Here is a 57671-nt window from a genome sequence, read left to right on the forward strand (position 1 = left end):
ACAGACTTCATGCCCTCCCAAGTAATGGGAGCGATGACCTGCTCTTGAAATTGTTGCAATATCGTACTCTGTACATGTTCAAAACATGTGACGATACGTTCTATGTACAGGTTAGAGACATCCATATCTTCTAACTCTTTGTAGTATTTAGCACCATGAAAGTCATTTGCATCCATGAACTGTAAATTTAACACCGTTCTACTCACCAATCCAGATACAGTCGAATTTAAACAAGCAGACGGGATTAAAAAGTCTTGACGAGTTCCATAGATGGTAGCACAATGCCCAGGATCAGCCAATACAGCTAAATTGGCATTTAATTGTCCGGGCTGTTGCGCATTAAATTTTTGACAGGAATGGATTAATTCATTGGTAATTGCCCCTTTTCCTGTCCAGCCATCAATAAATTGAAGATTTCCTAGGGGATGCTCTGTCAAAATGTAACGGATCGCTACCTCATCAAACCCTCGACCACGTAGTATAGAAATAGAGTAATGTGGAATATTCACCCTATATCGCATGGCTATATACCGTTTGATTAAAATGCCAATGGGTGTACCTGCCCTTGCTAAACTAACAAGCACTAAGTTTTCTAGCCCTCTATTTTCAATGATTTGCTCTGCCACCACTCCAACAGCGATGGCTACTCTCTCTACATGCGCATCTAACGTTTTATAAAAAAGATTCATATAGGTGTTAGATGGTTGCCTTTCCATTGGTAGCATTTCAGAATAATGTGTGCCTGATTGAATAAGCTGTTCACGTTTTTCATTATCCAGTTCAAGATAAACTTGCCCAATATCACGCAATAAAAATAGAACATCCTCTGGTGCATAGCTCCCCATTTTGTCTGGCTGCAAAGTTGAAATCATTGTTCTACCTCCCATTCATGCATACAAATCACGTAGACCTTGGCGTTACTTAATATTTGTAACTCATTTACCACACGAGCAACAACCTCTTTACTTGCTATACGTTCCACCATAAAGAAAAGTTCCGTGTAGGACTGGCTTTGTATATTATATAAATAATTATCAACGCCATTATTCTCTGGACTTTCAAAGGCTATTTTTTCAGTAATCGTGTATCCTAAATCATCCGTACAATAGATTGGACTACGAGTAGTTGATTGAAAATAAACGTCGTTTCCTAAATAAGAGGCAATTTGCATAGGGACATACATAAACTCACCTGTTCCAATAACTAATGCCGGACCATGTGTACGAAGCTTTTGTAATTGCTTGGCGATGGTCTGTAACATTTTCTTTTGTTGAAAATGCTGTTTTGACGTGAGCATAAATCTCCCTGTTGCTACTAGATAGGGTTGACTATTTACGAATTTATTCTCAGCAATAGATCGATAAAACTTACGATCAATAGATTCTTGAATTGGCCATAGTGTTAGATTATTTGTAGGTTGTGTTAGTATATTAGGCTGTGTGCTCGTTAAGCTTGGTATACCCGAACAGTTAAAGTGTCCACACATGATTGAGATGAACACAATGGAAATACCCCATTGCTCTTCTAATTGCTGAAAAATCTTTTGTTGCTGTTCAGAACGCCAATCTAAAATAGAGAGCACAGCATACTGCTTAACTAACGGAAATTTCCGTCTCAATGTTTGAATGATATTAATAACCGTATTACCAGTAGTAATCTCATCATCAATTAACACAATGCGTTTAGCTTGTAGTAACACTTCTGGCTCCTCAGTATAAATTCTATGGCTTGTCGCATGGGAGTGTTCTTCCTCAAATGTAACAAATGGTTCAAAATCGGGAAGCACTTCACGTGTTGTGTGAATATACATTGCATTCGAATCGTATGCGTTAAATACCGCATGTCCTAGTGCAGTAGCTGTCTCGGCAAATCCAACGAACAATGTTTCTTGTGCTAACTCGAGGCTACCCTCTGTAGAATTTTGTACTTCTGACAAACCCGCACCCTCTTTTAAAGCTTTAACGACTGCTGATGAAGCTGCTACTTTTTGTCCAGTAAGATGCTTATGATACATCATGGCTAGCAGAGTCCCTGTCAGTAAGGGCACTTGCGGGCGCACAGCTAAATGTTTACCAAGTACGGTGCTTACAAACAAAAATTGCCTTTTCTTATTAATACGAGCTGCCATTTTAAACAAGTCGGTTAGCGCAAAATTATGCGGATTGTGGGTAATTTCAATATCGATTGAATAATCCGGTAAAATGCTTAATTTACTCATTTGTTGTTGCATAAACACTACCACCTATTTCTGAATTTAATAAGAGTGAGGCAAAATCGACAGATTCATGATAGACACCATAGACTTGTGCCTGTTTTAATATTCGCTGTGCCCATCTCATATGTGGTTTGATTTCATTCATCTTGTTCGCATAGTGACTTTTCATCACACCTTTGTGACCATCATTATTCTCTACAATACTTAGCGCATCTAAATATTCTTCATAGGAAATGGCATAGAGGGCATGAACAACACGGATATGACTAGGATGAATAATTGTTTTTCCCACAATACCATTTTGTTTATCCATTAACACTTCTTTCATTAATCCATCTAAACAATCGTCTAATAATGCTTTCCTCGTATCAAGAGCTCCCTTTTCACTAAATGGTGTTTCTCTTAATGCAGGCTTTAATACACGCTGATTACTAAAATACTCCCACACAGGCCCGGAGATAACAAACCCGTCTTCCTCACGACCAAGGACGTTGACAATATCTGCAATACAATCACGGATTACACTGATATCATAAATGGTCGAGTCCATACGACGACGAATTCCATAAATGCCACAGAAATCAGTGGCACCAATACGTACATTTAATACACGAGCTCTGTATTGATGTAGCACTGCCTTAATGTCTAATAATGCTTCCATGCGAGATTCCTTATATAGCACCTCACGGCTCTCTAAAATCGGCATACCATATAGAATTAAGTCATTTTCTAAAATTGTTTGTTCAAGAAGCTCAAAATAACGGGCGCCCTGTGCTGCTGTAAACTTTGGAAATACATAGCCCGTTAGTATTTCTTGCTTTTTCCCTAAAATAGTTGTTAACCTTTGAAATTGCTCAACATGACGTACACGAATAAAAAGTAATGGTAGATCCTGAAGTAATAATTTTTTTTGTTGATAGAGTGCATATAGCTCACTAATATCCTCCATCAACTTCGCTTCACAATCTCGTAATTCTATATCGCCTACTGCATCCTCCAGATCAATGACGAGTGATGTGAGTTCTTGATATTTTTGTGATTGAATCAAACTCACAATCGCAGGCATAGAAGCTGGCATATACAGAGTCGCACCTAGAGCATATGATAAAATATCTGGCGTTTCCCACTTAGTAAAAGGCTGTGGCTTCTTAAAAAAAATCGTCTCTGCTTCTGTTGCAAAGTGTTGCATCTAATCCTCTCCCCGATAACTATGCCTTTTGTGAAAAAAGCACTGTATCAGCCTGTTCTATACAGACCAATACAGTGCCTTGTTTACACTGCTGTTTTCTTATTCATCTTGTGAACAATAAACGTCAATAAGAATGCAGCAATTAAAATAATAAAGAATACTTCATGTGAAAGATGGAATCCAAAAATACTAGCAAACATTTTCAATGCAATAATGGCAATTAAAATATAGGCAGTCGTTTCAAGTTCTGGTACACGTTCAATCAATGAAAGAAATACACCAGCGATGGTACGCATCATAATAATGCCTAAAACTCCACCTAATAAAAGAACCCATACTTGATCGGATATGGCAAATGCCGCTAATATAGAGTCTACTGAAAAGGCGATATCCATTAATTCAACTGAAATAACAGTCGCCCAGAAAGTACCAAAGACTCGAACCATCCAACCTGTCTTCTTAAACTCGTGTGCGTCTCCTTCATCAGTGCTTTTATTTTTAAAATGTAATATGACTAACCACATTAAATAAGTTGCACCGATCACTTTAACAATAGAGAATTTTACGAGGTAAACGCCAATACCGATGAAGAGAAATCGGAAAAAATAAGCCCCAAACATCCCATACATTAGCGCTTTTTTCCGCTGATGCTGTGGAAGATGTTTAACAAGTACTGCTAAAACAAGCGCATTGTCTGCAGACAATAGCCCTTCCATAATAATTAATGAAAAAATAAGGCCCCATGATACTGGATCTGTTAAAACTTGTCCCCACATCTGCCAGTTAAAAAACTGTGCATATGTATTTAATATCTCGTTTATTACATCCACCGAAGATCCCCCGTCATGTACCTATACCCTACTCGTTACTGTAGGCCATATGCGTTGATTAATGCTGCTAGTCCACCCTGATAGCCTGAGCCTACTGCGGCAAATTTCCACTCGCCATTATGACGGTAAAGCTCACAAAATACAACGGCAGTTTCAATACTGAAATCTTCGCCTAAATCATAGCGTAATACCTCTGATCCCGAATCTTCATTTGTCAATCGCACATAAGCATTTAGTACTTGTCCGAAGTTTTGATGACGACCCTCAGCATCATAGATAGTAACCGTTACCACAATCTTTTCAATTTGAGGTGATACTTGCTTTAAGTTGACAAGAATCTTTTCATCATCCCCATCACCTTCACCCGTACGATTATCACCTGTATGAACAACAGATTGGTCTAGACTCGCTAAATTATTATAGAAGATAAAATCTTGTTCATTACGACATTTACCTGATGCATCTAGTAAAAATACAGATGCATCGAGGTCAAAGTCTTGCCCACCATCAAATTGCTTAACATCCCAGCCTAAGCCAATGCCAATGCTATTTAATCCTGGGTCTTGCTTGGTTAAATCAATACGTTGCCCTTTACTTAATTGAATAGCCATTCAAAATCTCCCTTTCTGTCCAAAGATGAAATTTTAGTTTACACTTAAGCCGTAATCATTACATAAAGCAGCTAAGCCACCTTGGTAGCCAGCACCAATTGCATTAAATTTCCATTCTCCATTATGGCGGTATAATTCCCCTACTACGATAGCTGTTTCAATACTGAAATCCTCGCCTAAATCATAACGGATAATTTCCTCGTTGGAAGCAGCATTAACAATACGAATATACGCATTAGACACCATTCCGAAATTTTGACTACGAGACTCTGCATCATGGATTGTTACAGTGAAGGCTAGTCGTTGAACATGAGCAGGCACTTGCGTTAATGCAACTTTTACCACTTCATCGTCACCTTCACCAACACCCGTTAAATTATCGCCCGAATGTTCAACTGAACCGTTGCCACCTGTTGTATTGTTGTAGAAAATAAAGTCATTTTGATCAGCTACTTTGCCTGTATCAGCCAGTAAAAATACAGAAGAATCTAAATCAAAATCATTACCACCGTCATATTTATTTGTATCCCAGCCTAAACCTACAACAACATTTGTTAATCCTGGATTTGTTTTTGTTAAATCTACCTTTTGACCTTTTTGTAGTGAAATTCCCATACTCTTTATTCCTCCTATATAGTCATTTATTTATTGATATCTTCGAACAACATCGCCAAGTTTTATATCATTCGTTCCCGTACCAACTGCAGCAAATTTCCAGTCACTATTATGACGGTAAATTTCTCCACAGACTAACGTCGTTAAATTCGAATAATTATCAGTTAAATTATAGCGAATTAGTTCGCTTCCTGTCCTGTCATCATACACACGAATATATGCATTTTGAATCATACCGAAATGTTGATTACGACCTGCTGCATCATAAATGTTTACAACAAACACAAGCTTGTTATATTGCGTTGGTACAGACGATAGCTCAATTGTAATTACTTCATCATCGCCATCGCCGTCTCCTGTTAAATTATCACCAGAATGTCGAACAGAGCCGCAATTACTTGTTAATTTTCCAAAGTAAACAACATCGTCTCCCGCTATCACCTTATCATCTTGCAGCATTAAGACTGAAGCATCACAGTCTATGCTTCTGCCACTGCCACTATTTCTACTAGAAAATAAACCACCTAAAAAGCCGCCACTTTTCTCTTGCGCTACAGGGTCCCACCCTAAACCTACTTTAATTTTATTTAAACCTGCGTTACCTTTTGTTAAATCAACTCGTTGCCCTTTTTGTAAATTAATCCCCAATTTTAACACCCTCCTCAAATATGTATTTCAACTGAAAGATTATATGGTAAGTAATAATCTACTAAAATAAAATTTTTCTACTTTTTAAGTCTAAAATAACGTGACAAAAAATTCAATTAATGGCTCCTAAAAGATATTTTCGCTTATTTTTAGAAAATTCCTCCTGTTACCTACTACTCTTTAAAACGACTTTGCTGTAAAAGAGTTCCTTTTATTCCCTTTCGTATAGATGGGCAAAATAGCTAAAAAAACCTTCTAACTAGTAGAAGGCTATAGTATTTAACTAACTTTTCATCTTTGGATCGAGTGCATCTCTTAGGCCATCTCCCATCAGGTTAAAGCCAAGAACCGTTAGCATAATTGCTAATCCTGGGAAAATCATAGTCCAAGGAGCATTTAATAAAAACTTTCGAGCATCTGCTAACATTTTTCCCCACTCAGGTGCTGGTGCTTGAGCGCCCAGTCCGAGGAAGCCTAATGCTGCTGCTTCGATGATGGCAGTCGCAATTGCAAGCGTTCCTTGTACAATAATAGGCGTCATAGAATTCGGCAAAATATGTGAAAATAAAATTCGTGAATCACGCATGCCGATTGCTTTTGCTGAGACAATATACTCTTCTTCTTTGACGCTCAACACTTTGGAACGAATTAAACGTCCAAAATTCGGTATGTTAATAATGGCAATGGCAATTAATGCATTTTGTAAGGATGGTCCTAGTACCGACACAACAGCAATCGCTAATAGCATACTAGGGAAAGCGAGCATAATATCAAAAATACGTGAAATAATTGTATCAATCCATTTACCATAATAACCGGCGATAATACCAAGCAAACTACCAACAATTACCGATAAAACAACTGAAAAAAAGCCTACCCATAGCGAAATTCGTGCACCATGAATGATTCTAGAAAAAATATCTCGCCCAAAATCATCTGTTCCAAACCAATGATCACCTGATGGTGCTAGTAAACGCTTCGATAAATCTTGTTCATTTATCCCTTGTGGTGCAACGAGCGGTCCTACTACAGCAAGTAATATAAAAAATATAACAATCCCTGCACCTATTAAAGAGATTTTGCTCTTTTTAAAGCTTCGCCAGCCCTCTAACCATGGACCGACCGCTCGTTCTTGAACTGGTGCTGCTTCTTTTTTTATGTCAATTGCTCCAGTCATCATTGCAGCTCCCTTCTATTTGTATTTAATACGTGGATCAATCACTGTATACAGTAAGTCCACGATTAAGTTAATCATGATGAAAATAAATGCAACGATTAGAATACCTGATTGAATGACAGGATAATCCCTGAAGCCAATCGCATCATAAATATAACGACCAATTCCTGGCCAACTAAAAATCGTCTCTGTTAGAATGGCTCCCCCTAGTAATAACCCCGTCTGTAACCCGATTACCGTTATTACAGGAATAATAGCGTTCTTTAAAGCATGCTTATACACAACAATAAACATTTTTTGGCCTTTTGCTCTTGCAGTACGTACATAATCTGAGCGCATAACTTCTAACATAGAAGATCTTGTGATTCTTGCAATAATAGCCATAGGAATGGTTGCCAGTGCAACTCCCGGTAATATTAACCTCTTTACAACTTCAATAAATTGATCGAAGCGCCCTTGAATGAGCGTATCCAATAAATAAAAATGGGTTATAGAGGTTATTGGATTTCGAACATCCTCTCGACCAGAAGTAGGTAACCAGCCAAGCTGACTACTAAATGTCCACTGTTCCATCAAGCCTAGCCAGAATACAGGTACAGATACACCAACTAATGCCACCACCATCGCTGTATAATCGAACCAAGAATTTTGGAACCATGCAGAAATAATACCCGCATTCACCCCAATAACAATAGCAATAATCATCGCGAAAAATGCAAGTTCAGCTGTTGCTGCTAAGTATGGAAAAATTTCTTCTGATACAGGTAATTTTGTACGTAAGGAAACACCTAAATCTCCCTGAAAAATGCCTGCTAAATAACTAAAATATTGTGTATACCAAGGCTTATCTAATCCTAAACTTGCGTTTAATGCCTCGACCGCCTCTTTTGTCGCCTGTTGTCCTAAAATAACTTGTGCTGGATTACCAGGTATTGCGCGTATCAACATAAAGACGATAAAAGTCATTCCAAGCAAAACTGGGATTAGCTGGAGTAAACGTCTCCCCATATAGTGAAGCATCTTCATCACCTCTCTATGATTTTCATAATCTACTTTGAAGTCTTTATATACTGTTGAAAGGTTGAACCTTCACCAAACGATTTTGAATGTTTAGATGAGTGATCTTTCACACAGGAGAAAATGATTGTCTATTACTAGAAAAGAATCTGCGAGATTTCCACGGCTTACCCGCAGAAAAGCAAGCAGATTCTTTTAAACTCCTCTATTCAATTAGAAAATGAAGTTTACTATTGAATATCTACTGCATCTAAACGGTCAGAACCTGTAGGATGCGCAATATAATTCGTCACTTTCGCATTAGCAGCTAAAATTGGAATAGAGTGAGCAAGTGGAACCCATGGAGCATCCTCAGAAATCATGACTTGAGCTTGCTTATAAAGTTCATTACGCTTGTCCTCATCAATTTCAGTTTGAGCAGCTGTCAATATTTTGTGTAATTCTGGATTGTCATAGAATGTATAGTTATTAGAACCGATATTATCGCCGTCTAATAACGTGTATAGGAAGTTATCCGCATCTCCATTATCACCTGTCCAGCCAAGTAAGAATGCATCCGCTTCACCATTTTGTGCTTTTTCTAAATAAGTAGCCCATTCAAATGATACAATTTTAGATTTAATGCCTACATCTTCTAAGTTCTTTTGAATCGCTTCTGCTACTTTTTGTCCGTCTGGCATGTATGGACGTGGTACTGGCATTGCCCATAGTTCAATTTCTTTACCATCATAGCCTGCTTCAGCAAGTAATGCCTTCGCCTTTTCAGGATCATACGTATAGCCTGTAACATCATCGTTATAACCTGAAATTACTGGTGGCATTGGGTTTTTCGCTGGCTCTGCTAGTCCTTCATAAAATGCATCCACCAATGCTTGCTTATCAATTGCATAGTTGACTGCTTGACGCACTTTGACATTATCGAATGGTGGTCGAGTCACTGTTAAACCTAGATAACCAACGTTCATAGATGGACGTTCGATTAATTGTAATTTAGCATCGCCTTCGATTGTTGCTTTATCAGATGGACTTAAACCATCAGCCACATCAATATTGCCTGCTAACAAATCATTTAAACGCGCAGAGTTATCTGGAATAGAACGATAAATAACTTTATCTAATTTTGGATAGCCATCAATATAGTAGTCTGGGTTTTTCTCGATCGTTACAGAATCATTACGTACCCAGCTAACAAATTTGAATGGGCCTGTTCCTACTGGATTTGCAGATAAGCCTTCTTCATCTGCCTCAAATGCTGTAGGCGAAGCAATCGCAAATGGGGACATGGCTAAATTCTTTAGGAATGGTGCTTGTGGTTGACTTAACTTAAATACAACCTTATAGTCACCTTCAGCAGTAACTGATTCGATTACTTGTTTGTCTCCAACGACAAATTGGGAGCTAAAATAAGGATATTTATCAGTACTTGACTTCCAACGTTCAATATTTTTCACAACTGCCTCGGCATTAAAATCTGTACCATCATGGAACTTCACACCTTCTTGTAGCTCAAAAGTATAAGTTAATCCATCTTCTGAAGCCTCCCATGATTTTGCTAACCCAGGTTGAATCGTTACATCTTGTTCGCCAAAGTTTACTAATGTTTCATAAATATTAGCTGTTACCGTAAAAGATTCACCATCTGTAACAACAGCAGGGTCTAGTGCTACTGAATCTCCACCACGACCATACACTAATATTTTTGGTTCACCACTGCCAGCTGTATCGCCACCAGTTGATGTATCTTTACTACCCGTATCCTTAGTATCTGAGCCGCCACAAGCTGCTAAGATTGTCGAGAGAATAAGGAGTAGCATTACACCTAAAGTCCAAAGCTTCTTTTTCTTCATTAAATTTCCCCCTATGAGTTTTTATATCATTGAATGTTGAAGTGCCTCATAAAGATGGCAAGCAACATAATGACCCGGTTTTACTTCTTGCATTTTAGGTACTACTTGTGAGCATTGCTCCTTTTTAAAAGGACATCTCGTATGGAAAGTACAACCGCTTGGCGGGTTTGATGCACTCGGAATATCTCCAGAAATAATGATCTGTTCCCGTTCAAACATCGGATCAGGAACAGGGACTGAAGATAAGAGTGCCTGTGTATATGGATGAAGCGGTTCAGCATATAAGTCCTCACTCGCTGTCAACTCTACTAATTTACCTAGGTACATTACGCCAACACGATTGCTGATGTGGCGCACTACCCCTAAATCATGGGAAATAAAAATATAAGTCAGCTTTAAATCCTTTTGCAGCTTTTGCAATAAATTTAATACTTGTGCCTGTATGGACACATCTAGCGCAGATACTGGCTCGTCCGCAATAATTAAGCGCGGGTTGGTCATCAAGGCTCTAGCAATTCCGATACGCTGCCTTTGCCCTCCGCTAAACTGGTGCGGATAACGCTTGATATGATATTCATTCAATCCAACAATCTCAAGTAGCTCCAACACCTTTTGTTTCCGCTCTTTGGCATTTCCTATGCCATGAACAATAAGGGGCTCCTCTAAAATTTTGCCGATGTTATGGCGCGGATTTAATGAGGCATAGGGATCCTGAAAAATCATTTGAATATCTCTACGTGCCTTCCTCATTTCATTATTGGATAATTCTGAAATTACTTTACCTGCGAATTCTATTTTACCTTCCGTTGGCTCCAATAAACGCATTAATAAGCGGCCTGTTGTGGATTTACCACAGCCTGACTCTCCTACAATGCCTAATGTTTCTCCCTCAAATACCTCAAATGAAACATCATCCACCGCCTTCACATCCCCAGCATGTGAATTCAGGACACCCTTTCGAATAGGAAAATATTTTTTTAAACCATCAACCTTTAATAACGCTTTCGACACGCTGTTCCACCCCCTGCTTCTCTAGTAAAAAACATCTCGATTTATGGTTCTCTGCTGCCTCAAATAAAGGTGGTGTTTCTTGTAAACAACGTTCCATCGCATGTTCACAGCGTGCCGCAAATCGACAGCCGACCTGGATGCTCCCAGGTTTTGGTACACTACCAGGAATAGAATATAGATTGTCTTTTTTATAACGCATATCAGGTACTGATTGAATAAGTCCTTGTGTATAAGGATGTTTCGGATTAGTAAAAACTTCTTGAATCGGTGCCTCTTCCACGATTTGTCCAGCATACATTACAATCACTCGCTCACAAGTCTCCGCTACAACGCCCAAATCATGTGTAATTAACAACACAGCTGTATTCAACCGTTTATTTAAGTCTTTCATGAGCTGTAATATTTGAGCCTGAATCGTCACATCTAATGCGGTTGTAGGCTCGTCTGCAATTAATACTTGAGGATCACAAACAAGTGCCATGGCAATCATAACCCTTTGACGCATTCCACCAGATAGCTGGTGGGGGTAATCCTTTAACAATTCCTCAGCCCGTGGTAAACCGACAAGTTTCATAATTTCAACCGCTCTTGCAAACGCTTCCTTTTTCGACCATTTAGGATTATGAATTTGAATCGCTTCTTTAAGCTGGTCACCAATCGTAAACAAGGGGTTGAGAGAAGTCATTGGTTCCTGGAATATCATCGCAATGTCTTTTCCACGAATTTTTTGCATTTGTTTATCCGTACATTTTGCGAGATTTTTGCCATCTAGCAAAATTTCGCCACCTGTTATTTTCCCTGGTGGTGATGGGATCAATCCCATGATGGACAACGACGTAACGCTTTTTCCGCTTCCCGATTCTCCTACAATTCCTAAAATTTCTCCTTCATGGACAGAAAAATCGATATCATCTACAGCAGGAATTTGTCCATTATCTGTGAAAAAGGTTGTTTTTAAACCTTTTATTTCTAGTAGCTTCTTCCTCATGCGCAACGTCCCACCCTACCTATATTTTACTTAGTTGTATAATGTTATTAATAGCATACTATAACTTTCGTTAAATTCCCTATTTTCAGATAATTCTACCTAAAAATCTTTGCTCTTTCAATCACTAATATTCTCCAAATTACATAGTATTTCTACATTAATCTCATTTCATAATAACTAAATCTTATAAAGAGATAGTTTTTTAGCCTTTATAACAAAAAAATAGCCTTCATTAAATGAAAGGCTATTTTGAAAAAATTCCATATATCATATAATTTTTAATCTAAATGCTGTACTTGGAATAAATTATAATACGTTCCTTGTCTGTCCATTAATTGTTCATGTGTACCATTTTCTATTAATTGCCCATGATCTATGACGAAAATCTTATCCGCATGGGTAATAGTAGACAGACGATGTGCGATGATAATGGTCGTCCGTTCATGAGCAAGTTTATCGAGTGATTCTTGAATCAATGCTTCACTTTCTAAATCTAACGCAGAAGTAGCTTCATCAAGGATTAAAATCGGTGGATTTTTTAAAAATACTCGCGCAATAGCAACCCGTTGTTTTTGCCCGCCAGATAGCTTTACGCCTCGTTCTCCAACCTTTGTATCATAGCCATTAGGCAAACCCATAATAAAGTCATGTGCATTTGCAGCTTTAGCTGCCTCAATGACTTGTTCATCTGTTGCACCTGGTCGTCCCATTAAAATATTTTCTTTAACAGAATCACTAAAAAGTATATTATCTTGCAGAACAATACCAATCTGTGAGCGTAACGAATGTATAGTGACATCTCGTACATCGTGTCCATCAATCGTCACCTTACCACTTGTTGTATCGTAAAAACGAGGAATCAAACTGATAATCGTGGATTTACCACCACCACTCATCCCAACAAATGCAACAGTTTCTCCAGGATTAATCGTAAAATCGATAGCATTTAAAATAGATGCGCCAACTTTTTCATATTGGAAGGACACGTTGTGAAAGCAAACTTCCCCATTTGCACGTAGTAGTTCACGAGCATTGTCCTTGTTTTTCACTTCATAAGGCTCATCTATTAATTCAAACATCCGATCCATTGAGGCGATCGACTGCGTCAAAGTAGTCGAGGCACTTACAAGGCGGCGAAGTGGACCATACAATCGTTCAATATAAGCAATAAAAGCAACCATTGTTCCAACTGAAAGTGATCCATTTATGACTTGGTAGCCCGCATAGGCTATGACCAACAATGGCGCTACATCCGTGATTGTATTAACTACTGCAAATGACTTAGCATTCCACTTTGTTTGGTCGAGTGCCTTTTCTAAAAATTCCCCATTTGCTGTATCAAATAATTTTTGTTCATGCTTTTCTAGTGTGAAACTCTTAATAATGCTCATACCAGCTACACGTTCATGTAAATAACTTTGTACACCCGCAAGTGCTTGAGAACGTTTACGTGTTAAAGCTCGCAGTTTGCCAAAAAAGTATTTCACACTTAATGCATAAAATGGGAAAGCGACTAATGCGACTAATGTCAGCTTTACATCCATTGTTAGCATAATGACAATCGCAATAATAATCGTCGCTAGGTCCAGCCAAACATTCATTAACCCCGTCATAACAAAGTTCTTCGTTTGCTCAACATCATTAATGACCCTTGATATAACATCTCCAGCACGTGTATTGGCATAATATTTTAAACTTAATCGCTGTAAATGTGCGTAGATTTCCTTACGAATATCAAACAACACCTTATTACTAACGTGTTGTGCAAAATATTGACGATAATACTCGATTGGTGGACGGATAATAAAGAACACAATAATGGTTCCGCCTAACCAATATAACAGCTCTTTTGTTTTATCTACATCTGTTAGGTCTTCTGCTGCAATAATATCATCTAACACAATTTTAATGAGTAGTGGAATAAACAGGGGAATAGCAAATTTCACTATACCAATGATAATCGTTAAAATAATTTCCCATGTATATGGTTTTACAAAGCGCATATACCGCTTTATGCTTCCCAACTTTTCATCACATCCTTACAAAAAGAAACAGACATTCGATTATGAATGCCCTACGTATTATAGCAATATTTTGATTAAAATACAGTTATATTGACTTTACAGCGAACTATTTTACTTCTCTCTTTACAGTTGGCTGTATCCAACAAAAAAACACCTATTAGGTAAACTAATAGGTGTCACTAACAATCATCTGACTGCATATCAAGCTGGAACTTGTAACGATTTGTCCAGACATCGATGAAGTCGGGTGCAAATGGTCCTCTTTTTTGTTGAATCCAGCTTATTAATTTATCGACATTGCGCTTTAAAATTTTATCAATGACTTCAGGATAAGACATTTCCTTACGATGAAGCTCATATTCATCCTCATCTAAGAGGGTATAAGACATGTCAGGATAAACTTTAATGTCTAAATCATAGTCGATATATTTAATGGCATTATTATCGAAAACAAATGGTGAGCTTAGATTACAATAATAATACACACCGTCTTCACGTAGCATACAGATGATGTTAAACCAGTGTTCCGCATGAAAGTAACAAATAGAAGGCTCTCTCGTTAGCCATGTCCGACCATCGGATTCTGTCACAAGGGTCCGTTCATTCGCACCGATAACGATATTCTTTGTTCCTTTTAAAACCATCGTTTCTTGCCAAACACGGTGGATACGGCCATTGTGCTTATAACTATGTATTTGTATCGTTTCTCCTTCTACCGGTAATGCCATTTTGAAGCCCACCTTTTCGTCTATGCTACCTAAATCTAGCAGTCTCTAGTATATTATAGCAATGTGTACGCGAAAGGTGTAGTTAGAAAACCACAAATTTCACTACGCCATTTTGAATTAGTATAAAATTTAGTCAATTAAAGCGATTTTTATAAGCTTGTCAGCCTCAGTGGGATTATTTAATTAATTGCAACGCTATACCACTTTTAGAGGATTTTCTTAGCAATTAGAAAGGGGCTGTCTTTTTCATCTTTTCGGATTTTAGACAGCCCCTTAGAGGTAAATGCAGTTATGCAGTTACAAAGTGTTACTCACCTAAATCTTGGTTAGTTTTAGAGAAACGGCCTGAAGCTGGAGCTTTCTTTTGCTCTGCTTTTGCATTTTGCTTTTGCACTTCATTTACGTCCGTTTCATAACCAAACTCTTCACTTTGACGTTGCATGTTTTTATTCGGTTGGAAATTTTGGTTGTTTTGTTTTTTCATCCTTCATTCACCTCCACGCTAGTTATTGTGTACTGAGGTGATGACTTTTATGCTCATGAATTGATTATTTTAAGATGGATTTAATTTCCTGCGATTTACTTTTTGACTTCTTCCCAAATTTTTAGCATCGGGACAGGCATCGGCAAACGTTCTATTTGCTCTCGGCTTAGCCAGTCGCCCTGCGCAAAAGACTCACATTTCATATAATAGCTATTTATATGCCAAGTTAAATGTGAAAAAACATGTTTAAATGTAAGCAACTCATGTTCGGCATGAACATTTACTGTAAATTCTTTTTTAAAGTTTTCTACTGTAGATTGGCTTGTGTCAATCATCGGAAATTGCCATAGATTAGCAAGTAGACCTTTCTCAGGACGCTGCTGCATTAAAAATCGTCCGTTTTCATCTTCACATACAAGGACATCATATGTAAGGTGCTTCATTTTTATTTTTTTTGATTTGACAGGTAATTTGTCTGGTTCCCCTTCATTAAACGCCGTACAATATTCTCGTACTGGGCATAATAAACATTTGGGCGAGGTAGGTGTACAAATAAGCGCGCCGAGTTCCATTAAACCTTGGTTAAAAGAGGAAGCATGCTCAGGATCAATGAGTTTCTCCACCGCTACTTCGAAAACTTTCTTCGTTTTTGGCATAGCGATGTCATCATGTATATCAAGTACCCTACTTAAAACTCGCATAACATTACCGTCTACTGCATGTTCAGGCTTGTTGTAGGCAATACTTAAAATAGCACCTGCAGTATAGGGACCAACACCTTTTAATTTTGATATTTCGTGGCGATTGTCTGGTACTACGCCTCCGTAATTTTCTAAAACCTCACGAGCACCTGCTTGTAAGTTGCGAGCTCGAGAATAATACCCAAGACCTTCCCAATGCTTCAGTAAGTATTCTTGTGGTGCTTCTGCGAGCAAATCTAATGTTGGAAAACTTTCCATAAAACGATTGTAATAAGGAATAACTGTGTCGACACGTGTCTGCTGTAGCATCACTTCTGATACCCAAATTTTATAAGGGTCAGTTGTATGTCTCCACGGTAAGTCGCGTTTCTCAGCGTTAAACCAGTCGACTAAAGATTGTCGAAATTCTGTTACATATGGGTAATTCACAGTGACCTCCGTTGTTTTTACGATTTAATTTATGATGAAAAGGGTATACAATTAAGAAAAGAACATTCGGGTTTAGTCGACAAAAATCGTCTCCTTTGCTTGAATGTCATAAAATTTAATAGATCTTTTATTATTATTGAAATAAAGATGTATGCACATTGTACTCGATTTTACCGCATACTAGGAGTGGATATTTTTGGATTCAGGTACACATTTCGTTATGGGTATTGCCCTTGGCGGTCTTGCATTAGCCGACCCTGTAGTAGCCAATCATTCAATGACTTTTACAGCAGTAATGGCAGGGACAATTATTGGCTCACAAGCTCCAGATGTCGACACTGTGTTAAAGCTACGTAATAACGCTATCTATATTCGACATCATCGAGGAATTACACATTCACTACCAGCTGTGGCTATTTGGCCTATTTTAATTACAGTTGTTTTATCGCTTATTTTGCAAGACGTAAATGTGTTTCATTTATGGCTTTGGACCTTTTTAGCTGTTGGCCTTCATGTCTTTGTTGATATTTTTAACGCCTATGGTACGCAAGCAATTCGGCCATTCTCTAAAAAATGGGTAGCATTAGGTGTCATCAATACATTCGATCCAATTATCTTTTCCTTACATTGCCTCGGTATAGTGTTATGGGCATTTGGCACAAATCCAGTTTGGACATTTAGTATCATGTATATCGTAATTGTGATTTATTATATTTTACGATTTGCTGTTCAAAGAGCTGTAAAAAAAGCTGTGCATCATACCATTCAGGACGAGGAATATGTTATTGTAGCACCTACAATGCGCTTCTTCCACTGGCGAATCGCAGCCAAGTCTAAGACTCATTATTATGTTGGGCGTGCTTATGGAAGGACTGTTAATATTTACGATAAATTCGAAATCAAGCCTTTACCTAAAACTCCAGTTATAGATGCGGCAATGAAAGATTCTAATCTAGCTGCATTTGTGTCCTTCTCTCCAATGTACAGATGGGAAATTTCAGAACTTGAAAATGGCTTAACAGAAGTAAGGTTAATCGATTTACGTTATCGTAGTGATAATCGCTATCCTTTCGTAGCTGTTGCACATTTAAACGATGATTATGAAATTGTTACGTCTTATACAGGGTGGATTTTTACAGAAGATAAACTACAGAAAAAGCTACAAATTGGCGCAAGTAATTAAGCAGTAAACCCTGACCAATAGTGGTCAGGGTTTTATTATTGTAACATATCATCACTGGCATCTAAGAAATGAGCATATTTCGGATTGCGTCCTGCAAAAACATGTAATTTATCACCATAGCTTGCAATTAATTGACGCACAAGATTTTCTGTGTACTCTGCCCCACGATAAGCATATCCTGCTTTCGCAGCTGTTGATTCAAAATCACTCCATAATAATTCCACCCAAACTCGTGCCCGTCCAACAGACATTTGTGGATTTTTTGCTAGTAACTCTGCTGTTAATTTTTCAAGTTTTTCTTCCATTTACTTACCCGCCTTTACAGGGGATAATATCGATACAGGTAATGCCTCTTGGTACTTGTCCCCGCCTAAACGATGTCCCCAAGCAAAGCGACCCTTTAAATAATCTACTTGGAAAAACTCATTATCTGAACCATCAATACGATACATTTCTCCAGGAACAATCGTATCCAGATCTACTAAATACGCTGCTGCCATTAAAGCTTTGCGCTCATAAACAGCAAACTCATTGAGAATTCCTAGCTGTTCTGCCTTTCGAGCTTTCTCTTTTAGAAAAGCAATTTCTTCTCGCAGTTCGTGCTCGGTCATCGCAGCATAATTTTTTTCGTTCATTCTTCATTCTCCTTCTCTTCTATAAAACGATCTATTATTTCTATAGGAAAACCCTTTTGATAGAGCGCCTGTTTAACTTTCATCTTTAGCTCATAACCAGTATACTTCGATACATACTTTTTCCAAACTTTTTCGCCTTGAGTATTTAATAACTGCTGCCAGTTATCATCATCCTGCACTATCTCAACTTGGCTAAGCACCTCTTCCACGATCGGAAATGCATAACCTTTTCTTAAAAGAAAGTCCTGGATCTTGGTCTTTATTTGTGTTGGCGTTTTCTTATTCTGTGAGCGAATAATTTTCTCCGCTAACTGCATTGCCAGTTTTAATTGTTCCTCAAAACTATATGTAGCAAGCACTTCATCCTGCAAATTTTTCTCAATGCCCTTTTTAATAAGATCTTGTCTAATGGCTCTCGGCCCTTTTTTCATCGTAGCCTTCTTGGTATCAAGCAATGCCTTTGAATAGTTTTCATCATTGATAAAGCCATAAGACTTTAACTTCTGAATTGCCTCCAATATTACGGCTTCTCCAAAATCTAATGCGAGCAGTTTTTTCTTCACCTCATGCTCGCTTCGCATTTGATAAGAAAGAAAGTTTAACCCCTTATTAAAGGCCTTACGTATTTCATCCTCATAGGCAATCTCTTGGATTTCAAATTCATCAAGCACCTTTCCCTTTGTTAAACCGAATTGAATAAGTATGGCTTCATCAACTGGAAAAGCATATTCCTCATTTATATAGATATTATATCGTTCAGGATTGTTTTTTTGACGTGCAATTTTCGTAATTATACGCATAGCAAACACCTCACTATTGCATATTATAGCATTTCTTTTTTAAGGGAGCAGTGATCTGACAAGAGGGTTTTGCTTTCATTCGTGAGTATTCCTCTTCCTTCCGCAAGTATTCCTCTTCACTCCGCGAGTATTTCTCTTCCCTCCGCGAGTATTCTTCTTCCCTCCGCGAGTATTCCTCTTCACTCCGCGAGTATTCCTCTTCATTTCTCTTCCCTCCGCGAGTATTTCTCTTCCCTCCGCGAGTATTTCTCTTCCCTCCGCGAGTATTTCTCTTCCTTCCGCAAGTATTCCTCTTCACTCCGCGAGTATTTCTCTTCCCTCCGCGAGTATTTCTCTTCCCTCCGCGAGTATTTCTCTTCCCTCCGCGAGTATTTCTCTTCCCTCCGCGAGTATTTCTCTTCCCTCCGCGAGTATTTCTCTTCCCTCCGCGAGTATTTACGCTTATTCTGGAATGCACTGAAGATGTTCGCTTTTGAGTTAAGTGTTAAACTTACTAGTAAGTGTTTTTATTCGATCAGAGAAGAGGTGCTTGTTATGAAAATCGTTATTGCAGGTGGCACTGGCTTTGTCGGGAGTGCACTCATAAAGCTATTACAGGATAATGGACATGATGTTTTTGTCTTAACACGTCATCACTCAAGACTAGAAAATGGTATTCACTATGTACAATGGCTACAGCAGCACGAGCAGCCTTTGCCTTTTTTAGAGGGTGCTGATGCCTTTGTTAATTTAGCAGGTGTTTCATTAAATGATGGGCGCTGGACGAAAAAACAGAAGAAGGCTATTTATTGGAGCCGAATGAATGCAACGCTTGAATTAGTGAAGATAATGGACTTGCTAACGTCAAAGCCTAAAGTTCTTATCAATGCTAGTGCCGTGGGGATTTATCCTACTTCTACAGAAGCTGTCTATCATGAGGATTTTATGGACTATGCCCATGATTTTTTGGGTACAACCGTCCATGATTGGGAACGACATGCGAAACGAGCAGAATCATTAGGGATTCGCGTGGCTTTTGCACGCTTTGGTGTCATCTTAGGCCGAAATAGCGGTGCACTACCACCTATGCTATTGCCCTATCAAATGTATATAGGTGGAACAATTGGTTCTGGTGAACAATGGCTCTCTTGGGTACATATTGATGATGTAGTACGCGCAATTTATTTCGCGATTATAAATGAAAATATTCGTGGTCCATTTAATGTAACAGCTCCAAATGCTATGCGAATGAAAGAGTTCGGACAAACAATCGCAGAAGTCATGGGCAGACGCCATTGGATGCCTGTCCCAAGTTTTGCGATGCGTTTAGCTCTTGGTGAACAAAGTTCGCTTGTTTTAGAAGGACAACATGTGCTGCCCACTGTTTTACAACAACATCATTTTACATTTAAATATCCTGTTTTAAAGCAAGCACTTGAAGATTTGCTAAAAGCTCAGAATTAGCAAAAATTAAGTTGGATAATTTTTTTATAAACTACGCATTCTAATGAAAAAGAAAGGATGCGTTTTTTATGTGGAAACAACATATTGTAGGTGCGGTAATTGCTACTTTTATTATTGCCGCAGGAATTAGTATTAATCCTTATTTCGCTGCTGGTTCTGATGAGCACCATTGGGGCTTTAAGCGTGCTAAAAATGGTGAGCAGGCGGAAGCAGGAGCGCAGCTTGATCAGCTACTTGACCAATATGGTGCGATTTACAAAGGAAAGCCAGATAAAAAAATTGCCTATTTAACATTTGATAATGGCTATGAAAACGGCTTTACTGAAAGTATTTTGGATACATTGAAAAAAGAAAATGTACCAGCAACTTTCTTTTTAACAGGGCATTATTTAGACAGTGCCAGCGATTTAGTGAAACGCATGGTGGAAGATGGTCATATTATTGGGAATCATTCATATGGTCATCCCAATATGGCGCGACTTTCTCCAGATGGAATGCGTGCGGAATGGCGGAAATTTGATGGGAAGTTACGTGAATTAACTGGAATCGATCGTACAACATATGCTCGGCCACCTGAAGGTTCTTTCAATGCAAAACTTTTAGAAGTCGGAAATGCTGAAGGTTATCGCCATATTTTCTGGTCTGTGGCTTTCAAGGATTGGATGAAGGATGAACGTCGTGGTGCGGATTATGCCTATAACGCACTTATGGAACAATTACATCCTGGTGCTGTTATTTTAATGCATACTGTAGCACAGGATAATGCCGAAGCTTTACCAATGTTTATTGCGGAAGCTAAAAAGCAGGGCTATACCTTCTTATCGCTTGACGATTTAGTATTGGAATATGAAGATTTTCCTGTCGCTTTGCAATCGCCTGCTCCTTCGTTATAATGGGGAGATGACATTATAGAGCAGGGACGTGGAATGTTTGACGCAGCAAACAACAATGACCGTGGGACAAAAATTCCCACTAACAATAAAAAGGCTTGGTATTAATGGTGAGGGTGTAGGGTTTTATAAACGTAATGTAGTTTTTGTAAAAGGAGCTATTCCCGGAGAAGAAATTACAGCTCAGGTGACAAAAACACAGCGTAATTTTGCTGAAGCAGAAGTTTTAGACATTCGTAAAGCTTCGAAGCATCGTCAGGAGGCACCTTGCCCAGTTTATAACGAATGTGGCGGCTGTCAGCTTCAACATATGACATATAATAAACAGCTAATTGAAAAGCGAGACATTGTCATTCAAGCATTAGAACGTTATGCCAAACCTTTAACTGAAACGATCGAAGTACGTAAAACACTTGGTATGGATAATCCTTGGCACTATCGTAATAAAAGCCAATTCCAAGTACGTAAAGAGGGTAAGCGTGTATACGCAGGTTTATTTGCTGAAGGAAGCAATAAGCTCTTGAATATTAATGATTGTCTCGTACAGCACCCAGTCACTTCTAAAATTACCGTAGCCACAAGAAAGATTTTGCAAAAACTAAATATCACTATATACGACGGTCGTACGCTAGATGGTTTAGTGCGTACGATTGTTGTACGTACAGGGATTCGTACTGGTGAGACACAAGTAGTTCTTGTCACAACACGAAAAGAAATCCCTCATTTAACTGAACTTATCACACGTATAAAAAAAATCGATCCGAGTATCGTATCGATAGCACAAAATATTAATCGTGAAAAAACATCATTAATATTTGGTGATGAAACCATTGTACTGGATGGCAAGGAAACGATTCATGAAGAGCTTGGTGAACTAGCCTTTGATTTATCAGCTCGTGCCTTTTTCCAGCTAAATCCAACGCAAACTGTTCATCTTTATGATGAAATAAAAAAGGCCGCTGCATTAACGGGGAAAGAAACAGTTGTTGACGCCTATTGCGGTGTTGGAACAATTGGACTATGGCTAGCAGATCAGGCGAAAGAAGTACGTGGGATGGATGTCATTCCAGAGAGCATTCAAGATGCGCGTAAAAATGCGCGCAACCATGGCTTCAAGCATACAAAATACGCAGTCGGCACAGCCGAAAGTGTCCTTGCCAAATGGCGCAAGGAAGGTTTTACTCCAGATGTCATTACAGTAGACCCACCACGAACTGGACTAGCACCAGAATTTATTCGAACAGTGCTTAAGCTAAAACCTAAGCGTTTTGTTTATACGTCCTGTAATCCATCCACTTTGGCGAAGGATTTACAACAATTATCAAAGCTTTATCATGTTGAGTATATCCAGCCTGTCGATATGTTCGCACAGACGGCACAGGTGGAATGCGTTTGTAGCATGGTTTTAAAACCTGAGTATCAGAAATAGTTTGGCGACTTTTTAGATGCAGTCTGTATATTACAGGCTGCATCTTTTTTCCTTGTTTTCCTTTTTATATGAATGAATAAATAAAAAACACATCAAAATTAATTGATGTGTGAGACTGTAATTACAGTCTGAAAGGACATCTCAAAATAAATTGAGATGTCCTTTTTATGTCATGCACAGCACAGGCTGCCTGGTGGGTGATGGACGGTCCAGAAAAGTCGATACCTTAACCAATACCCCAGGATTTAAAAGATTTTTAAATGTTAAACTTTTAGCTTTTATCAAAAGAACTTTGACACGTAAGTTTTGATCTTTCACCTTTAACCTTTAAGCTTTCATATCAGTTTAGTTGAAAGTTTCCTTTGAGTAAGACATGTTTTACGTTTTAACTCGCACACATGCCTTTAAGCGCGAGCGACTTTTCGTTTTCCGTTTTCGCTAGACCATGCCTATTTATTTCGTTAAGCTTCCACTTCAATAAATGTCGTAGCATTTGATTCCGATAGGACAGCATCAACCTCTGATTCAAATTCTTCAATACGAGTGCTCAATGACTCAATTTGTTTTTTGACATTTAAAGGATCAATGATTTCATACTCATTTCTCTTCATAAATGTTTCAGTATGTAATTTGACTTCATCTGGAGACTGTTTATCTTTATTACCTAATATGTTAATTAAATAGGTTTCCAGTTTTGCAGGTAATGCATCATTTTCTTTGGCAACGGTATTAATGGTTGAACGATATTGATGCTGCATGATTTCTAGCAAATTCTTTTCATATTGAATAGATTGTTTCCGTTCGATTGCCTCTGCTACAGTCATTTCTTCCTTACCAACTATCACCTTTGTGCTAGCGTTAGACTGTACAACTAGAGCTTTTATTTTATTTCGATAGCTAATCAAGCCTACCACCTTATCATAGGACGCTTGCATTTGCTTTTCATATTCTTGAATGTCTACACCATTCATTTTACGATTACTTTTTCGATTAGCTACTACTGCACTAACCTCATTCGTTGCTGTCTCAATTCGTAGGTTCAGCATCTTTAATTCTGTTAAGGCACGATGAATAGATAGTTTTTTCATTTCAGTCATGATAAAACCTCCTTCTTAAGCAAGTGTTCTTTCATTATAAAGAGAAAGATGTATAAAGTCCAAAATTACCCATTTTATTTTTTATTGCTTTCATAAGAACATGCCTGTATAATACATTTCTAGGTGCCAAACCTATGTAACTTGGACGGAACATCCTTGTTACGCAAAAAAACGCCATAACAGCACGGATTTGCTGGGCGTTTTTTGTTTTTGAGCGGGAGATGAGCCCCGCTCTTTTTATTTTGCCATTAATGTTTGTTTATGCTTTTGGCGTCCAAATACAAGTAGCACCATAGCAACAGCTAGCAACAACATTGCTACAAGTAAAAGGAAGCTATAATTTTTTACATATTCTATATAAACGCCACCTAAAAAAGGCCCTGTTAAACTACCAATACTTAAAGCAATTCCACAAAGTAAATTTCCTGTAGGCAGTAACTCCTTTGGTGTTAGATCAGCCATGTATGTAATCCCTAAAGAAAACATGGAGCCAACTAAAGTGCCTGTTAAGAAAAATGCTATAGCCACAGCTAATTGAGAGTGCTCTAAAAAGCTGGCGATTGCAAAAAGCATAGCGCCTCCAAACGAGCCTACCATCAAGATATTCCGTCTTCCTACTTTATCCCCTAATGCACCAAGTGGTACTTGTGTTAAAATCCCACCAAATGTAAAGACAGATAGAATAATAGGGATCATACCTACTTCGTAGCCTTTGCGTAAAGCATAAACTGGGAATAAAGCATTTAATGAAGACTCAAGGAATCCATAAACGAAAGGTCCTAAAAACGCCATCCATCCAAATAAAATAGCCATTTTGTAGCGTTGCCATCCTCTTGCATTTAAGTCGCCTGTTAGTCGCTCAGGTTTTTCATTTTGTAAGAAAAATACAAAAGACCATGCAAACAAGCACATGATGGATGATATGATAAACGGTAACGCTTCAGCAATCTCAATCAGCTTCACCATAAGTGGCCCTACGGCAAAGCCTATACTAAATGACAAGCCATAGATGGCCATTCCTTTTCCCAAACTTTTATGATCTGCTGTGCTTGTAATCCATGTTTGGGTCGCATAATGCAAGGCATGGTCCCCTACTCCAATGAGCAAACGAAGGACAAACCAGAAGGTCACACTTTTCCAGAAGGGAAATGCTAGCAAAGATGCAAAAACAAGTGCTCCTCCAACTAAAATAATTGGTTTGTAGCCCCATTTTCGTAAAGGCTGCTCGATAAATGGTGAGATTAATAGTGTTCCTATGTATAAGCCTGTTGCATTCAAGCCATTCAACGCCGAGGATACGCCATCCCGTTCAAATATGATCGAAATAAGCGGTAACAGCATCCCTTGTGAAAAGCCTGATATGGATACAATTAATACTAAAATGGTAAATCGTTTTTTGCTGTAATCTGAGAAGTATGTCATCTTTTCCTCCAATATCGTCATTCTTCCAAAGAACAGCATATCAAAAAGCCTTAGCGCTCACCACATGTGATTTTACGCTAAGGCCTAACTAATCCTTATATTCATTTAATTGTATAAACACGAAATTCGGCTTTTGATTATTACCGGATACTTGTTTAAACTCCCTCCTTTTCGAGTTAGCTTTGCAATGATACTTTTTCCAATCAGCTCCTTTACTTTATCTTAAAACAACTTTAACATACAACCTCAATATTGTAAATATTCTGCCTATTGATTTTTAAAATTAATCTCTTAGTCCTAGGTGTTTACCTAAACATTGAAATTTAAGCCCAAATCAGCTACCATAAAAGGGATGAAATGAGGTGTACGAATGTCAAAGCCAATCACTGATAAAAAACAGCAAGTAACCTACTTAAAAGAGCGTCTTGAAATTTTTTTAGAAGTATTAGATGCCCTTGATCCCGAAACTGCTGAATTAGAGGATATCGATCGCTTAATTCAAATGATGGATGATTTAGAAGATAAAATGGAGCAGTTTAATGCTCGTGAACAATAATGAGTCAAAAACAAGCGAGCACATTATGCGCTCGCTTGTTTTTTTAGTGGCAGTCCCAATTATAAAGTACCTTGCTAAAATCTTTATTGTTTAGCTCTTCTGCTGTAATGAAGAAGTTGCCGACACCACAATCGCCCCAAAGGATATCATCACCTACACTATCAATCTGTAATAACATGATTGTAGAGTCCGTATAATCACCGTATGCTCGTGGATCTTCCTGTGTAAAGTACGGATACCCACCTATTTTATGTCCATCACCAGTCAAAGCATCATAGAAAGCATCTTCTAATGTATCATCATCCTCTATTGATGTTAAGATACTGGCGTACATGTCATTACTTCTAAAATCATCAATGGACAATGGTTCAAAGCCTGCTTGAAAGGATAGTGCCATTTCACGCTCTACAGGAAAATACATCTCCTCATCCACTAATTTGACAAATGAAAAATCTTGAACGAGCTTTGTTTCATCATGCACGATCGATTCATGGAAGATAACACGAAATCCTTCTTGATTTTGTCCATTATCAAAATCCATTCCTAACACATCGTCATAACCATCAATATAAAACTGTAATATTCCCTCTTCTGGAAAATTCGCTAGATGCTTTGGTACTTCTGTAAAATTAATTTGAGCTAATAGCTTCAAAGGTTGTCCATTGTTATTTGTTGGATATTCCATCGACAGTGGAAAATAGGGATCCCCTGCAAACTTACTTTGAAATAAAGATGTTTTGCTTACCTTCGTATCAACCAATACAACAGGCTTCATCGTTTCTTCTATTAATGGTCTATATTTTTCAAATTCTTCCGGTAATTCAAGTAAAGTTTTAGCAGCCATTCAAATTCCTCCTAAATGTGGATTCACTTCTATTTTAGAACAAATGTTCTATTAAATCAACCCCTTCTCAAAATACTATGAAAACAAGCTTTAATTTAGGGCTCTCAGATAAGGACTCTTTTTTTCATTAGTTGAAAAGAGTATAATGTAACGTGGAAATAATCAATTTTTCTATGGGGGGCAATACCAATGAATCTACAAACTTTGGAGAAAAGTCTTTATGATTTAATTACTGAAACATCTACGAATTTACCTAAGGATGTACGTCGTGCTATTAAAAAAGCAAAAGAAGCTGAGAATGCTGGTACACGTGCTGCAATGAGTTTAGACACAATTGCAAATAATATTATTATGGCAGAAGATAATGTGTCACCAATTTGTCAGGATACAGGGCTACCAACTTTCAAAATTTATACACCTGTTGGTGTAAACCAATTAGAAATTAAAGCTGCAATCAAAAAAGCAATCAATGATACAACAGCAGATGCTAAATTACGTCCAAACGCGGTAGATTCTTTAACTGGTGCAAACAGTGGGAATAACCTTGGTGATGGTTTACCAGTTATGAAATTCGAACAATGGGAAAAAGATTACATTACAATTAAATTAATTCTAAAAGGTGGCGGCTGTGAAAATAAAAACATTCAGTACAGCTTACCATGCGAATTAGAAGGTCTTGGTCGTGCAGGTCGTGACTTAGACGGTATTCGTAAATGTATTTTACACTCTGTCTACCAAGCACAAGGTCAGGGCTGTTCAGCTGGTTTCATCGGTGTAGGCATTGGTGGAGATCGTTCTTCTGGCTACGATTTAGCAAAAGAACAATTATTCCGCCATGTTGAAGATACAAACCCAAATTCAGATCTTGCAAAATTAGAAGAGTATGTTGTCAAAACAGCTAATACATTTGGTATTGGTACAATGGGCTTCGGTGGTGAAGCAACATTACTAGGCTGTAAAATTGGAGTGATGCACCGTATCCCTGCTTCCTTCTATGTATCTGTAGCTTATAACTGCTGGGCTTACCGTCGTATGGCTGTGGACATCGATCCACAAACAGGTGAAATTATGAATTGGCACTACCAAGAAGGTGAAAAAATCACGTTCAAAGAAGATGAAGTAGCTGCTACAACAGAAGATACAACTACAAATCTAGTAGAGCTTACTGCACCAATTACGGAAGAACAAATTCGCTCACTAAAAGTGGGAGATGTCGTTTCTATTACTGGTCGTATGTATACTGGCCGTGACGCTATCCACCACCATTTAATGAGCCACGATGCACCAGTGGACTTAAATGGACAAGTTATTTATCACTGCGGACCTGTAATGGCAAAAGATGAGGAAGGCCACTGGACAGTAAAAGCAGCTGGACCAACTACTTCTATTCGTGAGGAGCCTTACCAAGGTGATATTATGAAAAAATTCGGTATCCGTGCTGTGATTGGTAAAGGTGGAATGGGACCAAAAACATTAAAAGCTCTAAATGAACATGGTGGCGTTTACTTAAATGCAATCGGTGGAGCAGCCCAATACTATGCAGACTGCATTAAAGGTGTTGACGGCGTTGATTTAATGGAATTTGGTATTCCAGAAGCTATGTGGCACTTAAATGTAGAAAACTTTACAGCAGTTGTAACAATGGACTCACATGGTAACTCTCTACATGCAGATGTCGATAAATCATCATTAGATAAACTTGCTTTGCATGCAGAAAGAGTTTTCTAATTAAATAAACGGTAGTAGTCATCCATTTGATTGCACCATTTTGTAAGGCACAGAATATTCCTAGTGAATAGACTGTGCTTTTTTTATTTAAAATCCCCTATCATCATCACCCTATGGTCAAAGTAAATATCCTTCAAACTTCCTACTTTATTTTTATAAATTCCTTTGTTATAATAATTCTAAATAAAAGAGATGGTAATTGAAATCCATTTTCAATTAAAAACTTTAGTAAATATTAATTTATAAAGGTTTTGATATTGATTTTCATTATCAGGAGGGATATAGATGGAATACTCTAATCGAGAAAATATAAATTTAATTGAGAAAACAAAAGAACATGCTGAATTGATCGCTGCATTGATGGCGGGCATTTTCATCTTACTTGCATGGCGTTTAGATACGAGCGGACAAACAACTGCTTCAGTTCTACTATATTTAATTGCATTTTTTGTAGGTGGATTCGCAAAAGCAAAAGAGGGCATTGAAGAAACGATTGAAGATCGAAAATTAAATGTAGAGCTATTGATGGTATTAGCCGCCATTGGTTCTGCAGCAATCGGCTATTGGACAGAGGGAGCTATTCTTATTTTCATTTTCGCAGTAAGTGGTGCACTTGAAACATATGCAATGAATAAAAGTCATCGTGAAATATCAGCACTTATGAATTTACAGCCAGAAGAAGCTTGGTTAGTGCGTGGCGGATTTGAACCTATGAAAGTGTCTGTGTCCACGTTAAATATCGGCGATCATTTATTAATTAAACCAGGTGAACGCATTCCAGCAGATGGTATTATTTTCAAAGGACAGTCTTCTATTGATGAATCGGCTATTAGTGGCGAGCCGCTGCCTGTCTCAAAAATCGAAGGTGACGAAGTATTTGCAGGCACAGTAAATTTAAATGGTGCTATTACAATGGAAATGACCAAAGCAAATTCAGAAACACTTTTCCAAAAAATTATACAACTTGTCCAAAGTGCGCAAAGTGAAAAATCTCCCTCACAACAATTCATCGAAAAATTTGAGGGGTCTTATGTAAAATTTGTGTTATTAGGTGTTGCCTTAATGATGTTCCTTCCCCACTTTTTACTCGGCTGGGATTGGACAACGACATTTTATCGAGCAATGGTGTTATTGGTGGTTGCATCCCCTTGTGCACTCGTAGCATCAATTATGCCTGCAACACTAGCAGCCATCTCAAATGGTGCAAAAAATGGTGTGCTTTTTAAAGGCGGCTTACATTTAGAGCATCTCAGTGTTTTACGTGCTTTAGCTGTCGATAAAACAGGTACTTTAACACAGGGTAAACCAGTTGTTACAGATTTTATTGTCCGAGAAGGCGTAGATCGTAATCTAGCTTTAGCAAAGCTTGCAGGGATTGAATCGCAATCCAATCACCCACTAGCTCAAGCCATTACCACATACGCTAAAGCAGAAGGAATTAACACATTACCACAGGCAACAATCGAGGATATTCCTGGTTGGGGTATAAAAGGGACGATCCACAATGAGGAGTATCAAGTAGGGAAACCTGAGTTTGTTGGTACTCAGCTTGCCAATGACTTTGCAAATAGTGCAGCTACAAAACTTGCCGCAGAAGGGAAAACAGTTATTTTTATTCGGGATCAGCATGGTATTGTTGCCTTAACAGCTCTAAAAGATACTGTACGCAGCGAAGCTAAAAAGGCTGTAGCTCTATTAAAAGATCTCGGTATTCAAGTAGTAATGCTCACAGGTGACAATGAAAAAACAGCCAAAGTCATTGCAAAGGAAGCTGGCGTTACCGAATATGTAGCAGAATGTCTACCTGAAACAAAAGTTACTGAAATGAAACGCCTACTTACACAACATCAATTTGTTGGAATGGTCGGCGACGGTATTAACGATGCCCCTGCATTAGCTACGGCAACTACTGGCATTGCGATGGGTGAAGGAACAGACGTTGCATTAGAAACAGCGGATGTTGTGTTAATGAAAAATGATTTATCCAAAATTGCTTATGCTGTGCGCCTATCTCGTAAAATGCAGCGTATTGTAAAACAAAATATCTTCTTCTCTATCGGTGTTATTGTTTTATTAATCGCCTCTAACTTTTTACAAGTAGTCGACCTACCTTTAGGTGTAATCGGACATGAAGGTAGTACAATTCTAGTTATTTTAAACGGTTTACGCATGCTCAATAAAAATATCTAATGACAAAGCCTCGCCTTTCTCATAAAGAAAAGCGAGGCTCATTTTGTTTTATTGTTATTTCCTTACTCATGAAGTTCTTTTTGTAGTGCCCTTTTTTGCATGGTAGCATTTAATACCCCACCAAAGATGATAATAATCCCCGTAAAGTATAACCAGAGCATTAAAATAATGACACCACCGATACTACCATATGTAGCAGAATAATTTGCAAAATTATTAATATAGAAAGAGAAACCATATGTGACTGCTAACCAGGCAAGTGTCGCAAACATCGCCCCTGGCCATACACCCATTATTTTTAAACGCGGGCTTGTATTTGGAACGACCCAGTAGATTCCCATTAAAACGATAAAAATAAGTAAAGGTGGTATTGACCATCTTAATTTGTGCCAAATAGATTCAAATTGCTCCTCAATTCCAACGATTGAAAATAGGAAATGCCCTATTTGCTGACCAAAAACTGGTAGTAAGAGAGCGACAGCCATCACAATTACAAGAGCGATTGTAAAAACCAGTGACAACCCTCTATCCAATATGCCAGCTCTCCCCTCTGTATCATAGGCTTTATTTAAAGCTCGAATAAGCGCATTAATACCTTTCGATGCAGACCAAATTGTACCGAGAACCCCGATGGACAATAAACTACTATTTCGATTTGTCAAAATCTCATTCAGCGTATTTTCAATCAGCTTATACACTTCATCTGGTAAGATATTCACTAAAAATGAATAGACCTGTGTCGTTTCTAAATTTAGATACGGTAATAGCGTCACTAAGAAAATAAGTAAGGGGAAGAACGATAGTAAAAAGAAATAAGCCAATTGTGCAGCAAGCGCAGATATTTCAACTCGCTTTAGCCGACTTATTAAATCTTGAACAAAGCCTTTGGATGTCATCACGTCAATCGATTCCTCCTCAGGAGAGACAAACGACTTTACGAACCCAAAAGCATTTTGCATTGTTGCTTTTTTTCCTTCCATATAATTCCTCCTAAAGCTTCCTTTACTCTTTTTCAGGTAAAGTAAAGGCTGATTTCGTGTCCTCAATCATCCCTTGTATTGTGGAAGGTAATTCTTTAAATTCATCAACCTTCTCAGCAATCGTGTTAACATTATCAGACACGCTTTCACAAAGCACTTTTGCTGCCAGCACTTTTTCCTCCACTAGCACCTGTAGTTCTTCACGATTTGATGCATAATATGTGATGGCTTCCTTCATTTTTTTAGTTGTAGCAATTGTTGTTTCACGCGTTGTACGATCGAGCATACTTAATGCAGCACCAACTGCTGCTCCTGCTACGATTGAAGCTAATAATTTACTCTGGCCCATATTTATAACCCCCTGCTTGTGTATTTGCATATTCCCTATTATTTCATAAATAAACAGCTTCCTGCACTTATTCTACCCAATAACAGTCTATTTTTAAAGCAATGCTCAAATACGGAGTTGACATTTTTTTTATTCAATGAAATGATATGTGCGAGGATTATGAAAGGTAGGGTAAAAAATGGATTTATCAGTTCCGTCTAAGGAAAACGTAGTGTATATGGTGGATCAAATGAAGGACAAGCTACGCATGGTGAATGTTGATGCAATGAAATCAGAACATTTCGATGAAGCTAATTATGAAGATTTAGTGTATTTATATGAGATGGTGATGAAAAGAGAAACATTTAGCCCAAGTGAAATGCAAGCGATTGTTGCTGAATTGGGGTCTTTACGTAAGTAAAGTAAATAAAAGCTATTAGCATATGACGATTGGTCAGCCGCTAATAGCTTTTTATTATTGTGTATTTTTTGCTTCTGAACCATCTTCGGTAACCAATGGCTGAATAAGCACTTCTACACGTCGGTTTTGTGCACGACCTTCTGCTGTATCGTTTGGAGCAATCGCTCGGTTTTCACCATAGCCTTTCGCACTAAAGTTCTCAGACTTTAATTGTGAATTACTATCTAATAATACCATGTAAAAATTAGACGCACGCATTAATGATAACTCCAAGTTTGATGAGAAGTTAGGGCCAGCTGGCACATTATCTGTATGACCTGTAATAACAATATTACGAGGTGGATTAGACACTAATACATCCGCAAGCTCTTTTGCAATTGGAATATATTCTGGTTTAATCGTTGCTTTACCAGGATCAAATAAAATACTATCACGGATAGTTACAAGCAATCCCTCATCTGTCATTTCAGTTGCAAATTGACCTTCCATCTCATTAACTGCAATAAAGTTGTCCACACTATCTTTAATAGCTGCTAGCTCTTGTTGATCCTTTAAATAGGCCGAATTTTGCTGTGGCGTTTGGTCGCTATCTGCATTCGGGCTTGGTACTGGTGCAGGCTGCTCTAGAAAGCTTGTTCCCCCGTCAAATACTTGACTAAATACCGCCGACATTCTCTCTAACTTTTCTTGATCAACTGAACTTGAGGCAAATAAAATAATAAACACAGCTAAGAGCAAAGTTAAAATATCTGCGTATGGAACTAACCAAGATTCATCAATATGTTCATCATGCTTTTTTTTCTTAGCTTTCTTTGCCAAGGCCACCCGCCCCGCTTTCACCAGAAATTTGACGACGTTCTTCCATCGTTAAGTATGATGATAGTTTCTGTTCAATTACACGTGGAGCCTCCCCTTCTAATACTGAAAGGATACCCTCAATCATCATTCTCTTTTGTTTTACTTCTAAAGCAGACTTACGCTTTAACTTGTTCGCAAATGGGTGCCATAAAACATAACCTGTAAAGATACCGAGTAATGTAGCCATGAAAGCAGCCGAAATAGCATGTCCAAGCTTTTCGATATCGTTCATATCAGCCAATGCGGCGATTAACCCTACTACTGCACCAAGAACCCCTAAAGTTGGTGCATATGTACCTGCTTGCGTAAAAATAGCAGACCCACTAGCATGACGCTCTTCCATTGCTTCCACTTCTTCCGTTAGTACATCACGGATGTAGTCAGCATTTTGACCATCAATTGCTAATGTAAGACCATTTTTTAAAAATGGATCTTCAATTTCAGAAGCCTTGCTTTCAAGTGCTAATAGTCCTTCACGACGAGCTAAGTCAGCCCATTGTGAAAACATTTTAATAATTTCTATATCATTCGCTAATTTCGTTTCTTTAAAAAGAATTTTAAATAGCTTCGGTACGCGCTTTAACTCTTGCATTGGAAAGGCAATTGTTACTGCTGAAATAGTACCAAAAATGATAATTAGAATGGCTGCAGGGTTATAAAATGCACTTAAGCTTACACCCTTCATCACCATCCCCGTTAATAGTGCTACTAAGGCAAGTATTAACCCTATAATCGACGATTTATCCATCCTAGAACCTCCAAATCTACTATTACTGTTATTTTCGTCTGTTTTTCCATATTTTAAATATATATATTCCTAGTATAAATGTATTTCACTTATTTTTCGATGTAATTAATGCTTTTTATTCACATTTCGACCATTTTTGATTATATTGAATTAAGAATATTACACTAAACTGTCTTATATCGAAAGGGGATATGAATTTGTTATTATCATTTAACACAAAATTACTAAAATATGCCGAATTAGCTGTGAAAGTAGGAGTAAATATCCAAAAAGGTCAGTATCTTTATATAAGCTGTTCGACTGATAACCTAAAATTGGCGCAAATAATTACCAAAATAGCTTATAAAAATGGTGCAAAACAGGTATTTGTCGATTTATCGGATGACGAGCTTGTACGTGCTCGTTATGAGGGAGCACCAAAAGACTCATTTGATTTCTTCCCGCCATGGAAAGTGCAAGAGCGTGAATGGTTGGTTGAACACGGAGCCGCTTTCTTAAGCATTAGCTCACAAAATCCAGATTTACTAAAAGGTATAGAGCGTGACAGAATCATGGCCTTCCAAAAAGCATCTGGTAAAGCATTAGCAAACTATTATCAATCGCTACAGTCTGATAAATTTAGTTGGTCAGTTATCGCTGCTCCATCTAAAGCCTGGGCAGCAAAAGTATTCCCTCACTTACAAGAGGAACAACAAATGGATGCATTATGGGGAGCCATCTTTGCAGCGACACGTATTGACGTTGAACATTCTATAGAAGCTTGGCATGCTCACGATCAGGAATTACATAGCAAAGCTGATTATTTAAATGGGAAGCAATATAAGTCGCTCCACTATACTGCTCCAGGCACTGACCTAACTATTGAGTTACCTACACATCATGTGTGGACAGGTGGCAGTAGTATTAATACACAGGGCCAAGCATTTATGGCCAATATGCCTACAGAAGAAATTTTTACAGCCCCTTTAAAAACAGGTGTTAATGGGTATGTTTCCAGTACTAAGCCATTAAGCTACGGAGGCAATATTATCGATCATTTCACTTTAACATTTAAGGATGGTCGTATCATTGACGTGAAGGCAGAGCAAGGACAAGAAATTTTAGCTTCCCTTATTGAAACAGATGAGGGTGCTCATTATCTTGGTGAAATAGCATTAGTTCCACATCAATCACCTATTTCACAATCTAATTTATTATTTTACAATACATTATTCGATGAAAATGCCTCGAATCATTTAGCCATTGGCAGTGCCTACGCATTTTGCATTGAGGGTGGTAAAGAAATGACTTCTGAGGAATTAAGTGCACATGGTCTTAACCAAAGCTTGACACATGTAGACTTTATGATTGGATCGGATAAGATGAATATAGATGGAATTACTCATGATGATCAAATAGACCCAATATTCCGCGATGGAAATTGGGCAATCTAAATAATCCATTCCTACTAATAGTATTCTAGGCTAAGTATGTTAAGGTTGTCATAAATTATCCTTAGATTTTCCTAGTAACCTATTGTATAATTGTTTTAGGGAAGTTTAGTAGATCATTTAAGTAGAGAGGAGCTCTAATAATGTTCATTACAACTGTTCTTGGCTTTTCAGCAGTTTTATTAATTTCAACGGGATTCTTCATCCACTACCTACAAGTTGGTTTAGATAGCAAGTCTTCAGTAACTGTAGATCCAAAGCCAAACGAAGAATATTAATGTATAAAAAAACAGCTACTGCAATGGTAGCTGTTTTTTTATCACTTACAAGTTATTTTCATCTATTAAAGCGTAGGAAACTGCTTCTTTATTGTAAAAATCATCTGAAAAAAGTCTTTATTGTTTGCATATTGAACGTTTTGCTCTAAAATATTTTTTGTAAGGAAGGGAGCAATATTCATGACAATGTTACAAGATATTTTAGAGTTTAATAAAGAGTTTGTACAAGAAAAGAAATATGAACCATTCATCACTACAAAATATCCTGATAAACGTATTGTTGTTTTATCTTGTATGGATACTCGTCTTGTAGAGCTTTTACCAAAAGCTATGAATTTGCGGAATGGCGATGTAAAAATAGTGAAAAGTGCTGGCGCATTAGTGAGCCATCCTTTCGGTGCAGTTATGCGTAGTTTATTAGTGGCTGTCTATGGCCTACAAGCTGATGAAGTGTATGTCGTTGGACATTATGACTGCGGAATGAGTGCAGTTGACCCTGATGCTATGCTTAGTGAAATGGTGACAAGGGGTATTGATCCAGAAACAATCAAAATGTTGGAATATTCTGGTTTTGATTTAAAAGAATTTTTACGTGGTTTCGGTGACGTAGCAACAAGTGTTAAGAAAAGTGTCGATACGATTCGTAATCACCCATTAATGGTGAAAGACGTTCCTGTTCATGGTTTAATCATTGATCCGAATACAGGTCATCTTGATTTAATTGAAGACGGTAGCAAATAATAGCTAATAAAAAACAAGTGCCCATCTCTCGTGAAGGATAGGCACTTGTTTTTCTATTCATCCTCTAAACGCGCATACATATAGTGATCTACCCATCGGCCATTAATATACAGTAGCCTCCTTAGCAGACCCTCTTGTTGAAATCCAGCCTTCTCTAATACGCGCATAGAGGGGTTATTTTGTGTAGAGACATATGCCTCTACACGGTGTAAACCAATTTGATCGAATGCGAATCTCACCACCATATTTACAGCCTCTGTGACGATTCCCTTGCCTACATAGATTTCATCCATCGCATAGCCAACAAATGCACTTGAGTACGGTAAGCGTTTTACAGCATAAAGTGCAATATGCCCTATTAGATTATTTGTTCCATGCTCAAAAATACCAAAAGTAAATTCTCGTTTTGACTCCATTAAATAGAGACTCTCTTGAATTTTTTTATATTGAGCATCAACTGTATAATATTCAGGTTTTTGTAGTGGCTCGTATACAGACCAAAAGTATTTATTGCGGCTTACGAGACCCGATAAACTTCGTGCATCTTTTTCTTGGAATGTGCGGATGTAGCATTTTTCCCCCTTTATCGTTACCACATTCCCACCCTTTTTTCTTAATAAATTCCAAATTTTAAGCACCATTTCTCCACACTAGCCTTCCAATAAATATCAGTACATTTCTCATTCTCTGTTCACATTGGCTACAATCTAATGATTGTAAACCCTAGTTTTATTTCATTGTATGTAAAAAAAGATGCTGCTACAACTAAAACAGCTCATGTCTTATTGTTACAGCAGCACCATTTTATTATTTTGTTTTTTGTTCTTGCTTTTTCTCATTTATTATTTCTAAACTGGATGAATCAGCATCCTCTAGCTGTCCATTAGCTAATACATTTGTTAGATGAAGACCACGTTTTTGAGCCTCACGTTCAATATGTGCAATTGTTTCTTGAAGCACCTGAACACGCGCATGTTTTTTATCGTCTCCAGCAACTAAAATCCATGGAGCATCCTTTTTATCTGTCTTGTCAAACATTGCATTCGCCGCTTCAATATATTGTGGTGATTTTTCTCGATTCCGCCAATCCTCGTCTGTTAGCTTCCAAGATTTATAAGGGTTTTCTTCACGTTCTTTAAAGCGTTTTAATTGCTCTTCATCTGAAACATGTAGCCAGAACTTAATAATTATGTAATCTCCCGCAGTTAAAATTTTCTCGAAATTATTAATTTCTTCATACGCACGAGACCATTCATCCTTTGTTGCAAAGCCTTCGATACGCTCTACTAGTACACGTCCATACCATGAGCGGTCGAAAATAGCGATTTGTCCATGCTGCGGTAATTTTCTCCAGAATCTTTGTAAATAGTTATAGCGTAATTCATGTGGCTGTGGAGCTGAGATAGGGTGTACCACATAACCGCGCGGATCTACACGTTCAATCAATCGTTTGATTGCGCCACCTTTGCCAGCAGCATCCATTCCTTCAAATACTAAGATTAAACCTATTTTGTTTTTTAGTAAAAACTGCTGTGCATTCAACATTTCATATTGGAGTACTTTTAATTTCTTTTTATACATCTTTTTATCTAGTTCAATGGATAGGTCTAGGTTTTTCAAATTTTGTGCCATGAAACTTCACTCCTTTTGGTTGGATATTCTTATTGTACTAAAGAAATATATGGATGCCTATTGAGATGGTAAATTGTAGATATTACGAGCAAAACAACACGATACATTGTTGAAAGTTTCCGTTATAATAAAAATAGTGACAGTACTATACTTATTTGTCTTTTCCCTATAAAATCTAACACGAAGGGAGAGGAAAACATGCCTCGGTTTATCTTGATGACAATTTCTTATCTTGTCTCACTCATCCTAACCTTTTCATCCTTTTTCGTGAATATCAACGGTCAATCTATGCTAGAAATCGCTAATCGCTTTTCTGTAGTATTTGCACCAGTTAGTGTAAGTCATGTAATTTGGATTCTTATTTATTTTTTACTCGGTTATTGGTTAGTTATGAATATCAAAAAGACAACTATGAAACAGTCTGCGCTTTTTAGCTGCATAAATATATTGCAAGCATTGATGATATACGTATGGCATCATGAGTTATTTATTGTTTCACTTGGCATTACATTACTCTTAGTCTTGTATTTATTTATGTTGTATAATACGTACCCTCTTCATGACAAAGCAATGTCGGGTCGTATTCCTTTCTCCATTTATTTTGCATGGATGACATTTATTTTTATTACGAATATCAGTTTTACGTTAACGGCTTATGGTTGGAACGGCTTTGGTCTTAGTACGCCTCTTTGGGCAGTAATTTTGCTGACATTAGGTGGAGCACTTGCGCTACATATCCGTTTCCATCACTTTGATATTTTGTTTCCTAGTGTTTTTATTTGGGCTTATATAGGAATCGCCTTACATAATGGTTTTGATGAGCTACTTGTCACTACCGCCGCCTTCTTTTTATGTGGTGTTCTCTTTGTTGGTATTTTATTTATTAAAAAAAATCCTGCCTACCAAAAATAAATTGGTAAGCAGGATTTTTCATTTCATTGCATTCTATTCTTCGTCTAATGATGTTAGGATAATCGGTTTATCTTTTGTTACAATGACTGAATGTTCAATTTGAGCTACAAGTGATTTATCAGGTGTAATGAATGTCCAACCATCACCAGCTTCTACAATATGCTCTGCCTTCGCTGAGATAAACGGCTCAACCGCAAGCACCATACCTTCTTTCATAATTGTAGAATCCCATGCATCATAGTAATTTAAAATGTGATTCGGCTCATCATGTAAAGATTGACCTAAGCCATGACCAGTTAAATTCATAATAACAGTTAAGCCATTAGCATTCGCCTCACGTTCAACTGCCTTACCAATTTGATTTAATTTAGACCCAGCCTTTACCTTTGTCATTGCTCGATCAAAGGCGCTTTTGGCAACGCGACATAGCTTTTCTTTGTCCTCATAGCCATCACCAACCACAAATGAAATACCAGTGTCAGCAAAGTAGCCATTTAATGAACCAGAAACATCGATATTTACAATATCCCCCTCTTGAATAACACGTTTTCCGGGGATACCATGCGCCACTTCTTCATTGACACTAATACATGTATACCCTGGGAAATCATATTCTCCCTTTGGACCAGATATCGCGCCAGCCTCTGCAAACATACGGCCAGCAATTTCATCTAGCTCCAATGTTGTAACACCTGGTTTTGTGGCAGCTTTCATCGCTTCACGAATTTCAGCACAAATGCGTCCTATTTTTTTAAAAGCTTCAATCTCTTCTTGCGTTTTTACAATCATGTATAACGTCCCTTTCATCTAATATCTATACTTTAATATAACATAACTTGTTATGCGTATAACGATAAACGCTTTAAATATTGTATGCTTCCTTACTTTGCGAAGTGCGCAAAGAGTTATTTGCGACAAAAAAGCCCCTTCACAAATGTGAGGGGCATGTTTTATGCTTTTCTTTGCATTAATTGTGGAGCAGCTGCGAATAAAAGAACGCCTACAATTGCCGTTAAAATAGTTGCTGGTAGCATATATGTACCATTATAGATGATGGAATAGATCCATGCATTTTGATCGCCAGCATATTCTGCAAAAAATACAGCGCCAGCCATCGTGTGGGCTGCATATCGTAAAAAGCCCGCAAGTACCGTACCTAATATAATGTAAAGTGCCATTTTTGTTTTGTTGGCATTTTTGGCAGCCGCCAACACGGGTCCACGCACAACCGCCGCTAATCCTACAACTGTGAAAGCAACACCATAATCAAGGAATCCTTGTAGCCAGTGCACAATCGTAGCACCAAACATGGTTTGCATTACACCCACGAGTAATCCAGTTGTTAGCCCAGCTACTAAGCCCCAGCGAAATGCTATTAACATAATAGGTACCATGACTAGACTAACAGAGCCACCTTGTGCCCATACTTTAAAGGAAACCTGATCAAGCACAAGACCGATTGCTGCAAATATCGCAATCTCCACAAGCATTAATAGTCTTTTTTTGTCCATATATATTCTCTCCTTTGTTCCGATGTAGGATACAAGAGCAGGAATAGAAATGCGCTGATATGTCTCTTTCTGACACCTTTTTATTCCCTCAAGAATGAAAAAACGATGCCAGGACAGAGCCTCACATCGTACTAGTGTCGGTTTCTATCCACATCCCTACGCAAGCGTTAACTTACAGGTTCAAAGAGTCAAGGCATTACGTGCCCAGTCTCAGCTGACATCATCAGCTCCCCTTGTGGTCGTTACATCTGAATTTATTCGAACATTCTCATTGTACGCAAAGGATAGAAGGATTACAACCTCTTCCATATATTATTTTTTTGAAACTTTGCTGTTTTTCATGCGTAAATATTAAAAAAGGAGGTACAACTATGGAGAACCAAAAAATTTTATCTGCCTTTAGTTATTTAAGTATTTTCTTCGCCCCTTTTATCGTCCCATTAATTGTGTACATTATTACGAAAGATAGTGACGTAAAAAGACATTCAATTCGTGCACTTATCTCTCATTTAATTCCTTTTGTTTTCGGCATTCTGTTCTTTATTGTCTTTGTTTTTTCTACATTTAATTTGGATCCAACGTCAGGCAATAATACGATGTTGATTATTTGGTTCGTTTCGTTTGCCATTTATGCCATCGTCTCACTAGGAATTGTAATATGGAATATTATTCAAGCTGTTCGTGTTATTCGTTAATGTTTCATTTTTAAGCGAAACAGGTAGTAGTAATTGTAAAAGGAGCTGTTTTTGAATGAAATTATCAAATGTTGTGAAAACCGCCGTAAAATTAGCACCTATTGTTATTCCTATCGTGAAAAAAGTAATGGCTGCAAAAAAAGGGACAACACCTACAGCCATTCCTCGAAAAAAATAAACAGCAGGCGTATTCCCTTGTTTTGGAAATACGCCTTTTATTTATTTCACTTCAAAGTGGGTTTGACTATGTCCATTCAATGTTTTTTCTACATGTAAGACCGCTGGCATCGCTGATTTTAATTCAGGCACATGAGAAATCACGCCAATCATACGACCAGAATCCTGTAAAGCAATTAATGTATCAATTGCTTTATTCAAAGATTCCTCATCAAGCGAGCCAAAGCCCTCATCAATAAACATGGTTTCAATATGAATATTCCCTTGGAAGCTTTGAATGACATCTGCCATTCCTAAAGCAAGACTTAAGGAAGCATTAAATTTTTCGCCACCGGATAATGTTTTCACATCACGTAATTGATCCGTATAGGCATCATATACATCAAGCCCAAGCCCACTTTGCTTCGCATGCTTTTCTAGTCTATCAGAACGTCTAAGCTCAAATTGACCATTTGATAAGTGATAAAGACGAATATTAGCGGCATCGGTAATTTGGTCTAAGTAATTAATTTGAATGTATCGCTCAAAGGACAGCTTTTTCGAATTTTGTCCGTTTAATAATCCATAGAGTTCCTTTACTCGACCAGCTTCTTGTTCAAGTAACTGAAGCTCTCTCGCTGTTTCTTCTACTTTTTTTATAAAGCCCTGGCATGCTTGTGCAAAACCATTCATCTGTTGCAAACGTTTAAATGCTTCCTCATACGCTGTACGAAGTTGTTCTACTTTTGCTTCCATCATCACTAAATCTTGCTTCTCTTTCCCTTGAAGATACATAGCCCCTTCAGTTATTTGGATTTTCAGGGTATGTACCTGTAAAGCATAGTCACTGCATACTTTGCGAAGTGCCTCCAATTGGCTCGCACTCCGTTTGGCAGCTGCGTATTCCTCATAGCTGTCAAAGCCGATTTCCTGCATGCTTGCTGAAAATTGCTGCCGCTTTTCATTCATTTTGAGCTGTAATTCCTCAAAAGATTGTTTGGCGATTTCTACAGTTAGTTTTGCATTACTTGTCGCTTCTTTTACGACATGCAAATTTTCTTGACTCTCTTGCCATGTTTTTTGCAAATCCATTTTCTGTTTACTAACATCCGTAAGTTGTTGCTTTAATTGCTGTAATGTTGGTAAATTGGCTGGCATCTGCTTGAGCTGTTCTTCTACAACCGCTTGTAATCTTGTCCATTCTTTCATGTGCTCAGCTAAATATTGCTCTAATTCCATCTGTTTATTTCTAAGCTGCTCTATTCTATCACGTTGATGCTTTAGCTTTAATCGCATATCTGCTAGTTGATGATGGACAACTTTTAAGCTCGCAATCTCTTGCTCCGTCTTGTGTAAAGTAGCGATGAGCTGTGCTTGGTCTTCTTGTTTAATATGCTGTGCTTCTAGCTGCTGATATGTATCTTGAAGAAGCTGTTGCGTAGATGACAAAAGTGCTGCCTTCTTTAGATACATACGCTCGTCTGAAGAAGCCTTCACTCTTAACGTTTCCACTTGAGCAAGTTCAATAACTTCCAGTTGCTCTTTATGTGTTTTCTCGTGAGTCATACTGCCACAAACAGGGCAAGGCTCCCCTTCCTTTAGCTGTTCCGCTAAAATACTAGCCTGACTTGTCAGCCACCGTTGCTGCAATAATAGAAGGGCCTTTTTACTTTCTTGATAGTGAATGTCTGAGGCAGCTACGTCCTGCTGTGCTAACTCTACGGCACTTTTATATTTCTCAGCTTGTTTGACTAAAGCTACCTGTTCACGTAGTTTCGGTAACTGTTCTAAGTAGCTTTCATATGGCTCAACCTGTTTTTCATAGCCTTCCATCGTTTGAGAAAATTGCTGCAATTGCTCTTGTTCTTTTTCCAATAACGTCAGGTTATCAGCCACCGCCATTTTTGCTGTTTCAACATACTGCTCAGCTATTTGCAGCTGCTGCACGTTGTTTTCATAGGCCTCGCATTTAGGCAATGACGCTAATAATTGCAATTCCTGCTGCAAAATTTGTTGACGCTCAGGCTCTTTCGCCTCTTCTACCCTATATTTTTCTTGGGCTCGCTGCAGTTGCTCTTCTGTTTGCTGATGCTTAACTTGTGCTTGCTGAAAAGCTTGTTCCTTTACATTAAGTTCAGCACGTAAATCAATGCATTGTTGTTCAAGTAGCACAAGTCGCTCTGCTTGTTCTGCTAAAACAATCTCCTGCTCCTTCGCGCTATATGCGTCCTGCTCTTGTAACAGCATTTGTAGTCGCTGCTGTCGATTCGCTTGCTCATCAAATTGCTCATTCAGTGTTTTAGCTAATCGATAATATTCTTGTTCTTTTTGATGAAGGCTATAAGCTTCTTCATATTGTAGCTGTTCATCCTCAATACATTTTGTATAGTAAATAATCTCCTCATCAAGTGCCTGCTTTAGTTGATGTAAATTTTCCGTTTTGTCAGCAATTAATGTGAATAACGCTGATGAACGTTGTGGTAAGACACCGTCAATTTGACCAAGTAAATGTTCTTTTAATTGTTTGGCACGTTGTAGATCACTCTCTGCCTCTTTTCGTTTAGCATCAAGCTTTTTCGTCATGACACCAAAGCGGTCTGTTTTAAAGATTTTCCGCAAAATAACTTCTTTGTTTGTAGAATCTGAGGTTAATAGCTTGCGAAATTCACCTTGAGGTAGCATCACAATTTGGCTAAATTGATCTTTTGTGAGACCTATTATTTCCTGCAATTTTTTATCGACTTCAAGCGTTTGCTGCTTCTCTACAATGCTATAATCAAGCTTTCCCTCTTTTACTTCAGCTAACTCTATTTTCTTCCCAGTAATCGTTTTATTTTTTTCTTTAATATGACCGGGCTGTCGTATTATTTGATAGACCCTTCCATGCATTTCAAACATGAGCTCTACAGCTGTATAAATATCATCATGAGCAAAGCCACTTCGCAGTAAAGCCGTATCCTGACGATCCTCACCACTGCCTGATCCGTAAAGGGCATAACAAATGGCATCAAAAATGGTTGTTTTTCCAGCACCGGTTTTACCAGAAATAGCAAACAATCGATGTTCCCCTAGTTCTTGAAAATCAATTACTTCAGTGTCTTTATAGGGACCAAATGCAGTAATCGTTAACTTTAATGGCTTCATTTTACTGTCTCTCGCTCCTCATCTAATAATTCCTGTAACATCTCTGTGAAAAGGCGTTCCGTATCTTCATCTGGCTGAATACCGATAATATCGGTAAAGAAAGAACGGAATAAATCAATATCCTCTAGTTTTTCCGTTTCTACAACTTGTAGCTCACGCGACACCTCTTGTCGTAATACCTTACGTTCCACATGCATAGCGTGCGGAAACACACTGCGAATGCGTTCCATCGGCGAAGACACCGAAGTTGTATCCGTCAATCTGACAAATACATAATCATCACTTGGTGTGAGCTTTAATAAATCCTCTAATTGACCTTCTACTACTCGTAAATCTCTTCTTGGCACAAGCTTTCTTTTAGTTACTGTGCTATTACCATGCTCATCTAAATCAATGATTAAAAAGCCTTTTTCATGTAAATGCTCAGATAACGAATATTTTAATGGAGAGCCTGCATAGCGAATGGTTTCATTTAAGACAAAATGTGCCTTATGTAGATGCCCAAGTGCTGTATAATGAAAGGGTTTAAATAAAGCTGCACTCACACAATCTGAGCCTCCTATGGAAAGCGGTCGCTCTGAATCACTTGTATTCGCTTCTTCCTCACCATACTTCGTTACAAAAGCATGTCCAACAAAAACATGACGTTTGCTTGAATCCATGTCTGGCGTGATATACTCAATTATTTTTTGCATGGCATCTTGATGAGAGCGGATTGCCTCTTCTTCAAAGATGCTGCGAATAGAAGCCGGCTCTGCATACGGTACAAGATGGAAATGCACTTCGCCATGCTCATCATTCAAAACAATAGGTGCATGATTTTTTGTAAATTGACCCTTGATATATAAACCGCTATCACTCATTAAACGACTACCGAAATTCAGTCGACCTGCACTATCATGATTTCCCGCCACCGCTAAAACAGGAATCTTCTTCTCTAATACAATTTTCGCTACTACATCATTTAGTAAATTGACTGCCTCTATAGGAGGCATCGAACGGTCATATAGATCACCTGCTATGACAATTACATCTGGTTTTTCCTCATCTATCGCTTGTATAAATTGTTCGAGAATATACTGTTGATCTTCTGTCATATAGACACCTTGAACAAGTTTTCCTAAGTGCCAATCTGCTGTATGAAATATTTTCATTGTTGTACCTCCTAGTCTTCTTTCTATTTTAGCATGACTATTCCCTCTCTAGTGCTCTCTAGCAGTTTAGTAGTTCTATCCAATATTGGCTTTCATAGAGAAAAAGCATCTTATTGGGTAAGATGCCTTTGCTAACGATTATTTAGATGTTTTTGATAAAAGCTTGATAACCTGGGAATCCCTGAATAACGTAAGCAACACGAGCAGGCTGTTGTTGTGTCACTTTCTCTTTCTGGGGCTTCGCTGATGATTGTTGCTTGACAATTTCCTCAAATGACAAAGGATTTGCCTTAGGTAATTCTGATGAAGAAATCTGTAAAGCATCACTACCACTATAAGCCTGTAAAAATGAGTTAGCCATTTGACGATAGCCTTCAGCATTCGGGTGGACGTCAGCACTATTTGGTAAATAGCTTGTTCCATTCAATCCAAAGGCATCATAGACATCTACATAAACTGCTCCTGCATGCTCTGCCTGTTGCTGTAAAATCGCATTTAATTTAACTAGCTGTGCATTGGTTCCTTCTTTTTGTGACGGATGGACAGTTGGATAGGCAAAATAATAGCCCATGACATATACCTTTGCTTTTGGTGCACGTTCTACTAACTCATCTAAAATCGTTGTCATATTTTTTCTCGCCAAGTTTAAAGCGTAATCTGTCTGCAACTGTGAAAAAGCTAAAGTTCCAGCACTTGGGTTCACCTGAACAAGACGCAATAAATCATTGGCACCTGCTGACACCGTAATCAGTGTGGCGTTTGCTAATAAATGTTGCGCTTCCTCCGATTGAATTCGGTCTAACACATTCGCTGTTGTAAAGCCTGGAAAAGCAAGCTCTTTTGTATAAAACGATAATTGTCCAATCGAACTTAATTTCATGGCAATTAAATCACTATACCCTACATCAATTTCTTGATAAGGTGTTTGACCTGCAGCTAATGAATCTCCAATCGCCACGTAGCTTTCCGTTTGAGCAAAAGCAGATGGAGTCCAATATGTCATGGATAATATCGTCACACCGATTAAGCTCCATAATCGTCTCATCTGCTCTCCTCCTTTTCTTTCTGACTAAAGATTAAAAAGCCCAGCTACCCTTACGGAAAATAGGCTCTACCGTACCATCTGGTAAAATACCATCAATGTCCATTTCTCCGCTGCCAATCATAAAATCTTCATGTGTCACAGAAATATTAGCTCCTAATGCTTCAAGCTGACCATTTTCTAAGTCTCTACCACCTTCTAAGCAAGTCGGATATGCTTCACCAATAGCTAAATGGTTTGAAGCATTTTCATCGAATAATGTATTGAAATATAAAATCTCTGACGCTGAAATAGGTGATTCGTGAGGGACAAGTGCTACTTCACCTAAATAGCTTGAGCCTTCATCCACTTGAATTAGTTCTTGTAATAAATCATGACCAACTTCAGCCTCTGCCTTAATAATTTTGCCCTCTTCAAATGTTAATTTAAAGCCATCAATCATATTGCCTTGATAAACTAATGGCTTTGAATTACTGACATAACCGTTTACACCTTGCTTCATTGGAAGAGTATACACTTCTTCAGTTGGCATATTGGCAACAAAGACATTATCCTCTGGCGTTTTACTGCCACCCGTAACCCATTTATGTTGTGGTGCTAAAGCAATTGTTAAATCTGTACCCGGTGCTGTATAGTGAAGCTTTGCATACTTTTTATTATTTAGAAGCTGTGCACGCGATTCTAAATTGGCTATATGCTGACGCCAATTGTCCACTGCATTGCCTTCCCCAATATGCACTGTTTTAAAGATTGCCTCCCATAAGGCAGGTACTTGCTGCTCTTCTGTTAAATGAGGGAATACCTTTGCTGCCCATTTAGGTGAAGGGACCGCAACAATGGACCAAGCAATTAAATCCTTCATGACGGCATTACGATAATTTTTCAATGCTGCACCAGATACTTTTTGGTGGGTTGCTAATCTGTCTGCTGGAATGCCTGTCAAATTATCAGGATCTGCTGCATCAATCCATAATAGAGCCCCTTTACGTTCAATAAGCTCATCACGCATTTTTACGACCCATTCAGGGAAGCGACTAAACTCCTCGTCAGAAGCATATTCAAAATAGGCACGATCCATTTCGTCATCTGAAAAATTCACATGTACACGTCCTGCGCCAGCCTTATAAGCCTCTTTAACAACTAAACGAACAAAATCCAAAGCATCTACCGATGTATTGACTAATAGGTACTGACCTGGCTGGATGTTGACACCCACTTTTACCGCAAGCTCTGCATATGCCTGTAATTTTTCTTCAAACGTCATATTAATTCCCTCGCTTTTGTCCAATTGTTTTAGAATTACCTTCCATCAGCTTGCCATCATGCCATATTTTTTGCACAGGCTTGCCTGGTACTTCCCTTGTCCACTTTTTATACGTTTTTTCATCATGATACGATAATAACGTTAATACTTCACCATCTGCGCCCGCACGACCTGTACGACCTGAACGATGTAAATACTGCTCAATTGTTCGTGGTACATCAACATGAATAACATGTGTTAAACCAGCAATATCTAAACCACGAGCCGCAATATCTGTGGCAATTAAAATACGGGCATCTCCTTTACGGAATGCATCTAACGCTTTTTTTCGTTCTTCTTTTTTCATGTCGGAATGAAGAGTGACAATTGGTGCTGAGCGGTACTGCAGTTTTGTTTCCTTCATTAATAATTGATCGATATTATTGACAAAAGCTAGTGCTCTTAAGCCTTCTGTATGTGAGAGTCGACGTAGGAAATCTGTTTTATCACGTTCTTCTACTTTCACAAACGAATGTACTACTTTACCGACCTTTAACATATCCTCAGGTTTAATTTTAAAACGTAAAGGTTCAAACATCATACGACTTGCTACTAATTCAATTTCCTCCGTTATCGTAGCCGAAACAACAACGACTTGTCGGCCAAAAGCCGAGCCTTCGATAAAGGATTTGACGACAACACGGTATTCACGACTCAGTAATTGATCGCACTCATCTAAAATAACCGTTTCAATTTCTTTTAGTTTTAATTTCCCTGCCCGTGCTAATTCATTTAAACGACCAGGTGTGCCAACGACAATCGTTGGTTTTTTCTTTAGCTTTTCAATTTGACGAGCAGAATTGGCACCACCAATCAGTTGTTGAACTGTAATATCTGTGCCTGCCGTCCATTCACGGATAACTTCTACAATCTGCATCGCAAGCTCTTGTGAAGGAGCTACAATCAGTCCTTGTGTTTGCTTTTTTGCCCCATTCACTTTATTCAATAATGGTAAAACATACGCTAATGTTTTACCTGATCCTGTTGGCGATTCCGCTACAATATCTTTGCCTTCAAGCATAGCTGGTATCATTTCATCTTGAATTTTCATGGGTGTTTCAAAATTCCATTTTGCTTGTATTTCTTCTTTTAATAAATTAATGACTGACATGTTATTTCCCACCTTCTATCTACTTGACACTAGTTTAACACACTCCGCCGTTTCCTACTTTATATGTACGAAGCTATTGTCCAATCGTTTCAGGAAACCATTGATTCCTTCCATAAAAAATCTGCCTAACCCAACACGGAAAAAAGTAAGCTTGACCACAACTCTTTAAAGACTTGTAGCTTACCCGTGAAAAGCAAGCAGATCCTTTTCAATTTATTTAACGACTAATCGACTAGCTCATAGCCACAAGCCAAAATGGCACATTCAGCTAAAACGATTAATGAATCAATATAAATTTCATTTAATTTCAAATCCCTATTAACAATAGATAGCTCTGTACAGCCTAAGACAATGCGGTCACAATTTAATGCTAGCATCGCCTCTTCTATTGGTTGCCAATCCTCCAACGTAACATCCTTGCCAGCCTTGACATAATCATAAATGATGGTCATCACATAGGCTCTCATCTCATTATCTGGAACAACTGGTGTAATGCCATATTCCTCTAAGGCTTCCTGGTACATACGTGATGTTAATGTTCCTGTTGTTGCCAAAATTCCAACACGCTCTGCTCCTAAATCAGCAGCACGCTTCGCCGTTTCACGAATCATATTCAATACAGGAATGGGAGAGCCCTCATCAATTTCATGATAGAACGTATGGGCTGTATTGCATGGGATTGCAATCATATTTGCCCCTACAGAAGCTAACTTTTTAGCATCCTCAATGATGACTGGAACTGGATTATCCTTTTTATTATCTAAAATAAAAGCCGTACGGTCAGGAATATTTGTATCATTATCAATGATCGTATGCAAATGCTCCTGATCCTTTTGTGCCTTCGTACGTCTTACAATCATTTCTCCAATAAACATTGTTGCAAGTGGCCCTACGCCACCGATAATACCTAAAGTTTGTTTTTTCATATATTTGACAGACCTTTGTTATTAAAATATTTCTTATATTTGCGATAAAAGCTTAAATTATCAAGCGTAACGTTCAACCAACGTTTCGCATTCATATCCTTATAACTAAAAATAGAATCTGTAGCCATCCCTTGGCGAATCAAACTTTTCGCTTCAATGACTAACTGTTCATTTTGTACGTATTTGAAAAGTACACCATTTGGTACAATGGTCCAAAGATGCTTGTTTTGCACGTATGTTAGCGACTGTTTACTACCTCGAACATAATCATCCGCCACATACTGCATGAAGTTATAGCCACTAGCTGTCACATAATAATTGGAAAGTTCATTATGTAATTCAATACTCAACAATTTATATTGACCATCACGATCGTCATATTTCATATCAAATGTAGCATAACCTTGGAATTGTATGGCTTCAAGGAACGTCTTTACATTGTCCATTAATTCCTGATGATAGGTTGTCATGATGGCTACATAACGACCAATCCCTTCTGGAGAATGCTCTTCTAAAATGGGATTACCCACCGCAAGAAGTTTTGCCTTGCCATCCTGCCCTATATAGGCATTAACAACAAGCATATTCGCATCTTCCCCTGGAATATATTGTTGAATCATAAGATCATCTCGATAGGCCGATTCCTTATAAATAGCATGGAATATACTGTCCTTTTCATCCTTATCATACGCAATATATACTTTTTTCTTACCAGGAAAAATACATGTAGCATATTTTGTCATATTCATGGGCTTTATGACAATTGGATACTCAAATGGCATGTCGTAGTCCTCGTAATCATTCACCGTGCAGACATGCATGGCAGGAAATTGAAAACCATATTGTGCACAAAGCTCATACATCTTTTCACGAGTTAATAACTGCTGAGCAAGTGTGGCATCTACATAAGGAATAATGAAATCCTCTGCTAATTCCGCTTTATGTTCTATTATTTTTTTGACATAAAATTCATCACAGGCTAGTAGCAGTAATTTTTTATCAACGAATTCCTGCGCAATAGCCTGAAGTGCCGTAACAAATCTTTCGTCTATATGAAGTCTCGGTACCTCACGAAAAGTCAGTAAATCACTTTGATGAATTTTTTCCATATTCGTATGGTTTAATGCAAGTGGCTTCACACCATAGGCTTCGTAAAATGCTCTGGCCATGCCATAAGCATTCATCTCATCCCCAAGTAAAACCGGTAAAAAAGCGTGCTCAATGGCCATTCTACTCAACTCACTTCTGCTTTTTTATTAGTGTAACATACTAAAGATTTATGGCTAATTTATTTATGAATAGCTACGGCTTGCTGATCTAATTCCCGATAACTTTTGAAAAATTGATCGACATTGTATGTAACATAACCTTTTAATGGATCCATTACTACTACTTTATCCCCTAAATGCCCTGTCAAGACAACTGCATGTAAGTTCATATAGGCTTCATGTGATGTTGTCTCACCTTCAAAAATCCAGCCTCTATTTGCATTTCGTTTAGGTGACGATAAATCAAGCGTCACCCATGTTACAACAGGAACTCCCTCGCGAACAAGCTGTAAAATCTCGTCCTGTGAGGCATTACTCATATTTGACACGCGTAAATCAGCTTGCTTATCTGCAATGACTGCCTCTGCCGCCTTAACAATAGGTTCAGCAAAAACATACATACCATGAGCTTTATCACGCGGATTCCCTGCAAAAGCCTCATGTGGATTTGGCCCAAAACGTTGGTTGTTTACAGTACGTATATTTTGCTTTGGTAAATAGTTATCAGCCATTTCAAGCTTTGAAACATTCATTCCAAAATAATTTAAGACAGCTGTGAGTGATGTTATTTCACAGCCATGTGGAAGCTCTGGCTTTTGCATGACAACAGGTACATCTAATTCCTGCTCGTCTCTAGAGAAGTGTGTTTGCAATCGATAGTATGGCTTCGTTGTATCATACGTAAAATTCTCGATTGTTGTATATCCATCGTTTGTTGTACTATTTTCCAGTGTTGTTGCTGCAATGGTATATTCTCGCCCTGCCTTGAGCTTCGCGAATACGGCTTCTCCCTCTTCTGAACCAATCGCTTCCTCTACTACATCACCTGTTTGTACATCTGTTACTGTGACATAGAGATTGGGGATAGGTGCCCCGCTATTAAATTCTACCGTTAAAACAGTTAATGGATTTTTTTGTTCTGCTTCTTGCTGTGAAAATGGCTGACAGCTCGAAAGTAACATAATAATCAAAATGCCTATAAGTAAAAGGCGTTTATACCCCGTCCACAAGACAAATTCCGCTCCTATTCTAATTGGAAGAGTAATCCCTTCGCCATTCTATTTATTCAATTTGTCGTAGACTCTATTATACGATACTTTTATAATCGTTCCTATTTTATCTTATTTCAGGACATAATTTTTTGTATGGAAAGCGAAGCGGCAGGTACACAGAAACTTGCGAGTAAGCTTGAAAAAACTGGCTAACAATTATGCCTATGCATCGTGGATAGTACTTAAATCGTCGTCACTTTAGGTCGTAATGTATGCTTTAACACCTTACCTGAAGCATTGCGCGGCAGTTCTACTAAAAATGCAATTTCATACGGTACTTTATATTTGGCAAGTCTTGTTTGGCAGTAAGATAATATTGCCTTTTCATCGAGTGACTGCCCTTCCTTTAATACAATAAATGCTTTTGGCACCTCTCCATATACTTCATGTGGTAATCCTATCACTGCTGCCTCTAAAATTTCTGGCATTTGATATAGCACTTCTTCCACTTCAATTGGGTAAATATTTTCCCCTCCACGGATGATCATATCTTTTTTCCGATCTACAATATATAAATAACCTTCCTCATCAAAGCGTCCTAAATCTCCTGAATAGAGCCAGCCATCTCTTATCGTTCTAGCTGTTTCCTCTGGATTGCGCAAATAACCTTTCATTACTTGTGGCCCTTTAACACAAATTTCGCCAACCTCGCCAGCTGGTACTGACTTTCCTTCACTATCAACCACGCATACCTCCGTCTGAGCTAATGGCTTCCCAACAGAGCCAATTTTCGTTAATGCATCCCTATCTAATAAAGAGGTAGCTGCAGGTGAATTTTCGGTTTGACCATAGAGATTTTGAACCTTTACATTTGAAAATGCCTCTTTCACTTGCTTTACGAGCTCATAAGGCATTGGAGCAGCCCCGTAACATAATAAACGTAAATGATGAAAGCTATGTTCCTTAAATCCAGGCGTATTTAAAATGATGGTATACATGGATGGAACACCAAAGAAAATAGTCGCTTCAGTTGCGGCAATTTGCGCTAACGTTTTTGTTGGTGAAAATGCTTCTTCGATAACAACTGTTCCTCCTTGATAGAACATTGGCATAGCAAAGACGTGCAGGCCAGCACAATGGAATAAAGGTGTACAAATAAACATCTTGTCCTTGCTAGACATTTTCATTGAAGAAGACCAAATATCGGCAGTAGCCACGATATTTTGATGTGTTAGCATGACGCCCTTTGGTTTACCTGTTGTCCCAGAAGTATACATGACCACTGCTGTATCATGGGCCTCTAATTGTACAAGCTTTCTTTCACATCCCTCATTTTCAAAAATGTTTCTCATTTCTTTAAATCCAATCGTATGTTGGAATGTATAGGCAACATCCTCCAATGCTTCTGCTAGCCTTTCATCATAAATGAGACCCTTTGCTTGTGAATGATTAAAAATAAAATCAACCTCAGGTGCTGCTAATTTAGTGTTAATAGGCATCACAATAAAACCTGCTAGTTGGACACCTAAATAAGCGATTAAAAACAAATCTGAATTGAGCGTATATAATGCAATCACATCATCTTTTTCAAAATCCTGTTCTTGTAGGTATGCTGCAAATCTTTCTACACGTTGATAAAAATCGCGATAGCTCAACTTTTTTCCATCATACAAGGTTGCAATTGCATTCGGTTGTTGCACAGCATAGTTTTCAAGAATATCTGTCATGTACATCGTCATTATAAACCCTCCAAAAATTCATTTTTTAATGCTGGATAGTGTCTGAAACTACTAAAAATTCAGAAAATTATGATTATATTTTAACAAGCAATGCGTTTCATGGCAATTTTTCTACACATTCAAAATATGAAGTAGAAGTAACGAAATATTCTTAGACGTTTTACTTTTCTATCAATTTCTATTGGGTGTATGATATTTGTACGATTATTTTTAGGAAAGGCCGGATTGACATGCTTTATGCACTTTTAGGAGATTTACATTCTAATATAGAAGATACTAAAGCTGTTCTAGCTCATATTCAACAAACAGCAGAGGAAGCAAAAATCATTGGTTTAGGTGATTTATATGAATGCACCGTCAGTAAGAAAAAAGCGCAAACCTTATCTGGCTTACCTTTACAAAAGGCAGCCATAGTAGAAAGCGAATTTGAAGAATTACTAACCTTCCCCTCTATAAGAGGTAATCAAGAGGAACGCATTACGCAGGTCACTGGCATCGAACGTTTTCAGGCTTTACCTGAGACGATAGAGATAGATGGTGCGACACTAATACACGGACATCAATTTAAATGGAGTGTAAGCTGGCAGCCAACATTCCTTCCTTTTCATAAGCCACTGTTTTTCTTTGGTCATAGTCATGAATCAGGCCTTTATCATCAGCAAAAGAAACTACCCATTCGTATTCGCTATGGCCAACCAATTGCCTTACAAAATAAACAGTATGGTGTCAATGTTGGTTCTGTTGTCGACCACCGTGAATGGTGTCTTTATGATAGCACACAGCGCACCGTAACATTTATGTGTGTCCCATCTATTGATTCGTCAATAGAAATATAAAAAAAGAGCAAGCTAATCCCAGCATTAGCTTGCTCTCAAATTTTTAGTGAATATATTGTTTTTTCCCGTTCAATAAAATTTCCTTTAAGGCCTTTAGTTTTTCAATTACAATATATGATTCTTCTGTAATTTCCTTCAGATATTTTTCAGCCTCCCTTTTATTGCCTATATTATATTCTCGTACCGCCTTTTTAGCTATATCATGGACATGAATAAATGGTTGTTCTAACTCTACATAGACACGCTCTTCACCTAGTAGCTTTTTCCCTGTACCATAATACCATTCACCAAGGCGCGACTCCTGTGGTGAGCCAACATCCTGCTCTGTCATTGTTTCAAAGCCAAGCAGTAGATTATAGATTTTCCAGCGCCATAATAAATGGTCTGTAATAGCTAATTCAATAATATCCTCCTGACTAATAATAAAATTTTTAGAAATTGTTGTTGATCGGTATCCGTCAATCATTTTACTTAACTTGTAGATAGCCGAGCCCATATCAAAAACGATGATCTTACTTTTTTGCATACTCTCCGTGATAGTATGGTTACGTTCAGAAATAGTTGTAGCAGATTGTGCTTGTACCTTTGTCGTTGTGGCAATTTCCTCAAAGCGAGCTCCTTGCTGCTGTAAACTTTTATTTATCTCTGCAAGCGTCTGTGAAATATGTAAGGTATCCGTGACGCCTTGATGTAAATCCTGTGAAAATTGAGTTGTTAGTGAACTAATATTATGCGTAATATGTAGTAGCTCCTGTATATCTGTATGTATAGATTTGACAGATGTACTTGTATCATCAGCAAGCTTTCGAACTTCCTCCGCAACAACTGCAAAGCCTTTACCCGCTTCTCCAGCACGAGCCGCCTCAATAGAAGCATTTAAAGCCAATAAATTTGTTTGATCTGCAATTCGCTTAATTAATTCCATCAGCTTCGCTACACTATTGACACGTTCCACTAAACGCTTTATATCCTCCTGCATGGATTTATGACCTTCATCGGTTGTTTGTAAAATGGATGATACTTGTTGTAACGATTCTAAATCCTGATTTAATTTTTTAAAGGCATGCTTTGTTTGGGCTGAAATATCACCAACAGATGCGGCGATTTCTTCAATACTCTCATCTAGCTCGTGCATCAATCGATCTGCTGCAACAATCTCCTGTTGCTGAATATCTTGAAATTCAATCAATTCCTTAATCGTATCTAACTGGGTATTATAAGTAATAATTTCACCTAAACCATTTACAACAGAGCCAGCCTGAATTTCAATATAGGTTTCTAAAATAATCTGTTGGTCGATCGTTACTAGACTATCATAAGACAATAGGACATCCAGCATTTTTTCTTGATCGCGTGATAGCTCTTTGACAATCAGCGGTATGATTAATTGGTTAATGAGCGTATAGGCAGAAATCATCCAGTTCGGCAGTACACCGATTCGGGCATGTACATAAGCGATTTTACGTCGTTTAAATACATAATCTAAATCTAATTCATCATCAAATAGGCTTATAAAATGTGAATCAAAAAGCCCTTTTAAACGCTCTACTGATGAATGCGTATTGATAACTTGGTTAAATTCTGGAATTTCCAATAAACGATCATAAAAATTGTCGAGTATTTGTTGGCGATTATTTTCATAGATTTTGCGTAAAAATCCAACAGATTCTCTTCTAATTCTAGATAAAGCAAGAAAATCTAGCTTTTCTTTAAAGCGTTCATTAGCCTCAATATCTGAATTTTTCGCAGCTGAGAAATAATCATAATTTTGATTTATTTTCTTCCTTTTGAACATTGTTACCACTCCTTTTGTAATAAAGTAAATAAAAATTACCAATATTTTAAAACGAATTATAGATCTTTCTTCATTACCTTCAACTAATAAAACATATATATTTTACCAACAACACTAATACAAAAATAGATTTTCAAAAAATTCTTTACACCGTCTTATTCTTTTGTCCACTTTATTGACAATTTCTCATTTTCCCTGTTAAACACTATTTTTACACAGAAAAAACGCTAAAATCATGTCTGACTTTAGCGTTTCACATAAAGTGTTAGCATTCGCAATCACAATTTTGTAAGCTATCCAGTAACTTTTCCATAACTTCTAGTTGCTCACAAAGTGTTTGAATCATACAACGTAAAATAGGGATTAATTCTTGGCAAATACAGAATCTCAGCACATTTTGTGCCAGACGGATACCACCCTGATGATGGACAATCATTTCTCGTAGATAATTGATATTAATGCTATTCGATACTGGTGGTGCACACATTGCATTGAACATAGCTTCTGTAATTTCTTTATAAGCACACATATACTCGTATAATTCATACTCTGAATTTTGCACGACACAACATCGATTTTGTATCGCTTCAAGACTCTCAACCATTTCTGTGTGAGTTCGAATAATTTCTAATGCAAGATTTTGTACAGGGATATTCGTTGTATAGCGTAAAACGTTTTCGGACATTTGAATTGCTGCAACTTGATGAGGGATAATTTGCTTAATAAAATTTTCAGAAATACTACAAGTAATCGTTACATAGGTCATGCCCTGCATCATTTTTTTGAGGATTCGCTGATATTCCTCTAAATATGCCTTTGTTACATTACTGAGTTCAATTGGTTTAGCCATAAGACACACTCCTTTCAGAGTAATGTATGCCCGCTAGGTTGTTGTGCGATAGACAATTGTACCAATGACTCCATATTTACAGCCTCATTC

General features: G+C 37.9%; 56 protein-coding genes and 1 riboswitch (1 of these 57 running past the window's edge). Of the genes, 15 read left to right on the forward strand and 41 right to left on the reverse strand.

Going from position 1 to position 57671, the window contains the following annotated elements; translation table 11 throughout:
* From MHI22_RS12575 to mutY, 16 genes are all read right to left on the reverse strand, one after another.
* Positions 1-872, reverse strand: partial view of a cysteine protease StiP family protein gene (locus tag MHI22_RS12575; protein ID WP_340812132.1) — the 5' portion only. 229 nt of this gene lie to the left of the window's left edge; only the first 872 of its 1101 coding nucleotides appear in the window; its start codon is at positions 870-872; the stop codon falls past the left edge of the window.
* Entirely contained in the window at positions 869-2230 is a 1362-nt protein-coding gene (locus MHI22_RS12580) for a phosphoribosyltransferase family protein (RefSeq protein WP_058844620.1), read from the reverse strand. Before MHI22_RS12580 ends, MHI22_RS12575 begins: the two co-directional genes overlap by 4 nt.
* Positions 2211-3404 carry an HpcH/HpaI aldolase/citrate lyase family protein gene (locus tag MHI22_RS12585; protein ID WP_340812136.1) on the reverse strand — a complete coding sequence of 398 codons (1194 nt, stop codon included), beginning with the start codon at positions 3402-3404 and terminating at the stop codon, positions 2211-2213. The genes MHI22_RS12580 and MHI22_RS12585 overlap by 20 nt, the downstream gene beginning before the upstream one ends.
* Positions 3405-3487: 83 nt before the next feature.
* Entirely contained in the window at positions 3488-4234 is a 747-nt protein-coding gene (locus MHI22_RS12590) for a TerC family protein (protein WP_058844622.1), read from the reverse strand.
* 35 nt (positions 4235-4269) lie between these two features.
* Positions 4270-4845 carry a TerD family protein gene (locus tag MHI22_RS12595; protein WP_036122208.1) on the reverse strand — a complete coding sequence of 192 codons (576 nt, stop codon included), beginning with the start codon at positions 4843-4845 and terminating at the stop codon, positions 4270-4272.
* Positions 4846-4878: 33 nt separating this feature from the next.
* Positions 4879-5460, reverse strand: coding sequence for a TerD family protein (locus tag MHI22_RS12600; RefSeq protein ID WP_036122212.1), 582 nt, complete (start codon positions 5458-5460; stop codon positions 4879-4881).
* A gap of 30 nt (positions 5461-5490) precedes the next feature.
* Positions 5491-6108 (reverse strand): TerD family protein, encoded by a 618-nt coding sequence (locus tag MHI22_RS12605; RefSeq protein ID WP_036122214.1) that lies wholly within the window; start codon positions 6106-6108, stop codon positions 5491-5493.
* Between the two features lie 283 nt (positions 6109-6391).
* Entirely contained in the window at positions 6392-7288 is an 897-nt protein-coding gene (gene nikC / locus MHI22_RS12610) for a nickel transporter permease (protein ID WP_036122217.1), read from the reverse strand.
* Positions 7289-7300: 12 nt separating this feature from the next.
* Entirely contained in the window at positions 7301-8305 is a 1005-nt protein-coding gene (locus tag MHI22_RS12615) for an ABC transporter permease (protein WP_036122220.1), read from the reverse strand.
* Between the two features lie 227 nt (positions 8306-8532).
* Positions 8533-10149 carry an ABC transporter substrate-binding protein gene (locus MHI22_RS12620; protein WP_036122223.1) on the reverse strand — a complete coding sequence of 539 codons (1617 nt, stop codon included), beginning with the start codon at positions 10147-10149 and terminating at the stop codon, positions 8533-8535.
* A gap of 21 nt (positions 10150-10170) precedes the next feature.
* Positions 10171-11160 carry an ABC transporter ATP-binding protein gene (locus tag MHI22_RS12625; protein ID WP_036122226.1) on the reverse strand — a complete coding sequence of 330 codons (990 nt, stop codon included), beginning with the start codon at positions 11158-11160 and terminating at the stop codon, positions 10171-10173.
* Positions 11135-12148, reverse strand: a complete 1014-nt coding sequence (locus MHI22_RS12630) for an ABC transporter ATP-binding protein (protein ID WP_036122228.1) — start codon at positions 12146-12148, stop codon at positions 11135-11137. The genes MHI22_RS12625 and MHI22_RS12630 overlap by 26 nt, the downstream gene beginning before the upstream one ends.
* Before the next feature lie 278 nt (positions 12149-12426).
* A complete protein-coding gene (locus MHI22_RS12635) occupies positions 12427-14151 on the reverse strand; it encodes an ABC transporter ATP-binding protein (protein WP_196243740.1) in 1725 nt (574 codons plus the stop codon).
* A gap of 200 nt (positions 14152-14351) precedes the next feature.
* Positions 14352-14900, reverse strand: a complete 549-nt coding sequence (gene ntdP, locus MHI22_RS12640; RefSeq protein ID WP_036122234.1) for a nucleoside tri-diphosphate phosphatase — start codon at positions 14898-14900, stop codon at positions 14352-14354.
* A 307-nt stretch (positions 14901-15207) separates the two neighbouring features.
* Positions 15208-15384 (reverse strand): gamma-type small acid-soluble spore protein, encoded by a 177-nt coding sequence (locus MHI22_RS12645; protein ID WP_008173504.1) that lies wholly within the window; start codon positions 15382-15384, stop codon positions 15208-15210.
* 95 nt (positions 15385-15479) lie between these two features.
* Positions 15480-16514 carry an A/G-specific adenine glycosylase gene (gene mutY, locus MHI22_RS12650; RefSeq protein WP_036122236.1) on the reverse strand — a complete coding sequence of 345 codons (1035 nt, stop codon included), beginning with the start codon at positions 16512-16514 and terminating at the stop codon, positions 15480-15482.
* Positions 16515-16710: 196 nt separating this feature from the next.
* Between mutY and MHI22_RS12655 the strand changes: the two genes are divergently transcribed.
* Positions 16711-17697 carry a metal-dependent hydrolase gene (locus tag MHI22_RS12655; RefSeq protein ID WP_036122239.1) on the forward strand — a complete coding sequence of 329 codons (987 nt, stop codon included), beginning with the start codon at positions 16711-16713 and terminating at the stop codon, positions 17695-17697.
* Positions 17698-17732: 35 nt separating this feature from the next.
* Here MHI22_RS12655 and MHI22_RS12660 read toward each other — a convergent pair whose 3' ends face one another.
* From MHI22_RS12660 to recX, 3 genes are read right to left on the reverse strand one after another with little or no spacing between them, the layout of a single operon-like run.
* Positions 17733-18002, reverse strand: coding sequence for a YfhJ family protein (locus tag MHI22_RS12660; RefSeq protein WP_036122243.1), 270 nt, complete (start codon positions 18000-18002; stop codon positions 17733-17735).
* Positions 18003-18332: a YfhH family protein gene (locus MHI22_RS12665; RefSeq protein ID WP_036122247.1), complete on the reverse strand. Its 330-nt coding sequence runs from the start codon at positions 18330-18332 to the stop codon at positions 18003-18005.
* Positions 18329-19132, reverse strand: coding sequence for a recombination regulator RecX (gene recX / locus MHI22_RS12670; protein WP_036122249.1), 804 nt, complete (start codon positions 19130-19132; stop codon positions 18329-18331). The genes MHI22_RS12665 and recX overlap by 4 nt, the downstream gene beginning before the upstream one ends.
* Before the next feature lie 534 nt (positions 19133-19666).
* On the opposite strand from recX, the gene MHI22_RS12675 reads away from it, so the two are divergent.
* The 3 genes from MHI22_RS12675 (at position 19667) to rlmD (ending at position 22894) form a co-directional block, all read left to right on the forward strand.
* Positions 19667-20575, forward strand: coding sequence for a TIGR01777 family oxidoreductase (locus MHI22_RS12675; protein WP_089934587.1), 909 nt, complete (start codon positions 19667-19669; stop codon positions 20573-20575).
* Between the two features lie 68 nt (positions 20576-20643).
* Complete coding sequence (locus MHI22_RS12680) at positions 20644-21468, forward strand: polysaccharide deacetylase family protein (protein WP_036122253.1); 825 nt, start codon at positions 20644-20646, stop codon at positions 21466-21468.
* Positions 21469-21505: 37 nt separating this feature from the next.
* Entirely contained in the window at positions 21506-22894 is a 1389-nt protein-coding gene (gene rlmD, locus MHI22_RS12685; RefSeq protein WP_089934589.1) for a 23S rRNA (uracil(1939)-C(5))-methyltransferase RlmD, read from the forward strand.
* A gap of 461 nt (positions 22895-23355) precedes the next feature.
* Here rlmD and MHI22_RS12690 read toward each other — a convergent pair whose 3' ends face one another.
* Both MHI22_RS12690 and MHI22_RS12695 read right to left on the reverse strand, forming a co-directional pair.
* Positions 23356-23991 (reverse strand): hypothetical protein, encoded by a 636-nt coding sequence (locus tag MHI22_RS12690; protein WP_036122261.1) that lies wholly within the window; start codon positions 23989-23991, stop codon positions 23356-23358.
* A gap of 237 nt (positions 23992-24228) precedes the next feature.
* The gene (locus MHI22_RS12695) at positions 24229-25413 is read right to left on the reverse strand and encodes an MFS transporter (RefSeq protein ID WP_036123066.1); all 1185 of its coding nucleotides are present in this window, start codon (positions 25411-25413) and stop codon (positions 24229-24231) included.
* Between the two features lie 370 nt (positions 25414-25783).
* On the opposite strand from MHI22_RS12695, the gene MHI22_RS12700 reads away from it, so the two are divergent.
* On the forward strand, positions 25784-25969 hold the full coding sequence (locus MHI22_RS12700; protein ID WP_036123069.1) for an SE1561 family protein: 186 nt from the start codon (positions 25784-25786) through the stop codon (positions 25967-25969).
* A 43-nt stretch (positions 25970-26012) separates the two neighbouring features.
* On the opposite strand, the gene MHI22_RS12705 is transcribed toward MHI22_RS12700, so the two are convergent.
* Entirely contained in the window at positions 26013-26813 is an 801-nt protein-coding gene (locus MHI22_RS12705; RefSeq protein ID WP_036123072.1) for a YwqG family protein, read from the reverse strand.
* 189 nt (positions 26814-27002) lie between these two features.
* Between MHI22_RS12705 and MHI22_RS12710 the strand changes: the two genes are divergently transcribed.
* Positions 27003-28541 carry a fumarate hydratase gene (locus MHI22_RS12710; RefSeq protein ID WP_036123075.1) on the forward strand — a complete coding sequence of 513 codons (1539 nt, stop codon included), beginning with the start codon at positions 27003-27005 and terminating at the stop codon, positions 28539-28541.
* A 285-nt stretch (positions 28542-28826) separates the two neighbouring features.
* On the forward strand, positions 28827-30731 hold the full coding sequence (locus MHI22_RS12715; protein ID WP_089934593.1) for a heavy metal translocating P-type ATPase: 1905 nt from the start codon (positions 28827-28829) through the stop codon (positions 30729-30731).
* A gap of 62 nt (positions 30732-30793) precedes the next feature.
* Here the strand turns inward: MHI22_RS12715 and MHI22_RS12720 are convergent, their stop codons facing one another.
* Positions 30794-31711 (reverse strand): YihY/virulence factor BrkB family protein, encoded by a 918-nt coding sequence (locus tag MHI22_RS12720; protein ID WP_036123312.1) that lies wholly within the window; start codon positions 31709-31711, stop codon positions 30794-30796.
* 22 nt (positions 31712-31733) lie between these two features.
* A complete protein-coding gene (locus tag MHI22_RS12725) occupies positions 31734-32060 on the reverse strand; it encodes a hypothetical protein (protein ID WP_058843701.1) in 327 nt (108 codons plus the stop codon).
* A 178-nt stretch (positions 32061-32238) separates the two neighbouring features.
* Here MHI22_RS12725 and MHI22_RS12730 point away from each other — a divergent pair, with 178 nt between their 5' ends.
* Entirely contained in the window at positions 32239-32460 is a 222-nt protein-coding gene (locus tag MHI22_RS12730; RefSeq protein ID WP_036123318.1) for a DUF1128 domain-containing protein, read from the forward strand.
* A gap of 54 nt (positions 32461-32514) precedes the next feature.
* Here the strand turns inward: MHI22_RS12730 and motB are convergent, their stop codons facing one another.
* Both motB and motA read right to left on the reverse strand, forming a co-directional pair.
* Positions 32515-33279, reverse strand: a complete 765-nt coding sequence (gene motB / locus MHI22_RS12735; RefSeq protein WP_036123321.1) for a flagellar motor protein MotB — start codon at positions 33277-33279, stop codon at positions 32515-32517.
* A complete protein-coding gene (gene motA, locus MHI22_RS12740; RefSeq protein WP_036123322.1) occupies positions 33263-34066 on the reverse strand; it encodes a flagellar motor stator protein MotA in 804 nt (267 codons plus the stop codon). The genes motB and motA overlap by 17 nt, the downstream gene beginning before the upstream one ends.
* A gap of 191 nt (positions 34067-34257) precedes the next feature.
* Between motA and MHI22_RS12745 the strand changes: the two genes are divergently transcribed.
* From MHI22_RS12745 to MHI22_RS12755, 3 genes are all read left to right on the forward strand, one after another.
* A complete protein-coding gene (locus MHI22_RS12745) occupies positions 34258-35499 on the forward strand; it encodes an aminopeptidase (protein WP_340812143.1) in 1242 nt (413 codons plus the stop codon).
* Between the two features lie 140 nt (positions 35500-35639).
* The gene (locus MHI22_RS12750; RefSeq protein ID WP_255358791.1) at positions 35640-35774 is read left to right on the forward strand and encodes a hypothetical protein; all 135 of its coding nucleotides are present in this window, start codon (positions 35640-35642) and stop codon (positions 35772-35774) included.
* A 180-nt stretch (positions 35775-35954) separates the two neighbouring features.
* Positions 35955-36515, forward strand: coding sequence for a beta-class carbonic anhydrase (locus tag MHI22_RS12755; RefSeq protein WP_036123327.1), 561 nt, complete (start codon positions 35955-35957; stop codon positions 36513-36515).
* Between the two features lie 53 nt (positions 36516-36568).
* Here MHI22_RS12755 and MHI22_RS12760 read toward each other — a convergent pair whose 3' ends face one another.
* Together MHI22_RS12760 and MHI22_RS12765 are read right to left on the reverse strand one after the other, a co-directional pair.
* Positions 36569-37156 (reverse strand): GNAT family N-acetyltransferase, encoded by a 588-nt coding sequence (locus MHI22_RS12760; protein WP_051891670.1) that lies wholly within the window; start codon positions 37154-37156, stop codon positions 36569-36571.
* Positions 37157-37322: 166 nt separating this feature from the next.
* Entirely contained in the window at positions 37323-38147 is an 825-nt protein-coding gene (locus tag MHI22_RS12765) for a polyphosphate kinase 2 family protein (RefSeq protein ID WP_036123330.1), read from the reverse strand.
* A 198-nt stretch (positions 38148-38345) separates the two neighbouring features.
* On the opposite strand from MHI22_RS12765, the gene MHI22_RS12770 reads away from it, so the two are divergent.
* Positions 38346-39059 (forward strand): hypothetical protein, encoded by a 714-nt coding sequence (locus MHI22_RS12770; protein WP_036123333.1) that lies wholly within the window; start codon positions 38346-38348, stop codon positions 39057-39059.
* A gap of 33 nt (positions 39060-39092) precedes the next feature.
* Here MHI22_RS12770 and map read toward each other — a convergent pair whose 3' ends face one another.
* Positions 39093-39848, reverse strand: coding sequence for a type I methionyl aminopeptidase (gene map / locus MHI22_RS12775; RefSeq protein WP_036123336.1), 756 nt, complete (start codon positions 39846-39848; stop codon positions 39093-39095).
* Between the two features lie 161 nt (positions 39849-40009).
* Positions 40010-40570, reverse strand: coding sequence for an energy-coupled thiamine transporter ThiT (gene thiT, locus MHI22_RS12780; protein ID WP_340812145.1), 561 nt, complete (start codon positions 40568-40570; stop codon positions 40010-40012).
* 136 nt (positions 40571-40706) lie between these two features.
* Positions 40707-40814: riboswitch (TPP riboswitch) on the reverse strand.
* Positions 40815-40941: 127 nt separating this feature from the next.
* On the opposite strand from thiT, the gene MHI22_RS12785 reads away from it, so the two are divergent.
* Positions 40942-41265, forward strand: coding sequence for a DUF4870 domain-containing protein (locus MHI22_RS12785; RefSeq protein WP_036123342.1), 324 nt, complete (start codon positions 40942-40944; stop codon positions 41263-41265).
* Between the two features lie 55 nt (positions 41266-41320).
* The gene (locus tag MHI22_RS12790; protein ID WP_340812147.1) at positions 41321-41443 is read left to right on the forward strand and encodes a hypothetical protein; all 123 of its coding nucleotides are present in this window, start codon (positions 41321-41323) and stop codon (positions 41441-41443) included.
* Positions 41444-41484: 41 nt separating this feature from the next.
* Here MHI22_RS12790 and MHI22_RS12795 read toward each other — a convergent pair whose 3' ends face one another.
* From MHI22_RS12795 to MHI22_RS12835, 9 genes are all read right to left on the reverse strand, one after another.
* Complete coding sequence (locus tag MHI22_RS12795) at positions 41485-44565, reverse strand: SMC family ATPase (RefSeq protein ID WP_340812148.1); 3081 nt, start codon at positions 44563-44565, stop codon at positions 41485-41487.
* Positions 44562-45719 (reverse strand): exonuclease SbcCD subunit D, encoded by a 1158-nt coding sequence (locus tag MHI22_RS12800; RefSeq protein ID WP_036123348.1) that lies wholly within the window; start codon positions 45717-45719, stop codon positions 44562-44564. The genes MHI22_RS12795 and MHI22_RS12800 overlap by 4 nt, the downstream gene beginning before the upstream one ends.
* A 142-nt stretch (positions 45720-45861) precedes the next feature.
* Positions 45862-46764 (reverse strand): SGNH/GDSL hydrolase family protein, encoded by a 903-nt coding sequence (locus MHI22_RS12805; RefSeq protein ID WP_340812151.1) that lies wholly within the window; start codon positions 46762-46764, stop codon positions 45862-45864.
* A gap of 31 nt (positions 46765-46795) precedes the next feature.
* Positions 46796-48025 (reverse strand): aminopeptidase, encoded by a 1230-nt coding sequence (locus MHI22_RS12810; RefSeq protein ID WP_330493928.1) that lies wholly within the window; start codon positions 48023-48025, stop codon positions 46796-46798.
* Position 48026: 1 nt separating this feature from the next.
* Positions 48027-49175, reverse strand: a complete 1149-nt coding sequence (locus tag MHI22_RS12815; RefSeq protein WP_036123358.1) for a DEAD/DEAH box helicase — start codon at positions 49173-49175, stop codon at positions 48027-48029.
* 224 nt (positions 49176-49399) lie between these two features.
* Positions 49400-50101: an aspartate/glutamate racemase family protein gene (locus tag MHI22_RS12820; protein WP_036123362.1), complete on the reverse strand. Its 702-nt coding sequence runs from the start codon at positions 50099-50101 to the stop codon at positions 49400-49402.
* Positions 50098-51330, reverse strand: coding sequence for a carboxylate--amine ligase (locus MHI22_RS12825; protein WP_058843706.1), 1233 nt, complete (start codon positions 51328-51330; stop codon positions 50098-50100). The genes MHI22_RS12820 and MHI22_RS12825 overlap by 4 nt, the downstream gene beginning before the upstream one ends.
* Before the next feature lie 59 nt (positions 51331-51389).
* Positions 51390-52379 (reverse strand): C39 family peptidase, encoded by a 990-nt coding sequence (locus MHI22_RS12830; protein ID WP_036123368.1) that lies wholly within the window; start codon positions 52377-52379, stop codon positions 51390-51392.
* A gap of 224 nt (positions 52380-52603) precedes the next feature.
* Positions 52604-54100 carry a class I adenylate-forming enzyme family protein gene (locus MHI22_RS12835; RefSeq protein WP_082673698.1) on the reverse strand — a complete coding sequence of 499 codons (1497 nt, stop codon included), beginning with the start codon at positions 54098-54100 and terminating at the stop codon, positions 52604-52606.
* 230 nt (positions 54101-54330) lie between these two features.
* Here MHI22_RS12835 and MHI22_RS12840 point away from each other — a divergent pair, with 230 nt between their 5' ends.
* Positions 54331-54936: a metallophosphoesterase family protein gene (locus MHI22_RS12840; RefSeq protein WP_058843707.1), complete on the forward strand. Its 606-nt coding sequence runs from the start codon at positions 54331-54333 to the stop codon at positions 54934-54936.
* Positions 54937-54979: 43 nt separating this feature from the next.
* Here the strand turns inward: MHI22_RS12840 and MHI22_RS12845 are convergent, their stop codons facing one another.
* The gene (locus MHI22_RS12845; protein ID WP_340812154.1) at positions 54980-56731 is read right to left on the reverse strand and encodes a methyl-accepting chemotaxis protein; all 1752 of its coding nucleotides are present in this window, start codon (positions 56729-56731) and stop codon (positions 54980-54982) included.
* Positions 56732-56996: 265 nt separating this feature from the next.
* Positions 56997-57581 carry a DUF305 domain-containing protein gene (locus MHI22_RS12850; RefSeq protein ID WP_036123376.1) on the reverse strand — a complete coding sequence of 195 codons (585 nt, stop codon included), beginning with the start codon at positions 57579-57581 and terminating at the stop codon, positions 56997-56999.
* Positions 57582-57671: the final 90 nt, after the last annotated feature.

Source organism: Lysinibacillus sp. FSL L8-0312, from assembly GCF_038003285.1.
GTDB lineage: Bacteria > Bacillota > Bacilli > Bacillales_A > Planococcaceae > Lysinibacillus > Lysinibacillus fusiformis_D.

What these genes read in the sequence shown, in the direction of transcription:
- MHI22_RS12835 (WP_082673698.1), bottom strand. Translation starts at nt 54,100, where the DNA reads ATGACGATGTACATGACAGATATTCTTGAAAACTATGCTGTGCAACAA.
- MHI22_RS12805 (WP_340812151.1), bottom strand. Translation starts at nt 46,764, where the DNA reads ATGAGACGATTATGGAGCTTAATCGGTGTGACGATATTATCCATGACA.
- ntdP (WP_036122234.1), bottom strand. Translation starts at nt 14,900, where the DNA reads ATGGCATTACCGGTAGAAGGAGAAACGATACAAATACATAGTTATAAG.
- MHI22_RS12845 (WP_340812154.1), bottom strand. Translation starts at nt 56,731, where the DNA reads ATGTTCAAAAGGAAGAAAATAAATCAAAATTATGATTATTTCTCAGCT.
- MHI22_RS12680 (WP_036122253.1), top strand. Translation starts at nt 20,644, where the DNA reads ATGTGGAAACAACATATTGTAGGTGCGGTAATTGCTACTTTTATTATT.
- MHI22_RS12615 (WP_036122220.1), bottom strand. Translation starts at nt 8,305, where the DNA reads ATGCTTCACTATATGGGGAGACGTTTACTCCAGCTAATCCCAGTTTTG.
- MHI22_RS12800 (WP_036123348.1), bottom strand. Translation starts at nt 45,719, where the DNA reads ATGAAAATATTTCATACAGCAGATTGGCACTTAGGAAAACTTGTTCAA.
- MHI22_RS12695 (WP_036123066.1), bottom strand. Translation starts at nt 25,413, where the DNA reads ATGACATACTTCTCAGATTACAGCAAAAAACGATTTACCATTTTAGTA.
- MHI22_RS12850 (WP_036123376.1), bottom strand. Translation starts at nt 57,581, where the DNA reads ATGGCTAAACCAATTGAACTCAGTAATGTAACAAAGGCATATTTAGAG.
- MHI22_RS12765 (WP_036123330.1), bottom strand. Translation starts at nt 38,147, where the DNA reads ATGGCACAAAATTTGAAAAACCTAGACCTATCCATTGAACTAGATAAA.
- MHI22_RS12730 (WP_036123318.1), top strand. Translation starts at nt 32,239, where the DNA reads ATGGATTTATCAGTTCCGTCTAAGGAAAACGTAGTGTATATGGTGGAT.
- MHI22_RS12595 (WP_036122208.1), bottom strand. Translation starts at nt 4,845, where the DNA reads ATGGCTATTCAATTAAGTAAAGGGCAACGTATTGATTTAACCAAGCAA.
- MHI22_RS12630 (WP_036122228.1), bottom strand. Translation starts at nt 12,148, where the DNA reads ATGAGGAAGAAGCTACTAGAAATAAAAGGTTTAAAAACAACCTTTTTC.
- MHI22_RS12820 (WP_036123362.1), bottom strand. Translation starts at nt 50,101, where the DNA reads ATGAAAAAACAAACTTTAGGTATTATCGGTGGCGTAGGGCCACTTGCA.
- MHI22_RS12725 (WP_058843701.1), bottom strand. Translation starts at nt 32,060, where the DNA reads ATGGGCCAGAGTAAATTATTAGCTTCAATCGTAGCAGGAGCAGCAGTT.
- MHI22_RS12790 (WP_340812147.1), top strand. Translation starts at nt 41,321, where the DNA reads ATGAAATTATCAAATGTTGTGAAAACCGCCGTAAAATTAGCACCTATT.
- MHI22_RS12710 (WP_036123075.1), top strand. Translation starts at nt 27,003, where the DNA reads ATGAATCTACAAACTTTGGAGAAAAGTCTTTATGATTTAATTACTGAA.
- MHI22_RS12745 (WP_340812143.1), top strand. Translation starts at nt 34,258, where the DNA reads ATGAATTTGTTATTATCATTTAACACAAAATTACTAAAATATGCCGAA.
- MHI22_RS12645 (WP_008173504.1), bottom strand. Translation starts at nt 15,384, where the DNA reads ATGAAAAAACAAAACAACCAAAATTTCCAACCGAATAAAAACATGCAA.
- MHI22_RS12700 (WP_036123069.1), top strand. Translation starts at nt 25,784, where the DNA reads ATGTCAAAGCCAATCACTGATAAAAAACAGCAAGTAACCTACTTAAAA.
- MHI22_RS12815 (WP_036123358.1), bottom strand. Translation starts at nt 49,175, where the DNA reads ATGTCAGTCATTAATTTATTAAAAGAAGAAATACAAGCAAAATGGAAT.
- MHI22_RS12660 (WP_036122243.1), bottom strand. Translation starts at nt 18,002, where the DNA reads ATGGAAGAAAAACTTGAAAAATTAACAGCAGAGTTACTAGCAAAAAAT.
- MHI22_RS12840 (WP_058843707.1), top strand. Translation starts at nt 54,331, where the DNA reads ATGCTTTATGCACTTTTAGGAGATTTACATTCTAATATAGAAGATACT.
- MHI22_RS12600 (WP_036122212.1), bottom strand. Translation starts at nt 5,460, where the DNA reads ATGGGAATTTCACTACAAAAAGGTCAAAAGGTAGATTTAACAAAAACA.
- MHI22_RS12620 (WP_036122223.1), bottom strand. Translation starts at nt 10,149, where the DNA reads ATGAAGAAAAAGAAGCTTTGGACTTTAGGTGTAATGCTACTCCTTATT.
- MHI22_RS12580 (WP_058844620.1), bottom strand. Translation starts at nt 2,230, where the DNA reads ATGCAACAACAAATGAGTAAATTAAGCATTTTACCGGATTATTCAATC.
- MHI22_RS12750 (WP_255358791.1), top strand. Translation starts at nt 35,640, where the DNA reads ATGTTCATTACAACTGTTCTTGGCTTTTCAGCAGTTTTATTAATTTCA.
- MHI22_RS12795 (WP_340812148.1), bottom strand. Translation starts at nt 44,565, where the DNA reads ATGAAGCCATTAAAGTTAACGATTACTGCATTTGGTCCCTATAAAGAC.
- MHI22_RS12665 (WP_036122247.1), bottom strand. Translation starts at nt 18,332, where the DNA reads ATGAACGAAAAAAATTATGCTGCGATGACCGAGCACGAACTGCGAGAA.
- MHI22_RS12675 (WP_089934587.1), top strand. Translation starts at nt 19,667, where the DNA reads ATGAAAATCGTTATTGCAGGTGGCACTGGCTTTGTCGGGAGTGCACTC.
- thiT (WP_340812145.1), bottom strand. Translation starts at nt 40,570, where the DNA reads ATGGACAAAAAAAGACTATTAATGCTTGTGGAGATTGCGATATTTGCA.
- map (WP_036123336.1), bottom strand. Translation starts at nt 39,848, where the DNA reads ATGATTGTAAAAACGCAAGAAGAGATTGAAGCTTTTAAAAAAATAGGA.
- MHI22_RS12770 (WP_036123333.1), top strand. Translation starts at nt 38,346, where the DNA reads ATGCCTCGGTTTATCTTGATGACAATTTCTTATCTTGTCTCACTCATC.
- MHI22_RS12715 (WP_089934593.1), top strand. Translation starts at nt 28,827, where the DNA reads ATGGAATACTCTAATCGAGAAAATATAAATTTAATTGAGAAAACAAAA.
- MHI22_RS12755 (WP_036123327.1), top strand. Translation starts at nt 35,955, where the DNA reads ATGACAATGTTACAAGATATTTTAGAGTTTAATAAAGAGTTTGTACAA.
- MHI22_RS12690 (WP_036122261.1), bottom strand. Translation starts at nt 23,991, where the DNA reads ATGACTGAAATGAAAAAACTATCTATTCATCGTGCCTTAACAGAATTA.
- MHI22_RS12585 (WP_340812136.1), bottom strand. Translation starts at nt 3,404, where the DNA reads ATGCAACACTTTGCAACAGAAGCAGAGACGATTTTTTTTAAGAAGCCA.
- MHI22_RS12825 (WP_058843706.1), bottom strand. Translation starts at nt 51,330, where the DNA reads ATGGCCATTGAGCACGCTTTTTTACCGGTTTTACTTGGGGATGAGATG.
- MHI22_RS12635 (WP_196243740.1), bottom strand. Translation starts at nt 14,151, where the DNA reads ATGCGCTTTGTAAAACCATATACATGGGAAATTATTTTAACGATTATC.
- MHI22_RS12785 (WP_036123342.1), top strand. Translation starts at nt 40,942, where the DNA reads ATGGAGAACCAAAAAATTTTATCTGCCTTTAGTTATTTAAGTATTTTC.
- motA (WP_036123322.1), bottom strand. Translation starts at nt 34,066, where the DNA reads ATGGATAAATCGTCGATTATAGGGTTAATACTTGCCTTAGTAGCACTA.
- recX (WP_036122249.1), bottom strand. Translation starts at nt 19,132, where the DNA reads ATGCGTATAATTACGAAAATTGCACGTCAAAAAAACAATCCTGAACGA.
- MHI22_RS12720 (WP_036123312.1), bottom strand. Translation starts at nt 31,711, where the DNA reads ATGGAAGGAAAAAAAGCAACAATGCAAAATGCTTTTGGGTTCGTAAAG.
- nikC (WP_036122217.1), bottom strand. Translation starts at nt 7,288, where the DNA reads ATGATGACTGGAGCAATTGACATAAAAAAAGAAGCAGCACCAGTTCAA.
- MHI22_RS12705 (WP_036123072.1), bottom strand. Translation starts at nt 26,813, where the DNA reads ATGGCTGCTAAAACTTTACTTGAATTACCGGAAGAATTTGAAAAATAT.
- MHI22_RS12810 (WP_330493928.1), bottom strand. Translation starts at nt 48,025, where the DNA reads ATGACGTTTGAAGAAAAATTACAGGCATATGCAGAGCTTGCGGTAAAA.
- MHI22_RS12760 (WP_051891670.1), bottom strand. Translation starts at nt 37,156, where the DNA reads ATGGTGCTTAAAATTTGGAATTTATTAAGAAAAAAGGGTGGGAATGTG.